Genomic DNA, 56780 nt, shown 5'->3' with positions numbered 1-56780 from the left:
CTGACCCTGAGGATAGCATTGGGGAGGAAGTGCTGTAGCCGTCTGGCTAATTGCCTTTCACCCGAATCAGGATTTACATACGGGCAGTGCTGTCGCCCGTTCTCTGTTAGATCGCCGTGCCAGTGTGTAAACCACGGGCGTTCGGTGATGTATTCAGGATGGTATTGCGGCTTACTGCCGCAGAAGTGGCAGGTGTAGCTGTCGTAAGGGTGAAGCTGTCCAGTGGTTGCTCCCGTGAGACGCTTATTAGCGTCAAGCGCAATAAAACATTTGGCGTAAATCGTCATAGTATTGGTCCTGTGCCATGCGACACGCAGGCGTAAGCCGTCCCGAGGAGGGCAGCAGTGCGGGTCATACGACTGGTTGATTTAAATTAGGGGGAGATGTGATTGCGTTCGACAGGTTACTGACGGGACTGCGCTATGCGTTGCTGTAGCCAGGCTTCCACTTCGCTTTCAAGCCAGCGGGAGCTGCGACCCAGTTTGATTGGCTTCGGGAATAGACCATCTTTAATTAGCTTGTAAAACCATTTGTCCGTAAGCCCTGTAAGCTTCGTGATGAACCGCATATCCACCAACTGGTCATCAAGCAAAGAAATTTGTTCTGTCATGTTGCTGTCTTCCATTGTGGGATAATCCTGAGCTGGCGGTTGATTGCTCGTTACCACCAGCCCTTCCACATCAATGGATTGATACGTAAAAAAGTGCAGAACGCGAGTTACACCGTGCGAGGACGCCCCAGTCCGCTGGGTGGCGGTACCTCGCTGGCTCCGTAATGATAATGACCGTGCTTTTGCTCTTCTTTGGCAAGGTAGCTGATGATGTAGCGCAGGTTATCGATGGCTTCGGTATCATCATAGTTCACTGGCTTATCAATACTGACTTCATAAGTGGGTTTGTATTCGCAGCGGTTGTAATAGCCTTCTCGTTGCGTTACTTCCCGCCATATTGTTCCGACTCTCTCAGCTATTGGGTAGGTAGCCTGGTTAAGGTGCCTGTCGAGATAGAACACGATATGAGCATGGCAGCCGTGGCCTACAGAGCTCTCCAGTACCCAGAAATATCCTGACAGATTTGTGTGCTGCAGGGTGCGTTCAACCAGCATGCGCACCTCTCGCTCGGTTTCATTCCATGAATGACGTTTATAGCGCTCTGTACCTTTCTGATAGAACAGGTCGAGTCTGAGTGCCTGTATTCGGGAGTATCGGTTCAGTAGCTGATTCAGGTGGTCATTGATCAGAGACAGTAGAAACCAGTTCATCGTGTATCTGGAATTAAAAGGGTAAGGAGTGTGCATTGATTTATCCTTTGTCAGGTGGAGTACAAAGGATTGGGATGAGATGTAATTTTTAAGAGAAGCGGGGATACAGCAGATACAGGGAGCTGTGTATCCGGGGCAATACAGGCAGGGTTGCTTGTTGGGGGAAGGAGCTGTGAACAGGGCGGTATAGAAACAGGGAGTGCCCCTTAATTATACTAAAAACCCAAATATTCATATCAGCTGTTTGAGGATTCTAATGAGGTGAACAGAGGAGATTCGTAGAGTAAAAACTACAGGAATAATGCAGTAAAACGTCAAAGTAATATCACAATAAAATCAGTAGGATATCAGTAGTAAATCAGTTATTCCTCAGCCTGTGACCCGTCTCTCTCCACATAAAAGATGCTCATGCTAATCTGTGTTCAGGAGCCAGAATTAGAGGGAAGAGACGATGTTGCATTACGATATGATCCGCTACGAGATAATGTATCTAAAAATGCTTGGTGCGCTTTCCAACACTGATTACTCCTTACAGTGGAGTACTTATGATTCGCCGGATCAGTTTCGACGTTTAATCTCTGAGATCCTTGAACGGCATTTCTTGGGCGATCAGGACAGGATCAAAGTTGGCCGGAAAACTCTTAAAGAATGGGCTGAGTTGCTACTGATTGATAAAGATTATTTTGATTGTTTCAAAGGTACACCAAGAGCATTGTGGTTTGCTCACCATTATATTTTTGAATACCCAGTATTATCTGCAGGGCTGACGCTTGGTGGGTTGGGGAATGACCTCGGTTGTTCAGGAAGATTTAATTCTCTTTTAATGGATAATAATATCTTCACAAATCTTGATTTCCCTAATTTGAATATCGACCTGGACGATATCGATTGGGACCTGATAACCAATCCAAAGGCCACAGCCTCGAAAAAACCGAAACGTGTTTTCTCACGATTTTATCTGAACGCGGGAGCAAGTACCGATCTGTACAACCCCACCCCGGTAACTGAGCGTGAACTCATCAATGGTGTGATGAGATACATTGATGAAGCTCCATGCTCACTTGGAGATAAGATCTCTTATTTCAAAAAACTGCACGAGCGCTGGCTTGAGCAATATGATTTTTTTCTGACAGATTTTGACTGGATGTCACGTCATGATGAAATTCAGTTAGTCTATCTCTGGGACTATCTCAAAGGAAAAGAACGAATAGCGGGCTATCTTCGCCCTTATAATACGTCCATGCGTTATGACATGATTATTGCGGCTATGGATGTGTGGAACGTCCAACCTGAAGAGAAGCTGGAGTTTATTGAGAAGATGAAACATGCCTGGCAAGCATCAAAATCTTATCGGCGATCTGCTAAATAGCGTTGTGATCTCAGTGGTTTCTTCGTCTGATTTCTCATTGTAGTGATGAATCTGAGTCGACCCTTTGAGTCGATCTAGGGTCCTCTCACTATCTCCTCCTTGTCCCGTTAAGTACAGAGCACATAGTCGAGGTATGAAAATTAGAACGTTTACTTCTGGCTCGAAGCGTGCAAGCTAGCTGATCTGAAGGTCCGCTCTGAGCGAACAGCGGACATTAATAACCTAAGAGTCATAGAGTTCTTGAAACTTATCCCTCCGGGTATGAAAGCTGGCGTGATACTTAAATAGGCAGAATAATTTATCTGCAAAACTCAGAAAACATCTGTTTATGAATAGGAAAAAGGAGAGCAACAACCCTCCTTTTATTTTTTAACTTCACTATAATTTAAATACCAGTCCCTTAGGCGCATCGTATAACGTAGATATTTTTACTTCAGCTTTAAAACCTTTTTCCTTAATTGCCAATAAGTATGCTTGCCTTAAATTTTTCTCCATTCTTGGATCAAAGAGAATCGAATCTAACAGTTCGCCTGGATTAATTGTAAATTGGAAAATATCACTATTAACTGCATTGTCATCACCAGAATAAATTAAACGAACTTCGTTTTCGTGTTCAAATTCCACACGTTTATATAAAAGTGATTCAGCAATACCTGAACCATCAGTATCTAATAAATTAACTGACATGAGCTTTTCTAGAAGATTGATTTCTGGAAGATAAGAAACCTTGCCTATAAAACACTTTAAATTATGGTGCGTTGGTTCTGCTGTTTGAAGTGCAGTTAATAATTTCCTTGGTGTGGTTGAAACTCTTACACCATCTTTATCATGGGAATATATCCGCCACATTGCATCAGTTTCACTATGAAATGTCCAGCATTGACCATAAACAGAATCTTTTGCGGAGAATGTGCCTGTTTCCCCATCAGAAGTTTCGATTGTACTATTTAATAAGGCATTCTCGAATGGATCATCCCACTTTATTGGTCTTACTAAAGTTAATTTTTTTTCTTCAAGCAATTGAAGAAAACGATGTATTGGCATAATTCTATAAATAGGTTCATCCAACAATTCATCTGTTAAATTGATATGATTGTTATAGCTCATTGAAATTGACCTTTAGTTCTGTTGGTTAGTATGTTATACAATTAAAAATACAGAGAGAATCTTTTAGAAAAAAACTTAAGGACGTATTCCCACTAATGCAATTGAACTGAGTTTCATAACTGCTTAATGTCTGGAGGCCAGATTAATCACTAAACTCAATAATAAATATAACATTATGCAATGTTTGTTGTTTTCTTTATTTTAATATCTTCATAAGAAAGTTCGATTCCCAATTCTTTGAAAACACCATTAATAATATCATTGTCGTTTTCACTGGTGTTTAAATTCACATCATTTATAATATTTCGCATTGTGTTAAGCATGCAAGAACCAGTGTGTAAGTAACGTTTGTAGTCATCAATCAATTCATCAATCGCAGTGTTTTCAATATTAATTACTTTAATGCTCTTGATGTAATCATTGATTGCTTCAATTTGGACAAAGAAAGATTTAATTGAATTTCTTTGTTTTTCATTAAACTCTCCAAATGAAAACTCCATAGCTTGACCAATGAAGTAGATCTGTGTGCACCTCGGAGCGTATCTACGTATATCACCTTGCTCTGGGTTGCCGATTTTCATTTTTTTTGCATCTTTCAATGCCTTACCCATTTTTTTTAGGTTTTTTTTCAATATTTTTATTTCATCTTCAATTTCTAAACTGAAGTTATTCTTTACCCTTTTCGCTTTCCTTTTGTCTTTAAGATACTCTACTAAAGGCACAGCAAAAATACCTAACGCAAATGTAATCAATGGTATGATATTTTTCAACGAATCAGAAGTGACTGCCATTTCTTAAGTTTCATCCCAAACAATGTTGCTCTCACAGGCCTGTATGTTACACCCTTTCAAACGCTATGTCCGCTCTTGGCACAAAGCGAACATTCCTTGACGTCCTGTCAGGGAAACCCACCTGGACGTTCAGGTGATTCTGTCGATTATAGTCATAAAATAGCCGCCCCGGAGGGACGGCTATAAACTCGCCAGTAAACAAGCTGATTTTACCGCTTACGCGGTTCTGTCGTTGCGGTGTTCGCTGACCCACTGCGCCTTTACAGTTTATCGCTTATGAATCCATGAGCCTTAAATGTCCTGACAAAATCCTCATAGCGCGCAATCATCACCCCCGATGTTTCACGCACATTTTGCTGATGAAAGCGGAAGTTTGCCTCCGATTCAACACTCTTACTCTTCCAGTCATGGGGAAGGCTTAGCATCACTGGCTTTCTGTTCGGGTAATCAACACTCATAAACGGTAGCGTACTATCTACATATGCGGTCATAGCGTCCAAAAAAGCGTCTTTCGCACCATTCACTTCAGTATTGAATAACCGATACTTTTCACCGCTAAATTTTTCAGCTTTTTCAATGTTTAAGCAAACATCTTGCCGTATACCGCTCAGGTAGCTCTGCTCAACCCATTGAGTAGTATCCTCATAAGGCAGCAATTCAAGGATCTGGTCGATGATCTTCAGATCATGTTCATCTTGCTTTTTTTTTACAGGGTCCTCAGCAGATTCATTGGATGTGTGGTAAACGTTGGTGGTCTGATTAATATCCCGCCCGGCCTGGTTCACATCACCCTCGGTTTTCTTTGCCTTCTGTTTAATGTTGTTTTGCTGTCTGATTCTATATGTAACACCGCCCCCAATACCAAACAGTGCCAGTACGCCGACTAATAAGCTAAGATAAGTAGCTGCGTCTGCACCAAAATGTGCATTAAGCCATTCAGTCATTTGAACTATGTCCTTACAGTGTGAGTAAGGATTATAATAACAGAGCTAACTTGTGCAGAAACGAAAAAAGGCAGGGGAGGTAACCCCCCTGCCTTTAATCAAGTTCCTCCATCCCTTACGGGCGTCCGGTCAGTTGCTTTATGGCAACCAGACCAGCTAGCATTATCTGCATCACCAGTAAGACTGTTGTTAGCGTTATCACTTCGACGTCTCCTCTTCCAGGAGAGCGCCACACGTAGTAAGTGCTTTTGGTTCTACCCGCCCCCCTCACTCCGCATACCATTAGTTAGCAGGTACAAGCAGTACTCTTTTGTGTGGTAAGCAAACAGGACAGCACTGGACTGACGCCTTGAGCTTTAATATTTCCTTCCGATCCATACAACTAGGTCTGTTAAAAGCCCCTAGGACGAACTCTACAGAGATGGCTATGGTGCAGGTTTCGGCTATAGGGCTCTTTGATGTAATCGAGGGTCATAACGTTGGCAATGTCTGCTCCTGGCACGAAGCGGATCTCGTTTAGTCCTGGGCTACACAAGGTCCTTTGTGTATTAATCTAAAATTCAAAATAATTTCAGATAGATATTATCTCTGTGAATCCCCGCTTTCCTGACTGGAACTCGGGGTTTTTTATTTTTCACGCTGAGACTACTGTATGAATAAACCTGACGGCCTTCAGGCCCTTGAACAACCGCTCGCGTCGCTTCCGCACACGCTTCGCCAGCTTATTCTTGAACGTATCCAGAACCTGACCCATTACGAGCCGGTAATTGGCATCATGGGCAAAAGTGGTACAGGTAAATCCTCTCTTTGCAACGAACTTTTCCGGGGTGAGGTGTCCCCGGTGAGTGATGTGAACGCCTGTACTCGCGACGTACTGCGCTTCCGGTTGCGCAGCGGTCTTCACAGTCTGGTGATTGTCGATTTACCGGGGGTTGGTGAAAACGGGCGGCGGGATCAAGAATACCGTGCCCTGTACCGTCGAATCCTGCCGGAACTGGATCTGGTGTTGTGGGTCATTAAGGCCGATGATCGGGCACTAACCGTGGACGAGCAGTCCTGGCACGGTGTGATGCAACCTTACAGGCAAAAGGTACTGTTTGTGATTAACCAGGCCGACAAAATCGAACCCTGTCATGAATGGGATACCCTCACCAGCAAACCTTCAACACACCAACAGGGAAATCTTAAAGCGAAGCAGGCTGCGATTATGGCGATGTTTAAACCGCATCATCCGGTCTGTGCGGTGTCCGCCAGCACTGGATGGGGCATTGAGGATATGGTGGCAACCATGATGCGCTGTCTGCCTGACCGCGCCACCAGTCCGGTGGTGACACAACTGCACGGGAGACTCTGCACAGAGCCGGTAAAGTCGCAGGCCCGTGACAGTTTCGGTGACGCTGTGGGTTGTGTTTTCGATACGGCTGAGTCATCGTCATTCCTGCCTGCGCCACTGAAAACGGTGATTCGAACCGTGCGGGAAGCCGTGGTAACCGTTGCCCGTGCCGTCTGGGACTGGATTTTCTTATGACAAACCGCTTATGGCGGACACTCCCTGTCCTTGCTGCGCTCAATTAATGAGCAACTAACCCATCGATTAGGCGCAAAGCCGCATCATGGCTGAAATCCACATACTGAAAAAATACGCCTTCCCATGTCCATACCCTGTCCGGCCCCTTCGTTACACTAATCACTTAATTTTCAGCCTGTTAACAGGATGGAGAAAATCTAATGTCCCAGACTGAGCGTCGCCATGAGCGGCTGGCGGTTCGGCTGTCCCTCATTATCAGTCGCCTTGTTGCTGGCGAAACACTGGATATGGGCCTTCTTGCAGCAGAGTTTGGTGTATCGATCCGCACCCTCCGCCGGGATTTTCGTGAGCGACTGATGTACCTGGATCTGGAATATCGCGACGGCACCTGTCGTCTGCTCTCTGGTAGCCATCAACGCGAACTGGCTGTACTGACTTTTGCTCGTCAGTCAGGCGTGGAGGCCCTGTTTCCTGACATGGATAACCACATGGTCAGTTCCCTGTTAAGTGGACCCGGTGAGTCTCCTTGTCTCATATGGGCAGAGTCAGAGTCATTGTCGCCACCCAGGCCAGGCATATTTACACGCCTTGTAAGGGCCATATCAGAGCGTCGTCGCGTGACGCTGCTGGCTGAAGGTTGTCGTTGCTCAAGGCTTGCACCATACCGCCTCGTACTCTGCGGCGGGCACTGGTATCTGACTGGAGAGCACCATCATCGAGTGGCGGTGTTTCCGCTGAATGATATCCATGCAGTTACCTTGCACCCGGAACTGTTCGTGCCCAACCTTCAGATTCGCAACGTTCTCACCGAACCGGAATTCCTCAGAGCTCTTCCCCATTTTCACGTTTTTCACTCACTGCTCGCCAGAACCGGCGACGGTCTTTTACCTCATAAGGAATCATGATGAAGAAAATACTGACTACAACGGCGCTGGCCGTCAGTCTCTGCGCAGGCGCTACCTTTCCGGCGTCTGCTGAAACTGTCGTGGGTACCGTCAAATTCTGGCAGTACATGCAGGCGGATGGCTGGAAATCAGCAGATGGCATGGACAACGACGCGCTGAACAATACGCTCTATCAGGCCAGTGTGATTGGCAATTATCCCTGGACCAGGCAATTCCTGCTGCGTCAGCGTGGTGGCGGTGTATATTTTCTCGCCGATAAGAAAACGCATACCGTGCGCAAGCTGAATCTGAAACCTGCCAGCGGTTATTACTCCGATCTGACCTCGGTCTATCAGAGTGAAGACCAGGGGAAAGGGTGTTACTTCACTATCATCGACACCCAGTATCAGCTGGGGCTGGCTGATGTACCTCACAGCAACCAGGTGCTTGCCGCATTCCCGGAAAACTGTGTCAACAAACAGCAGCAAGCTGCCCTGGCGGCGAAGCGTTCTGCCTCAGAGCAGAAACTGCAGCAGTGGGTAGCTCAACAGAGTCTGGCAGAGTTGTGCCGGAGCACCGGCAATTGCTGAAGCCAAGGAACGGACGATTAATAAGGAATCTGCACCATGAAGAAATTGTATAGACCTGTTCTCACTGTTTTGATGGTTATCGGTGCCATGGGGGTTTCTGGCTGCGACCGCAAGGAAGATGCGGGTGTGAAAACGATAGCAAGTTTTAAGGACCTGACTCCGCCACCGTTCAGCAAGGTTGTCTCGCATAAATCCGATATTGCCCAGGAATGGGTAAAGAAGGATGCTTTCGGCACACCGCAATATACGGTGATGAAAACCAACCAGTCGCCGGAAGGCTGTGAGTCAGGCAATTATTACTACATTGCGGATATGCAGCAGAAAACGGTGCAGCCTCTGATTGCTGCCCTGTGTCTTGCGGACAATATCACCCTGAGCTTCCGGATTGAAACCGACAGCTACACGGGTGAAAAATCGGTGGTGTATTCGCACGATGGCAAGGAAATGGGGAAACTCTATCTGCCGGAGAATCAGGAGAAAAATCCATGAAGAAGCTGAAAGGCGTTATTTCAGTTTTCGCTCTGAGCCTTTGTTTGCTTTCACCGGCTCAGGCCGAAGAACAGCGTTACATCAGCATCCGCAACACAGACATGGTCTGGGTGCCGGGCAATGTCTGTGTGTGGCAGTTTCGCCTGGACAACGGCGGCAGTGGTGAGGGGTTTGGGCCTCTGACGCTCTCCCTACGTCTGAAAGACAAAGGGGGAAACACGCTGGTTAAGGGGAATATGGCGGTGGCTGCATTTGGTGAGAGCGATGCGACTCGCTCTCAGGAAGCCTCGCTGGAGAACGAATGCGTGGAAAACGTCAGCTCTGTCGAAATCATGAAGGCAACGGAAGAGCGTAATGGTTACCAGATTGACCTGCCACTGTCTGTTTTCGACCCGCAGTATTACCAACCGCTGCAAGTCACGGTTGTCGGAGGTAAGGCGTCTTAGCCAATTCTTTACCCGTTTGATTCAGCCCCTGTCGCTTATGCCACAGGGGCTTTTTGTTTTAAGGAGCCTGTATGCCTGAACTCACTGAACTACCAGAGGGACCGTTTTCGCGCCAGCAGGCAGAGGCGGTTGCGGCTCAATATTCCAACATTGCTATAGAGGACGACCAGGGTACGCATTTCCGTCTGGTTATCCGTCATGAGCGTTGCATGGTTTGGCGAGCCTGGAACTTTGAGCCGGATGCCGGTTACTGGCTGAACCGGTATATCACTCGTTATGGCATCCGCAAATTTCCTGCATAACCACCACCAGCACATCACCGATACAAACAAAGTCAGGGCACACCTCTTTCGGGAAGTGTGGCCTTTTGTCTTTTTACCCACTGCATAAGGAGTTACCCATGCGATTAGCCAGCCGCTTTGGCCGTATAAACCAGATACGACGTGACCGGCCTCTAACCTACGAAGAGCTGATGAGTCATGTCCCCAGCGTGTTCGGGAGTGACAAACATGAATCTCGTTCAGACAGGTACACCTACATCCCGACCATCACCATCCTCGAAAGCCTGCAGAGTGAAGGCTTTGAGCCGTTCTTTGCCTGCCAGACAAAAGTTCGCGACCAGAGCAGGCGGGAGCACACCAAGCACATGCTTCGACTGCGTCGCGACGGGCAACTGACCGGGCATCAGGTGCCGGAAATCATTCTACTTAACAGCCATGACGGCTCATCAAGCAACCAGATGCTGCCGGGGCTGTTTCGTGGCGTCTGTACCAACGGCCTGGTCTGCGGCCAGTCATTCGGAGAAGTGCGGGTACCGCATAAAGGTAATGTCGCCGAGAAGGTGATTGAAGGGGCTTACGAAGTGCTCGGTGTCTTTGACCGAGTGGATGAGAAACGCGATGCAATGCAGTCACTGGCGTTGCCAGCACCAGCCCGTCACGCACTGGCGAATGCCGCGCTGAAATATCGCTTTGGCGAAGACCACCAGCCGGTCACGGTATCGCAGCTGCTGACTCCGCGTCGTCGGGAGGACTACGGCGATGACCTGTGGACTGTCTACCAGCGCGTGCAGGAGAACCTGATGAAAGGAGGTCTGTCAGGGCGAACCGCACAGGGGAAAAGCAGCCGCACCCGTGCCGTTACCGGCATTGACGGCGATGTGAAGCTCAATCGCGCCCTGTGGGTTATGGCAGAAAACATGCTCGAATTTTTCGGGCGTTAAACAACAGTTCCGGTATAAGGAGATAGTTTAATGAATACAAAAAATCATCAGTTCGAGGAGCATACCGTAATTACTGCCTCAGCGGTCCCTGACGAGTTACGCATTGGCTTCTGGCCACAGCACTTTGGCACCATCCCGCAATGGATAACGCTTGAGCCCCAAATCTTTGTCTGGATGGATCGGCTGTGTTCCGATTACCAAGGTGGTATCTGGCGCTTTTCGACACTCAGCAACCGCGGCGCTTTTATGGCTCCCGAGTCAGATCACGATGAGAAGTGGACATTGTTCAACAGCATGAACGGCAATGGCGCAGAGCTTACCAGTGAAGCTGCAGGGATGGTCGCCTGTCTGATGACTTACAATCACCACGCCTGTCGCACCGAGTGTGACGCGATGACTGAGCACTATTATCGCTTACGCGACTACGTGCTGAACCATCCAGAGTGCAGCGCCATTATGCATCTCATCGACTGAGGGATACCGAACATGAATACCGCATTATCCCCGCTGTCATCTCAGCCTGAACTCTTTCCACTGGCGGTTATGACCCAGCATGGTTGTTTGCTCCCCGCGACCTCCGGATTAACCCCCTATGCCCAACGCACCATTCGCCGGGCTATCAATCTGCTGGATAAATATCTGCGCCACCCCGGTATATCCTTTACCTCCAGTACTGCTGCCCGTGACTGGCTTCGGTTACATCTGGCAGGACAAGAACGGGAAGTGTTTATGGTGCTCTATCTCGATAACCAGCATCGTTTACTGGAGAGTGAAACGCTATTTGCCGGTTCGATTAACCATGTGCAAGTCCATCCCCGTGAGGTAGTGAAATCAGCGCTTCGCTTCAATGCTGCAGCTGTCGTACTGGCGCATAACCATCCATCCGGTGACCCGGAGCCCAGCCAATGCGACCGCAACATTACGGGCAGGCTTAAAGAAGCGCTGGCACTGGTTGATGTGAACACGCTCGATCATCTGGTCATCGGTTCAGAGGGCATTGTGTCGTTCGCAGAGCGAGGCTGGATATGAAAATCATCAGCAAACGCCAGGCAATGACCCTGTACCGGCAACATCCTGGATCCCGACTGTTTCGCTTCAGTACGGGCAAATATAAATGGTCAGGTAGTATCTGCCATTATGCTGGCCGCGAGGTGGAGGACATACGCGGCGTTCTGGCCGTGTTTGCTGAACGTTGTCAGGACCGCAATGGCCCCTATGTCATTCTTCGAAGCGTTACTCTCAATTAATCCTTCACTTTAATCAGGAATAATAATGAACAATCACTCAGAATCCGGTGCCATACTTGAGAATTCCCCCTGCCAGCAGTGGGGGCTAAAGAGTACGATCACACCCTGTTTTGGAGCTCGGCTGGTGCAAGAAGGCGACCGCCTGCATTTTCTCGCTGACCGCGCCGGGTTTAACGGTGCTTTCAGTGACGAGCATGCGTTGCGCCTCGACCAGGCCTTTCCGTTAATACTCAAGCAGCTGGAGCTGATGCTCACCAGCGGAGAGCTCAACCCTAGGCACCCGCACAGCGTCACGCTTTACCACAACGGACTCACCTGCGAAGCCGACACACTCGGCTCCTGTGGCTATGTCTTCATTGCTATCTATCCTGAGCATACTGAGCCGCAGTAACTCACCGCTTATCCCCTTAACTTCATAGAGTAAACCTCATGCAAACCATATCATCACACCCGACACGGGCGGCTCAGCCCTGCCTGTCACCCGTTGAAATCTGGCAGTTGCTGCTGACTCATCTGTTATCGCAGCACTATGGCCTGACGCTGAATGACACACCGTTCAGTGATGAAGCCACCATCCAGGAACATATTGATGCAGGAATATCGCTTAGCGATGCGGTAAACTTTCTTGTCGAAAAATATGAACTGGTAAGAATTGACTGCGATGGTTGCTCTGTCATGGAGAAGTCACCGTTTATCACCAGTATCGATATTCTACGTGCCCGGAAAGCCTCCGGTCTGATGAAACGCAACAGTCACAAAACTGTTACCAGGGTAACGGCAGGTCAACATCAGGAGCTATAAGCTATGGGCAGTCAATTAATGTTGATATCGACAACATTGATACAATGCTGTCCAATGTAGGGAAAGCTAACAGTAACCAGATGATGAGGAGTTCGCGAAGGCTAAAGCCAGCTTCTCATCTTTATCTGTATCATTTACTCATAGGGGGATTTTGTTCAGTTGGCTTTGCCCTGATTCGAGTCCCGAATCCAATGAATTAATGTGTTGGTATCTGCGTTGGTACACATAAAATTAGTTTGTTTTTATTGGTTTTAATTCAAGGAGTTAATTTTAATGTGCGAGTCCGGCCTTCGCCCCATAATCCTCAAAAACCATACTCCTATGCCGCTCCAGATACTCCAGCGATTTCTCCGGATACGGACTTATCCTCCCCGGCAAATTAAGCGCCTTATACGTTTCATAATCCAGCCGATTGCTGACAATAACATCATCCTGGTTGACAAAAGAGCCCCCATCAAACAACACATCAATATGCGCAGCCAACATGATCCCATCAAACGGATCCTGTCTCTCCGTAGATGTCGCCACAGCCAGTCCACGTTTTAATATGTCTTGCGTGCAGTGAAGGTTGAAATGCGAAGTGAGTGACCGAAGAAGCGGGGTAGAGATTCAGGCACCCTGAACGGAACTGGCCTTGGCCCCAGGAGGGCATTAATCAGCCGTTGACGTGTTGTGGCTTCCTGAGAGGCATCTTTTTCTTAAAGCGCGAGATCGCGCTGAATAATCGTAAATTTGCTGGAAGATTCAGGCATTTTATTCGCGCTAAATCCAGCTCTATCATTAACACCTGTTGATGCTTCGCAGGAATAAATGTGCGGGCGACACCAGAGGCCAGCGTATCGAAAAAAGAGGATATTATTTCAGAAATGCGTAGCTGGGGTTATCGAACCCATCAGAAACCTCAAACGCTTTAAGCTTTGACTTTTTCGGTTCACGGGAACCCTGTGAAGAGTACCGCTTTGCATTCCTGAGCATCTAAAAAACTATCGTGACGCAAACGCCAGAAAGGCATATCGATGGCATAGCCGATACGTTTCGGCTCAGAGCGCTTCAACAGTCCTCGAAGGTTCGGCTTCACCTCACTGGCATAATCAAATCAGCAACCATGCCCTTTTTGTTCTGTGAGAGGGCATAAAGCAGCAGCGGTTTGTTTAACGTGATGTCATCGCCATATTTGGCAGTTTCGATTGTCAGAAATTTGCGGATGAAGAACTGGGCTTCAGGCATTACTTACAATGATGCGCGTAAACCAGGCACGATCAAGAGCATGTATCCGCATATCCGTTATGTTGTTTAGCGTTGTGTAACTTTGAAACTCATATTTTAAGCATTCAGGTTCTTTATCTGAATATTTTTCTTATCCACCGTAATCTCTTCACTCAATTTTAGCTCCGAAAACGCACGGTTCAGGCTGGATATCGAGACACCCAGTAGTGTTGCCATCTCTTTAAATGTTATCGGTAGCGATATATGATTGGCTGAAAAACCATACCACGCGTAACGCTGCGAAATTAACTTCAGATATTCTCTCACCTTCGTTTGAGCATCCTGACTGACTAAAACGGAAATCATTTTCTGCTGTTCAGCAATCTCGAAGGAAAGCATTTCGGTCACATAGTTGATGAAATTTTCGGTTATCTGGCTGAGATCATAAAGTCGATTACATTCTAGCAGACAAAGTTGGATATCGGTTGCTGCAACAGCGTGATAGTGATAAGCAGGCGTATACAAATCTTCAGTACCAATCACCTGGCCCGGTGTTTTGACATTCACTATGTTTCCGTGAGGATCGTAGATTTTTACTGTACCAGCTCGTAACGCCATCAAGTGCGTCATGGTGTCTCCGCAACGGTAAAGATACTCACCTTTTTTTAACTCTTTTTTTCTTTGCAGGCTTTGGGTAAATAAAGCTACACAATTATCAAAGAGATAATCCTTGCACATCTTCCCAAAACAACATTTTTCGCATGTGACACATTGAGATGTACTGGCCATTTTATAACGTCCTTACTCCAACTTTTATTTTTTTTTGCAGGTGATTCGTTTAAAGATTGAGAAGGCAAGTATATCGCAAAGTCCTAAATGATTTTTCCTAAAAGCGCATGATTACTTGCACAAACATCAGACGTAAATAACTGCTCGTGGTACTGTCGTAATTTGTAACATTTCAAGTTATAGAAGATGCATGTTGCTATTTGGTTAATGTAATTTTTCTAGCATGTATAATTTTGACTTCAAAATTCATACTAAAATGGATGGGATAATGTCATATGAAGTGATTATCATTAAAAACACCTTAATAATTCAAAGAAGTCACTTCGGCTAAAAATGCTTTTTGTAGTGTTATATTCTTTGTTTTTCATAAAAAACAAAATATAAATCTATAATGTCGTGAATAAAAGGAGTTTTTTATAAGCATAATATTTTAAATTCTTTTAATTTTTTCTTAAATTTTTCTGTGTTCACATAATGCCTATCCACTCCGAGTGATTAAGCAATCATCCGTACGTTGGAAAAACGGTAATTGCATCTGATAAGGCACGTGTAGGGATGTGCTGTATTAGGTGAATCTCAAACAAATGAATGGCAGGAATAAGTATGTTCAAGAAAAGTCTGGTGGCAGCCTCTATTATGGTTTTATCCGGTAGCGTATTTGCTGCAACTGATGAAGGTGTTGCAGGTGGTACTATTACTTTTAACGGTACCGTTACTGATACGACATGTAACGTCACTACCAATAATGGTTCTGACTTTACCGTAAACCTTGCTCCGATTACTACTACCGATCTGGGTACTGCTGTAGGTGTTGTAACTGCGGGTGCTAAAGAATTCACGATGGCGGTTTCTGGTTGTACGGGTTATGCAGCTGACACGGATACTTTGAAAGTTAGTTTCACCAGCAGCAATGTTTCTGATGATGAAAAATATCTGACCAACTATAGCGGTACTGCTGAAGGCGTGGGTATTGCATTAACAAAAGATGGTTCTACTCAGGTTAATTTTAACGAGGCACTGGATACCGGCTTAACCGCGGCGGATGTTTCCGGTAGCACCAGCACTTCTGATATCACTTATTACGCTAACTACTATAACTACGGCGGCGCTACAACCTCTACGGGTAGTGTTGTGACTGCTGCAACTTATACCTTTAGTTACGAGTAAGAAATAGCAACCGGGGCTGTTGCAGCCCCGTTTTTTTTGCAAGAAAGGCATCATGAAAAAGTTAATGTTTTTATTATCCGCACTGGCTGTGTCCTTTGCGGGTAATGCAAGCGTCGTTATTAATGCGACGCGCGTGATTTATCCGGCACAATCGAAATATGTCAATGTGCAGCTTGTTAACCGCAGTAAAACTACGCATCTGGTTCAGTCGTGGATCGATACCGGAAACCCGTCGGCGGCGCCAGAAACGATTAAAACGCCTTTTAGCCTGACACCACCGGTAGTCAAAATGGCGGCGAATGAGGGGCAAGCCCTGAAGCTTTCGGTTATCAATAGCAGCGCGCTGCCAAACGATAAAGAGAGCGTGTACTGGCTCAATGTTCTGGATGTTCCACCGGTGCCGGAAGGCGCGAAAGAGGGTGAGAACTATCTGCAGGTAGCATTACGCAGTCGCATCAAATTGCTGTATCGCCCAGAGGGATTATCTGAACCGGGTAACGATACGCTGAAAAAAGTCAGCGTGAGCCAACAATCCGGCAGTACCTGCCTGAAAAATGATTCACCTTACTACATTACGATTACGGAAATAATTAACTGGCACGGTGGCGATCTTAAGAAAAAGACTACTGAGAAGAATTTGCTAAGCAATGCGGCCTTTATTGCACCTTTCAGTTGCACCCAGGTTGCCGGCAATATTAAGCCCGCGGGAAGCTACCGCGCGGCATGGATTGATGATTACGGTTCAAAGCGTTATGTCGTGATGAATTGAACCCTTTACCAGATTTCCTGGGTCATAGAGCATGAAATGTAAAAAAATTCTCCGTCGAGGATTATTAGTTAATTCCATATGGGCAGCACTGTACGTAGGCTGCACTTTTGCTGAAGATTTTAACAATAGTTTATTGGTCGGTAATTCAGCAAATATGGACTGGAACAATAAAGCTGTTATTATGACACCAGGAGAATATGATTTTGATGTCTATATCAATGATGACTGGAAAGGGAAGTTTGCATTTCTTGTCGAAAATGACAACGAAGGTACGCTGAAGATCAAAACTTCTGATGCACGAATGTTAGATATCCGTGATCTAGCGTCGGTTTTGACAAGTGAACAGGGTACGTACATCAATGTAGATAAATTACTGCACGGCGGATCTCATTCACTCAAGCCGGGTGAAATGCGCGTTAATCTTGAAGTGCCGCAGGCCTATGTGACGCGCACCGAAAGAAACTGGGTATCACCGGAAAAATGGGATACCGGCATCAATGGTGTTTATACCAATTACAACCTGAGTTATTACAATTTCCGCGGTAAAACGACGGGTTACACCGATTCGGATAACGTCTATTTGTCGCTGAATAGTGGGCTGAATCTTTTGGGCTGGCATTTTATTGATAACTCCAGTTACAGTCGCTCAAGTTCGGGAGAAGCAGGTAAATGGCGTAATTCAACGCGCTATATTGAGCGACCTTTTGCCGCTATTAGCGCTATTGTGCGATTTGGCGATGCCTATACGTCTTCAGAATATTTTGACAGCGTTCGTTTTCGCGGTCTGACAGTAAATAAAAGCCAACAGATGTTGCCGGATAGTCAACGTGTATATATGCCGGTTGTGACAGGTGTCGCCAGCAGTTCTGCTGTGGTCCGCGTGCTACAGGACGGAAACGTCATCTATCAGATTGCCGTGCCACCCGGCCCATTTGCTATTCGCGATCTAATGCCTACCGGTTCACGTAATGAACTGCATGTGGAGGTGAAAAATAGCGGTGGTCAGGTTGAAACGTTTATTGTGCCATTTTCATCAATGCCTGGCATGTTGCGCCCTGGCACCAGCGACTATCGTTTTAGTATGGGTGAAGTGAACATGCGCGATTCGAATGATAATTCGAAATTTGTGCAATATAGCTATACCTATGGGGTGAACAATTATACGTCTGTTTTCGCAGGCTTAACGCTCAATAATGATTATAAATCGTGGTTAGCGGGGAGTACGGTTTCACTACCTTATGTTGGATCATTCTCAGGAACAATGGAGCAAGCACGCTACCAACTGCCCGGTATGGATAACCAGAGTGGGGAGAAATACTCCGTTTCCTGGAGTAAGTACTTTGAGACCCGGACTAACGTTACGCTAGCCTCATATTATTATCGTACCCAGGACTACGCTTCTTTTAGTGACTACATCGCGACAAAGGAAAATCTTGACCAATATGGCTACACCAGTACCACGCGTAACAGTAAACAGGCTTTTAGCGCCTCGGTCTCTCAAACGTTGCCGGGTGATTTTGGCAAGTTAACACTTACTGGTTACTGGCGTGATTACTGGAACAACCAGCGCAGCAACCGTCAGTACAACCTGACGTACAGCAATAACTATAAAGACATTACTTATAGCCTCTCCTTACGCCGAACGGAGTACACCCAGAGCTATTACGATACAGATTACGATGGCGATGAAGTAAGTCATCTGAGAAAGAACAAAAGCGCAGACGAGAGCATTTATTTCTCGCTGACCGTACCAATGAGTATCTTCGATACGCGCACAACAATTTCTTCGCGTACGACTGTTGAGAAAGGAAAATATGCTTCGTCTGACATCAGCCTGAGTGGTGAAATGAAAGATGTAAGCTATAGCATGGTGTTAACCAACGACAACGATGCCAGATCTCGTTCAGCGGATATCTATGCTTCCTGGGATAATAGTTACAGTAGTCTGAGTGCTGGTATGACCGAGGCGACGGACTACCGTCAACTTAGCCTGGGGGCTAGCGGTAATATTCTAGTGTGGCCATCAGGGATTCTTGCATCGGGTACCACGGGGCGTAACTTCGTTATTATCGATGCCCCGGGGCTCAGCAATGCGGTGGTCAACGGGAATACGGCAGTCAGAACCAATGCAAAAGGACAGGCATTATCAACCAGTGCGGTGGCATATCGTCAAAATCACTATCGTCTGGATCCCGATGGCACGCAGGATAGTAGTGTAGACTTATTAGGCAATATCGAATATATAGCGCCTTACGAGGGCAGTATTACGTATCTGAAGTATAAAACAGATACGCGTAAAACCTTTACCCTTAATATTATGCGACCGGGAAATGAAGCATTACCTTTTGGTGCAGCAGTGACGGATCAGGGCGGTAATTTGCTGGGATATGTTTCACAAGGCAGTCAGGTGTATCTGAAGGCGGATACATTGCCAGAAATACTGAAAGTGAATATTAGTAGTAAAAAGCATAAACAGTTCTGCACGGTGGAAGCTCCGTCGGAGACGCGCGTTAATCCGTGTCGATAATCACCATCGCGTGATATTGTTAAGCAATGAGTTAAGTTAGCAGAATTATGTCACAGAGATACTTTATTGATTCAGATAATGCCTTTCTTTCGCTGGCTATTCAGAGCATCCTTGATGAACTGGAGCCTGAAAGTGTGGCTGGGCAGAAACACGGAGAGCAGATATTAGTGCTCTCAGAGAAAAAACGCATTCAGGATATCCTCGCAGGCAGGGAACGCCGTCTTGAGGATTATGAATTAATTATTTGCTCTGAACCTTATTATTCACTTTGTAGACAGTATTTTGGGAAAGTGACTAAGAAAATAATAAGTTTAGATAACGGTATTCAGTCGCTAAAAAACGCTATCCTTGATTATTATAAAGATCGTGAACAAACATTGTCTTTATATGATATGAGTCACTTGCTGACATTAACACAAGATGAGCGTAGGACGATTGCTGATTATATCTCGCAACATGACTATCGGCAAATGGCAAGAAATCACGTCAGTGATGTGAAAACAATTTCGCGTTATAAGCGGGCTGCAATGTCAAAGTTGGGCTATCGTAGTAATATGGAGTTGTGGTTAGCCTTAAACTTTTTGTTCTATCTGGAGGTTATAACTCTTATTAATACGGAAAGGAAGGACGGGAATTGTCATTGCCTTATCATCGCCAGATACAAAACAAGGCCTGTTGCTTTTAATACTACTTTTTAATAGAACTGTTTAATGAAAACTTCTGTACAAGATTGTTTGAATCTTATCAATGTGGTTATCGAGCCGCTTTTTAGCGATCTGGCTTTACATTTACGTCAGAGTTCATTCATTGCATTTTATATTGCACGTAACCTGAAGCTATCTGAGAATCAGGTAAAGGATGTTTTTATTTCAGCAAGTATGCACGACCTTGGTCTTTTACTGAAGAATACACATCAAGATCGCTTAATTGCTGCTGATGTTCTTGATGGCCATTATCTTAATGGATTAGAAGTACAGCAAGAAATTGCGATGTTGAATCGTATCAGTAATACCCTATACGTTCAAAAAAATGATTGCACACTTGTCAGTGATATCGTTTATTTTTCTGATATCTTTGAGCTCTATCTTCGAGACCAGGATAAAGACTATATTTCCTATTCAGAGATGTTGGTTGATGATTTTTTTGCAGTGCATTCAGAATTCCGCCAGGAAATTGTGGATGCGATGAAACGTCTCGCCCAGGATGATGTTTTCTGGCTGCGGCTTGAATCAAGTAATATGCATAAGGTTTTACAGCGGATCAGTCCTTTGCGAGACTCTTATGTTACGCTGGAAGATCTTAAAGATATCTGTTTGATTCTGGCGCGTATTGTGGATATTCACAGTAGTTTTACCGTGACGCATAGCACCAGCGTCAGTCGTGTTGCAGAAAAAATTGCCGGTCTGATGTCTTTCTCGGAAGAGCAGCAACAAAAGATTGGCATAGCCGGCTATTTGCATGATATTGGCAAGGTTTATATTCCTTCTGAAGTGCTGAATAAAGAAGGACAACTGACGCGTAAAGAGCGCGGATTGATGAAAAAACACAGTTATAAAACGCTGGAAATGTTAAGTCATATCAAATCGTTGGGAGAGATTACTCCGTGGGCGGCAAATCATCATGAAAGGCTGGATGGTTCAGGATATCCGTTCGGGATTCATGGCGATGAGTTGGATGCCGAGTCGCGTATAATCGCGGTGGCGGATGTGTTTACTGCCTTAACGGAAGATCGCCCGTACCGTAAAGGAATGTCGTTGACGCAAGCGATGGATATTCTAGAGGTGGAGGCAGAACAGCTAAAACTGGACAAGTTGATTGTAAATATTGTCAAGCGTAACATTGAAATTATTTTTGACTGTGTCGGGCAGATAAAACCTAAATGATTTACTATGTTATTTATGACAATTTTATTTATTTACGTGCGTAATTTGACACTATGAAATATCGTATCGCTGAAAAAATCATATTTGATACCGAATCTGAATGGATTGTGTGCAGAGACGGCGATACCGTGCTGATAGAGAAAAAACTTACCAAAACCGCTGCTCAGATCCTTTCTATCTTGCTGGCCAATCATGGCGAGCTGGTCGAGCGAGATTATCTCTTAAGTGAGGTATGGGAGACGCGGGGTCATCATGGTTCTAACTCATCACTTAATCAGTACATCAGTATTTTAAGAAAGGCATTATTTGAGCTCGGTGTACCTAAAGAGTGCATCGTCTCTGAACCTAAAAAAGGGTTTATATTCTCCAGGGCCGTTACTGTTGGTGAGGTTTTTTCACAAGAACAAAATGTATGTGATGTCGAGGGGCAAAGTGAAATATTGCCTCCTTCGCTGATTCCAGACTCAATAGAAGGCGTATTATCATCGAGAAATAAGTTGCGATATTACCGCTGCAATATGATAAATATTGTACTATGGATGTTGCTAATTATCACTGTAATAGCATGTTTATTTGAATTCCATAAATTATTGGCTGAGAAACGAATGCCTGAATCAGTACAGTTATTTTCAATAAATAAATGCAGGGTCTACTCAGATAGTGGAAAATATATATCCTATCAACCCGTGATGAAAAAGATAATTTACGATATTCATTCAGATATTGATAAACAATGCGCGTCAGACAATATAATTATATTTGTTAAAGTTCAGCCAAGTATTTTCTTTGGACATGCGGGGCGAGTGTTCGTCGCGCTGTGCGCAGGGAGAGCGGACGGCGATGAGTTAACATATTGTGAAAATAACTACCGATATAATTATTATCAACGGCAGGAGTGATAATGACTATGCGCTTGATATCCATTCTATTGCTGGCAATAAGTATAGTTGTGTTAGCTGTTTTAATGGTAATGCGTTTGCCCGGCTCGGACTATTTTAGTGCAACTTGTCGGGCTTTTATGGATTATCACGGTGTTGCTGGTAATGATGGGTTTAACTTTAAGGGAGATATCTCTTTTTTCTTTAATGATAATAAAACAGGGAGGTACTATATATCGGGGAGTATGAATGATAATGATGGCGAGTATTCCATCTCTCGTCTTGTTACTTTTAAATATCAATACAAAGGAGGCGAAGAGTATATCTTTTCACCTGTCTCAGTTGAGAAATCTGTCCATGATGATATTTCTGATAAAATCTATGACAGATTAAAGAGAATGTTGCCGCTAACGCAAAATGTCTCAATTAATATGAGTAGAAATGAAAACTATCTCTTGTTTAGTAATGCGGTGAGCCCGCTTTTTATCTGTGTAAGCCTGTAGGTATCTAAAGTCTACGGGTATTTTTAATATTATGAGGATAAGTTAATAACACTTATAGTTTTATTATGCTTAAACATTTTTTGCGTTTTACGGCAGTATTCTTCTTCGTGAGTCTGCTTAGCTCCCAGCTTGCATCAGCATCCTGCGGTATCCTTTTAGGGAGTGTTAAACACTCTGATAAGTCGATAAATCTTTCCACGGCCTTTACTGCCTCGACTGTCTATACCGTGAGTTACACCACTAGTTGGTCAGGTTCAATAACCTGTACACTTGGGCTTGGTCTTGATTCTGTCTACTTTTTTTCTGCTTTTGGCAGTAAACCTGTTTATTTAAACTATACGAGTGTTGATGGTACGGAGGATTATTGGATTAAAGTTACGGATGAAATAACCGGGACGACCAAAACTACCGTAAGTGGTATTGCCGGAATACACAGCCTGAGCAGTTATCAAACGCAATATACGTTAACTTTTGAATATTTGAGTGAGAAACCGGCCGGTGTTACTGATTATACGAAAACCAGTACTTCTGGTTCAATTAATATTTTTCCGGCTATTGTCAGCGACAGCGCAGCAAGTACTACTTATTGCACCAGTGTCCTGTGGTGTCAAAGCCAAAGCTATGCGGATAATGTATGGGATTATATGATGAATGACACTACATCATGGTCTTCTTCTCGTTATCTGGGTTATGAAAAAATATCAATTAATTTTGAGCCCCAACAAACCACGTGTAACCTCACCCATGATTTGACCATTAAATTACCTCCAGCCACCCTGGATACGCTACAGAACAATGGCGAAGCGCCAGGAATCAATTTCCGTTTGCCTATTAGTTGTAAAGATGCGCTTGGCGATAACTTTTCAACTCGTGATATCAGTGGATGGTTATCCAGCTCCGATATCCTTAACGATGCGACGACAGGAACCGTGCTGGTTAATGAAGACTCCGAAGCTGGCGGTGTTGGGATTTCTGTACGCTCATCCTCTGCAGGCAGCGATATTATCTTTTCCAGTGATAGTTCGAAACAAAGTGCTAGCGAAATCTTCAGCGTAAAGAAAGACGACTCCGTTGAATCTGCTTTTAATGTCAGTTTGTATGCGTATTATAAAGTCTATGATTCTGCGCAACTTACAACAGGGCCCGTCGTGGCGACGGCCCAATTGATGTTAGGTTATGATTAATACTCTCTTCGCTATTCTCTGAAGTGAAAGGAGCATGTTATCTGTATGTTGAATTTAGTTTAATATACAGATAATAAAACCTTTACGGTTGCTATAAAAAAGCGCTTTTGGAAATTTTGCAAATATATTTTATATTTTGTCAATGATTTTATTGTTTTTCCTGCTGTAATAATTATGATGCTCTTCGGTCAACAAAGTCCAGGAGTATCACAATGATTAATAGAACACGACTGTTAAGTGCCATATTATTTTTTGTGAGTGCCATTTCTTCAGCGCATGAAATTAAATTTTCAGGTAGTGTAGTCGATAACTCCATTTCTGCACGTAATGTCTGTTTGCACTATGCGGTTCATCAGGGGGCAGAGCGAACCTGTCGTAGTGAGTCTGGCACTGAAATTATCAGTACAATTAAAAATACTCTGGTGCAATATAAAGGGAAGATTGCGTATGCCAGAATTGTGACGATAAATTATAAGTAATACTGCTTTTAATCATATCCAAACATAATCTGTGCTGTCGCAATAATATCACCTGCTGATAATGCGGCAGTATTGTACACTTTATAATAAGCATTCAGAGAAATATAGTTTACTTTTTCAATATCATCGCCCGCCTTTAGTTCCAGCAACGTGGTTGCATTATTTGCTGAAGACCCCGAACTGATGACAATATCTTGCCCGGTGGTTAGACTTTTTAATGATATGCCCACGCCGCCAGCTGTCGAATCATCGTTGATAAGAACGGTTCCGGATGTTGCATCATTCAGGAGATCATGGCTCGATAGCCAGGCACTGATATGACGTGTCGATGTGGTGCCTGCTAACGCATCGGAACACTCAATGGGTAAACGGAATGTTGTACCGGTATCTTCACCATTACGAGCCAAACGATCCAGCGATGCAGCAGGTAATTTAACGGTCATGTCATGGGTCAGATTGCAAGTTGTCTGGTTAGGTGCAAACTGTATGCTGAGCTTTTCATAGGCGATATAACGGCTGGTTGACCATGATTCCGTATCATTAATCATGTAATCCCAGACATTCTCACCATAAGTCGAGCACTTATTGCCCCATATATTGCAGTCGTATGTATTGCTGCCATCACCGTGACCACTCATGACTGCTGGAATCACCGAAAGAACGCCGCTGGTTGTACTTTTAGTCATATTGCTGACGCCAGAAGGCGCACTGGCTAGCAATTCAAAATTCAAAGTGTATTGCGTTTGATAGCTTGCGATAGAATGCTTTCCTGCAATACCGTTAACTTTTTGTTTTGTGTCACCAGTAATCGATGCGGTGGTTTTAATCCAGTACTCTTCCTGGCCATCACCGGATGTAAAATGCAGATATACCGGGCTGTTATTAAACCCCGTAAAAAAGAATACATTGTCGAGGCCAATTCCGTAGGTACACGACATTTTCCCAGACCAGTTGGTACTGTAGGTGATTGAGTATGTCGAAGATTGGGCAAAAACTTTTGATAAATTGAGAGATTTATCAGATTCTGCGACCCGTGTTTTGGAAAATAATCCACTAGATACATCACACGTATTACTTAACACTCCCCGGCTTTCTTTATCCGCAGAGGCATTGATGGGGCTACTGAAGAGAACAAACATAAAGGCCAAAAGACCCCGCATTATACTTCTGCGAATTACTTCCATAACAATAAGATGCCCTCAAAAAACGTCAGAGAAAATGATTAGCTATATAACTAGTTTAGTTGTGTAATTTATTTAATTCATGTTCTCATCTTTTTGCTACGTGGCAAAGTATAAAAATGAAGCGCTTATTTATTTTCGGATTTTACTAATTAAAGTTAGCTTTTATTTATATTTGTAAAAGAGAAGACGATGTGGAGTACCGCCTTCCCTGGCGCATTCAGTTCAGCAGCCCCAGCCCACGCTTCACCTCATCAAGCGTCGTCTGCGTCACCGCCCGCGCCCGCTCACTCCCTTCACGCAGTATCGCCATTAATGCGCCTTTATCCTGAATAAACGTGTTCCTCCGCTCGCGCATTGGCGCAATTAACTCCTGCAAACAGATTTCGAGTTCGTGCTTGCAAGCACGATCGCCCAGCCCGCCCTGTTGGTAGTGCGCTTTCATCGCCGTCACTTTCGCCGGGTCAGGATGAAACGCATCCAAATAAGTAAAGACCACATTCCCCTCCACACAGCCCGGATCGCTTACCCGGAGGTGGTTCGGGTCGGTGTACATTGCGCAAACGGCGCGGTGAATGTCTTCCTCGCTGGCTGAAAGCGTTAACGTATTCCCCAGCGACTTCGACATCTTGGCGTTACCGTCGATGCCCGGCAGGCGGCTGGTCTGGCTGAGCATCGCCTGGCAATGGCGCAGCACTGGTGTGCTCAGCAGGCTATTCATCTTGTGGACGATCTCATTGGTCTGCTCAATCATCGGGAGTTGATCATCGCCCACTGGCACCAGTCCGGCCTTAAAGGCGGTAATGTCCGCCGCCTGGCTGATGGGGTAGACCATAAATCCGACCGGCAACGACCGGCCGAATCCTTTCTGAGCAATCTCATTTTTGACCGTTGGATTGCGCTCAACGCGCGCGACGGTCACGATGTTCATATACAGCACGGTAAGTTCCGCCAGTGCGGGGAGGGCGGATTGCAGGCAAATTGTCGTGAGGTGGGGGTCGATACCTGCGGCCAGGTAGTCGGCCAGCACTTCCGGAATATTATCGTGGATTTTCTGCGGGTTACTGCCGTTATCCGTTAACCCCTGAAGGTCGGCAATCAACACAAATTGTTGATGGTCGTGCTGCAATGCAACGCGCTGGCGTAGCGAACCGACGTAATGACCTAAATGCAGCGGGCCGGTTGGGCGGTCGCCAGTAAGAATGGTGGATTGGTTCATGTGAAGCTCCTTTGGCTTAATTAGCCGAAAGGCGCCCCTGAAATGATATAGCCGCCTTTCGGCGGCTATAAAAATGGGATGAGAGGATCCGTGCCGCCTTTAGAAAGGCAGCCACCAACGGGTATGACGTGAGGTGGAGACGACGGTACGGTTCATGGCTTCATCCTGTCACTATCTATCAGGAAGGTCAATATATTGTACCTCTCCGATGCTGTTCGTAGCCGCTCCACCAACTTGCTGAGCGCTAATGGATAACCTTACTCAACAATACATAAGCGGCGACGAACTTGAGAAAAAGCGCCTTATCATAACCAGCATGATTGGATGGTTATTTCCCGCGTTTCAGGAACAAGCTGATGAGAAAAGCACTGCGTAATACTCTCCGGGTTCCGATTCTGCTGGCCCTCTCGGTGGGCGTTTTATTCCTCCTGCTTCCCATTCAGGAGAGCGAATCGGCGACGGAGTGCCGTCGTAGCCTGACCCGGCAGGCAAAAAATCTGGTGCAGGAGGATTACCTGAAGAGCCGTTTCCCTTACTGGCAGATTGAAAAGAAAATGCTGGGTACGCTGACGCCCAATTTAAGCTTTGGCAAAGTGACAATTGAAAATGACGCTTACCACGTGCCGTTTACCGCCGTGGGGCCAAATGCCACGCTTGCGCGTGTCGGGATTATCGACTGTGAACTCCAGGAGATTGATTACGCGTTCGCGTCCTGATCCATCGCCCGGTGTACGGCCTCTCCAAGCTGTTCCATCACCAGCCGATGCTTCTCGGTGGTGGGCAGGGCACAGTTGATGCGCAGGCAGTTGCGGTATTTTCCTGACGCGGAAAACAGCGAACCCGGCGCCACCTGAATCTTCAGGCGACACAACTGTTTGGCGACGCAGACCATATCCACCACTTCCGGTAGCTCGACCCACAGCATATAGCCGCCGAGCGGGCGGGTAACGCAAATCCCGCAGGGAAAATACTGGCGCAGCCAGCAGGTATAGGTTTCCATATTGTTCTGATAAATCTGCCGCATGCGCCGGACGTGGCGGTGATAGTGACCCTCGCGCACAAAGGTCGCCACCGCAAGCTGCGTGGCGGGTGGCGTGGTGCCACTCGATGCGTACTTCATATGCATCACGCGGTCACGATAGCGGCCCGGTACAATCCAGCCGACCCGCAGACCCGGCGCCACGGTTTTGGTAAACGAGCTGCACATCAGTACGCGGCCATCAATATCGAACGAATGGATAGTGCGCGGGCGCGGATACTCCATTGCCAGCTCGCCGTAGATATCATCCTCAAAAATCACAATATCGTGGCGCTGCGCCAGTGCCAGCACCGCGCGTTTACGTGCTTCCGGCATGATAAACCCGAGCGGGTTATTGCAGTTGGGTACCAGAATCACGCCTTTAATCGGCCACTGTTCCAGCGCCAGCTCCAGCGCTTCGATGCTGATACCGCTTTCGGGATCGGTCGGGATTTCAATCGCTTTAATGCCAAAGCCGCGTAGTAACTGCATGGTGCCGTAAAAGGTGGGGGATTCCACGGCGACGATATCGCCCGGTTTACATACCGCCAGCAGGGCAATCGACAGCCCGCTGTGACACCCGCTGGTAATAACGATATCGTCGGCGGTCACGGTTGACCCGCCATCCAGCATCAGGCGCGCCACCTGTTCGCGCAGCTCGCGTCGTCCGGCCAGCTCATCGTAGCTCAGAATTTCCGTGGGATGGTGCTGCACCACGCGGCTCATCTCGCGCCACAGCGGTTTCAGGCTGGGCTGGGTGACGTCCGGCGACCCGCCGCCAAAGAGAATAATGTCTTTATCGCGACGCGCCTCCAGCATCTCCAGCACCTGATCCCACTGGGTAACCTCCACCGGACGCTGCACCGGGCGGCTCATTGCCGGCACCGGCGGTTGCGCTTTCCGCGTCGCCACGAAATAGCCCGAGCGCGGCTGCGGCGTGATTAGCCGCAGCGTTTCCAGCGTCTGGTACGCCTGCTGAACGGTGCTGATGCTGACGCCGTGCTCCTGACTCAGCGTGCGCACCGAGGGAAGCTTTTCGCCCGCGCGATACAGCCCCTGCTCAATACGTTCCGCCAGAAGATTAGCCAGATGTTGATAACGCGTCATGCTGTATTCCTCAGTATCACCATACAGATCGCAAGACCAGTACAGATAGGGATGGAAATCGCCGTGCAGATCCCGTTTTAGACCATCTGTATGTTAAAGAAAAGTAATTTTTGAATCTGTATTGCGAGGGTATTTTTTGGCGAAGATAAAGCCTCTGGCAACGCGTGGAGGTGCGATATGGAATTTTACGAAAACCGTTCAAAAAGGCCGTTTATCGGGTTGGTATGGCTGTGGCAGGCGCTACGTAAATGGTACGACCGCGAGCGCACGCGCCGTGTGCTCGACAGGATGACCGATGCGCAGCTGAAGGATGTGGGGCTGAGCAGGGATGATTATCGGTGAGGGTATCACCCCCTCACCCCGGCCCTCTCCCGCAGGGAGAGGGAGAAAACCTGCTCAGTTCTGTAAGACACGCACAATCCATCCCCTCTCCCCAAGGGGAGAGGGTCAGGGTGAGGGGAAAGCCACCCGAACTCAACCACCGGCACAATCCATCCCCTCTCCCCAGGGGGAGAGGGTCAGGGTGAGGGGAAAGCCACCCGAACTTAGCCACTGGCACAATCCATCCCCTCTCCCTTGAGGGAGAGGGTCAGGGTGACGGGAAAGCCACCCGAACTCAACCACCGGCACAATCCATCCCCTCTCCCCAAGGGGAGAGGGTCAGGGTGAGGGGAAAGCCACCCGAACTTAACCACTGGCACAATCCATTCCCTCTCCCCAGGGGAGAGGGTCAGGGTGAGGGGGAAAACCCCGCACCATCCCGCCAACTATCCCCCACTGTTTTTCACATTCAATGCTATCGATTCCACTGTTTCTTGATACTTACCATGATAAGTATTATCTTCCTCAATGTAATCACTGAGGAGTTCGCCATGACTGAAGATGAATTGTTTGCCCGCAGGCCGATGGGGATGCGGATGGCGATGGTTGTTCGCCAGTGGCGGGGCATCATCGATCGGGCGATCACCGATACCGGGTTAACGCAATCAAGCTGGACGGTGCTGATGCAGCTTCAGCAACTGGGCGACAATGTGTCAGTCAGCGAACTGGCGGAAGTGCAGGGCATTGAGCTGCCACCGCTGATGCGCACACTGACGCTGCTGGAACAGCAAGGTTATCTGCTGCGCACGGTGTCGCCCTATGACAAGCGCATTCGTCTGCTGACGCTCACGCCGGAAGGTCGGGCGGTGCTGCAACGGCTGACGCGAGTGATTGAAGATCTCCAGACCCGCGTCTCCGAAAACATCCCGCCGGAACAGATCGCTCTGTTCAGCGAAACCCTGAATCACATTGCCTGCAATTTGCGGATGCTCCGCGAAGAAAATAATAAAACTGAATAACACCATGATGACGCCAGAACAGAAATTTGCCCGCTGGGTAAGGGTCAGTATTGCCTCTTTCCTGCTTATGTTTGTCTATTTTATCATCGCCGATATCTGGATCCCGCTCACCCCGGATTCCACGGTGATGCGTGTAGTGACGCCCGTTTCATCACGCGTTTCAGGCTATGTTGCAAAGGTCTATGTGCACAATAATAGCCAGGTGAAGAAGGGCGATCTGCTGTATGAACTCGACCCGACGCCGTTTATAAATAAGGTGGAAGCCGCGCAGATAGCACTGGAACAGGCGAAACTGAGCAACCAGCAGCTGGATGCGCAGATTGCCGCCGCGCAGGCGAATCTGAAAACCGCGCAGCTCACCGCCCGCAACGATCGCGTGACCTACGATCGTTATCAGCGTTTAAGCACGATGCAGAACGTTTCGCAGTCGGATCTCGATAAGGTGCGTACCACCTGGCAAACCAGCGAGCAGTCAGTGAGCGCACTTAACGCGTCTATTCATAACCTGCAAATTCAGCGCGGTGAGCGCGATAATCATCGCAACGTCACCATCCAGAAATACCAGAATGCGCTGGAAGAGGCGCAGCTTAATCTTGGCTGGACAAAAATCCGCGCCGAAGAGGATGGTACAGTCAGTAATCTGCAATTAAGTCCTGGCCTGTTTGCCAACGCCGGTACGGCGGTCATGGCGGTCGTGAACGATCATACGGACATCGTCGCCGATTTCCGCGAAAAAAGCCTGCGTCACACCAAAACCGGCACCGATGCGGCGGTCGTGTTTGATGCCTTGCCGGGTAAAGTGTTTAGCGCAAAAGTGACCAGCAGCGACGCCGGGATTTTAGCTGGCCAGGAAGCGGTAAACGGCCAGCTTTCCCAGCCCGATACCTCCACGCGTTGGGTGCGTGACGCCCAGCGTATGCGCATCCACGTGGCGCTCGACGAACCGCTTGAGCAAACATTGCCGACCGGGGCTCGCGCCACCGTTCAGCTCTATAACAGCGATGGACCGTTCGCCCGCTTTTTCTCCGGGGCGCAAATCCATCTTGTGAGCCTGTTGCACTATGTCTATTAAAACACTCGCTCAGGTCTTCACGCCGCACGGCAATATCGTTTACACGGCGAATGATTTTCGCCAGACGTTGCGCACCGTGTTCACCGGCATGACGGCGCTGAGTATCTCGACATTTTTCGATACGCAGTACGGGGTGTTTTTTGTCGTCTTCCCCATTCTGCTGGTATCGCTGGTACCGGTCTTTAACGGCCATATCGCCCGACAGTTTTTGCTTAGCGCAGTGCTGAACTGCATCGAAATGGTGATTATCGTCGGCTATTTAATTGAATGGCCGCTGATCATGACCATTGTCGTTTTCGGCATGTATGTGATGCGTTTCCGTTTCATGAGCAAGGGGCCGCTGTTCCTGTTCGGCTCGATGGGCGTGGTGTGCCAAAGCGTCATGCTCAATTTTATGAGCTACCCGACCACCAACTGGCATACGCTGCTGTTCTCCAATATGGAGGCCAGCGTGATGGCGGTGGCGCTGAGCGCCCTGTTCCACTATCTCATTCCCGATGTTGAACCGCGTAAGCCGCCGCCGCTGATTGAAAAAGACGCCGCGCGCGTGCGCCATGAATCGCTGCTCTCAGGCACTGTGGCAACGATGCTGTTTATCGTCTTTCAGATAAGCGATTTGCAGGATTCATTGTCGGCGCTGATGGCGGGGATCTTAATTCTCTTCCCGATGCACTATCGCGGCTCCGTGGTCAGTTCCCTGTGGCGCGTGGTCGGCGTGGTACTTTCGTGTCTGTACATTCTGGTGGTACAGCTGATTTTGTACGATCACAGCAGCCACATGATTCTGATGATGCCGCTGATCGGGCTGGGCCTGGCATTCAGTGCGCGAATGCACGTGATGGAAAAAGTGGGGGCTGGCGTCGGTTTTGCCAGCATCACCACCATCGGCATTATGTTCGGCCAGAACCTTCAGCCGGATCAGGATCTGGTCTTCAGTGATATGTACCGTGTGACGTCTGTAACCGTTTCGTTATTAGGGACGCTCACCATGGTATTTCTGGTGCACCGTATTTTGAACTGCTTCCAGGCAACGCGTTTTATTGTGAAGTAGCGCACTTCCTGTCTCAGACGTTGCCGCGCGTTTGTGCTTAGAATAGCTCCCCCCGTAATGGATGGAGAAGGACGATGTGGCAAACGCGCGCGCTGGAACTCAATAATCAGGAGTTCTGGAACTGGGATAAAGCCTGTGAATTAGTGAAGTGGGCCATCAATCACCACTTCAATACGGTGATTGTCGGCCAGGCTAATTTGTTCGATAAGCTGGTCTCGCCAAAAGGCTACACGCCGCATCAATACAACGATGGCCTTTCCAGCCATCAGCGCGCCCGCTGTGTTTACCTCAACCGCCTTGCCGGTTTCTGCCAGCAGCATGGCCTGAAATTTTATCTGCAGGCTAAAGAGCTTAGCTTCCCCGTTGACCTGTTGGCGGCGCACCCTGAACTGCTGAATAAAAAAGGTGGTGTGCATTTCGACGCGGAGTTCTGGTGTCGCTATCTGGCAGACAAAATGACGCTGCTGTGCCAGCGCATTCCGCACATCAGCGGCCTGCTGGTGGCGCTCTCTAACACCGATGGCTTGCTGCCAATTTCGCGCCCTAACTGGGAACTGACCGGGCACGACGATCCTTCCCCGCATATCGATCCGCGCAGTTTATCGCTTTATAGCCAGTGCTTCAGCGCAATGGCGCGGGCGGTGATGCGCGAAGATAAGCATCTGGTGCTGCGTGCGTTCCCGGCGGGCAACCACGATATCAGCAACGTTCTGGAAGCCATCAGCACGTTACCGGAAGCCGTTTCTGTCTCGATTAAAATCACCCCGGAACGTTTCTGGCCCAACTTTCCCAATAACCCGGCGCTGCAATCGGTACAAAACCGCGACGTGTGGGTCGATCTCGATCTGGTCGGTGAAGAAGTGGGTTGGGGGATTTTCCCGTTTCCGCGCATCGACGAGTTGCAGGGGCGTTTGTTGTGGTGTCGGGGGAATCCGGCGATTCGCGGCGCGGTGTGCAAAGCCAGCTGGGAAGGCGTGGATAACCACTGGATTATGGGCACGTTGAGTGAGTGCAACCTCGTCGCCTGTAGTCAGTTGCTGGCGCACCCGGAAAAGGCCGTGACCCGCACCTCGCTGATGATGCATTGGCTGGATGAATCTTACGGTTGGCGTCCAGATGACGAGACGTTCACTGAATTTCAAACGCTGTTAGAGCAAGCCGGGCAGGTTCTCTATCACGCCATTTATGTACGCGACCACGTTTTCCATCGCCACAGCCAGGTGCCGGAAAGCTACGGTCAGGGCGTCTGGAGCCTTTACGGCCAGCTCAACCGCAACCACTGGCTGCCGGGCTCTGAGCGGGATATTGCCTTCACCCCCCATGATGTCGCGACCGCCGGGCGTAATTTGTCGTTGATTGCCAAAGAAAAAGATGAAGCCTGGCAGGAGGCGCAAACGCTGCAAACCGAGGCGATTGCGTTTGCGCAGCGCGCGGCGTTCCCACACGCACTGGCTCGCCGCTGGCAGGAGGAGTGGCAGGGTTTTGCCCTCTATTGCCAGCTGTTTATGCATGCGCAAAAGGCCTTTTTCACCCTGCATTACGCCACGGTGGTGGAGAATAACTGGAGCATGCGCGAGATTTGCCAGGTGAATATTCAGGAGCTTTACCGCTGCGCCGTTGAAATGGACACCTTTTGCGCGAAGCATCCCGACGCATCGCCAGGCATGCACGTTATCTTTGACGCATCTCGCGTGCGGGCACTGGCAGACAGCCTGCATCATCAGCTGACTCAGCTAAAAGCGTGATTTAAATCACATCGAAAAGCGACGGATCGCGGAATAAATGCGATCCACGCCGTTTTCGCCCCCTACGGCAAACAGCAAAATGTGATGAAAGTCTCATTGCTTTCCCTGCTCATCGCGGGATTGTGAATCTCCGGGCAGATCCATAAAACCTCGCGTTCACTCACATAGCTCCAACGGCCCTGAATCCTGATGATACGGCGCTAACACAAGCGTAGTGAGTGAGGAGAGAACATGAGGCTGGCAGCGGGTGACGCAGTCATGCGTTTTGCAGTTTCAGCGCCGCTTAATGAGCGATTTGCTGAATTTTACACGGGGGAAACCCTTGATGCGTCAACAGGGTATGTGGTGATGGAGGATGCCGTGCCGGAACAGACCTCATTCTGCCGTCGCGTATTTTGCGAGACCACCGCCCAGCGCGCCGTGCCGCTTACCCGCGCGTTGCCTGCCAGCTATACCGTACAGGCGGACGAAAGCGGAACGGTTCACTTCTCGCTGTTTAAACCGGTCGCCACACACAGCCAGCGCTGGCTGTACGTCAACCTTCATGCCGATCAATCAGGTGAGTACGCATTTCAACTGGCGACGTGCGGCGGTGTGCGTATTTGGGTTAACGGCGCAGAATCCGCCCGCTTTACGCCTTTTACCCGCAACAGGCTGCAAATTTGCCAGGTTAACTTGCCACTCAAGCAAGGCGAGAACTCGCTGCTTATTCATCTTGAAGAACTTTGCGAGCGTGAAACGCAGTTTGTGCTGCGCATGATTTATCAGGGCAAGAAGCCGATCGACGCGCGCCTTGATGAACAGGATGACGCGCTCCCGTTGTACCAACGCGCTACCGCCGAACCGACCGAAGACGAAGGCGACGCATTGCTGGCAATGCTCAGGCAGGGGAACGCAGGCGAGCAGGCGCAAGCGCTGCTGGTACACCTGTTACAGCGGGTCAGCGCCAGGGAAGAGGGCTCAAGTTCCGCGCTTATTTCGCTGTTGTGGGTCTGGCATGACTATCACGGTGACATTTTTGCGCCGGTGCTGTGGCGTCGTGTGCGCTCAGCGATATTAGGTTATCGCTACTGGTTTGACGAACTGGGTAACGACGTCATGTGGTTTACCAGTGCAAACAACGCCTTAAGCTTTCACACCGCGCAGTATCTCGCCGGGCAGATGTTCCGCGATGAACGCTTCACCGCTTCTGGCCGACTCGGGCGCGAACAGCAGGCGATCGCCGCGCAGCGCCTGGCGTACTGGTCGGTAAACGTCGCCCCGCAGGATGGCGCTTATCCCAGCCTGCGCGCACTGTCGCAACTGGCGGACGACGCCGGGCTTCGCGCTCGCGCGCAGCGTCTGCTCACCAGCGATCTTTCTCTAACGTCCTCACACGCAGGAGCTGCATGATGCGCCACGCTGAATTACATCAAATTCTGGAACAGGTCGTGCAGGGCTTCTGTCGCCTGAAAAATATTGGCGAAGTGAGCAGTGGCGACGGGTTTGCCATCCACTTTGAAGAGTGGGAATGGGAGGTGGGCGTTGGCCTTTACGGCTTCTGGCAGTATGCGTTATCGCAGAAGGATGCCGGGTTGCAGCAGTCGATTCTCGCCTGGTATGAAGGACAACTGGCGAAAGGGCTGCCCACGGTACAAATCAACACTACCGCGCCGATGATTGCGCTCTCGCTGGTGGCTGGGCACACGCGCCGCGAGGAGCTGTTGAAGGTCGTCAACGACTGGGCAGATTCGCTGCTGCAAACGCTGCCAAAAACGGAAGAGGGCGGTTTTCAGCACGTCGTCAAAGAGCAGCCAAACACCGGGCATCTGTGGGATGACACCCTGTTTATGACCTGCCTGTTCCTCGGCTCGGCGGGTGTGGTTCTTAAACGAAAAGACTTGATCGACGAAGCGTCGTATCAGTTTCTGCTGCATACCCGCTATCTCAGCGAACCGGCCAGCGGACTGTGGTATCACGGCTGGACGTTCGTCGGTCAGCATCACTTCTCGGGCGCGTTCTGGGCGCGGGGGAATGCGTGGATCACCGTGGCGATCCCGGAATTTATCGCTCTGCTCGGCGACAGCCTGGACGCCAGCGTGAAGCGTTATCTTTCGCAGGTCGTGGCGCGGCAGGTGAAAACCCTGTGCCAGATGCAGGCTGAAAACGGCATGTGGCACACGCTGGTGGACGATCCGCTCTCGCCGCAAGAATCGTCCGCCACAGCGGGGATCGCCTACGGCATGTTACGCGGCGTGCGGATGGGGATTCTGGACGCTGACGTTGCCGATTCGGCGCTGCGGGCATGGGACGCGTTGCGCGATCGCATTGATGAACGCGGGATTGTGCTGGAAGCCTCGAAAGGAACGATGGTGGGGCCGGATCTGCAATATTACTGTGATATTGCAATGGCCCCGGTGCCGTACGCGCAGGCGCTGATGATGCTGCTGTTGCTGGAGTTACAGCAGGGGGAGTGGCTGGCCTAATTGTGCCTGATTTTGCCGGATGCGACTGCGCCTTATCCGGCCTACACGGAGGCAATCTGTAGGTCGGATTAGGCGCTAGCCGCATCCGACATCGCCGCCTAAATAAGCGCAGGTATCTGCGACAACAGCCACAATACCAGCCCGATCGTCCCACCGACCAGCGTCCCGTTGATACGAATAAATTGCAGATCTTTCCCGATGTTGAGCTCGATCTGCCGTGACATATCGCGCGCATCCCAGCTCTTTACCGTGTCGCTAATATGGCGGGTGAGGAACGCGGAGAACTCCGGTGCCACGCGCATCGCCGCCTGTTCCAGATGGTTGTTGAGCGACTCGCGAAGTGCGGCGTCGTGAATTAACGTCTCGCCAAACCATTGCCCCGCTTCGGCGATCCGCGTTTTCACCCGTGAATCGTCAGAGGTCATATCGTCCTTAATCCACTGACGATAATCGGCCCAAATCTGCCCCAGATAGCGGTTAAACGCCTCATCGTTTTTCAGATAGCTTTTAATGTTCTCCGCTTTGGCTTCCATTTCCGGTGACGTTTTCAGGTTCTCAATAAAGCGGAAAATCACCCGATCAAACGCCTGGCGGATCTGATGATGGCGATTCTCGGTAATATCGTCGAGCACCGAGTCCACCGCATCGGCAACCAGATCTGCCCCCTGATCGCCCAGCCACTCTGTTGGCAGGATCCGCGCTTTGATCGGATGCTCCTGCTCCATCCAGTGTACGATTATCTGTGCTATCACATCGCGCGTGCTCTCCTTACGCAGCAGCGCAATCAACTGCGCCACCAGAGAATCAAGCAGCTTCTGATGGCGATTATCTTTGGTCATGCTCTCAAGGATCACCGCGCTGGTTTGGGTAAGATCGACCTTATCAATCGCCTTATGCACCGCGCGTTTCAGCAGCCCCTGTACCCGTGAATCATCGGTGAGCTCGATAAAACCGCTCATCACCTTCACCAGGTTTTGCCCCACCCGCGCGGCGTTCTCCGGTTGGCTGAACCAGTTGCCGATGAGCAATGCCGGTTCATGACGGCGGATAAGGGCCACCAGCGATGGCGTGTCGAGGAATTTTTCCTGCACGAACTGCCCGAGGTTGTCGCCGATTCTGTCCTTATTACGCGGGATAATCGCCGTATGCTGCGAAATAAACGGCAGCGGCACGCGACGAAACAGCGCCACCACCGCAAACCAGTCTGCCAGCGCGCCGACCATCGCCGCTTCGGAGATAGCCTTTAACGCGCTGACCCACGGCGAAGGCGGCAGCATCAGCGTTGTGATAAAAATGGCTGCGGCAATCAGCAGCAGCGACAGCGCCAGCAGCTTGGCGCGTTTGAGTTCAGTCTGTTTTTCCATAGAGGTAAGCATATAGCCTGACGGCAAGAACGTCATGTTAGCGGCTGAAGTGGCTTGTGAATTTACGAGACGCCTTCCGGGTAAATGTCCTCGTTGCAGGCGATGAAAAACTTTTTGCGAGGTGTTACGTAGAGACTGACATTGCCAGGTGAAGCCGCTTCAGACCTGCGTTAGAGTCCCGACACTTTCACAACAGGCAAGGGACAGCCATGGCAAAAAATAGCAGTACGACGCCGCATGATGCGGTGTTCAAACAGTTTCTTCATCAGCCTGATACAGCGCGGGACTTCCTCGACATTCATCTGCCCGCGCCGTTGCGCAATCTGTGCGACCTGAATACGCTCAAACTGGAATCCGAAAGCTTCATCGAAGAGGATTTACATAAGTGCTACTCCGATGTGCTGTGGTCAGTACAAACCCAGGATGGGCAGGGATACATTTATGTCGTCATCGAACATCAAAGTTCCCCTGATGAATTGATGGCATTTCGCTTATTGCGTTACACGGTTTCCGCGATACAGCGGCACCTTGAAGCGGGGCATAAAACGCTACCGCTGGTAGTGCCGATGCTCTTTTATCATGGCGAAAAAAGTCCGTATCCGTACCCCATGTGCTGGCTCGATCTCTTCCCCCATCCCGATGTGGCGAAAGCGCTCTATACCACTGATTTCCCGCTGGTTGATATCACCGTTACCGACGATGACAAGATTATGCAGCACCGCCGTATTGCGCTACTGGAGCTTATCCAGAAGCATATTCGCCAGCGGGATCTCACTGTGCTGGTGGAGCAACTGGTTGCACTTTTGGCATTGGGATACACTAGCGACACTCAGGTGAAAACGCTGTTTAACTATATTTTCCAGTACGGCGGAGCGGCTCGCGCCAGCGCGTTTTTTCGCGAAATGGCGGAACGCTCGCCAAAGCATAAGGAGGAGCTGATGACGCTTGCTGAGAAGTTACATGAAGAGGGAAAAGTTGAGGGTTTACAGATAGGCCGCCAGGAAGGTCGACAAGAGGGACGTCGCGATGAAGCGTTAAGAATTGCCCGGTCTATGCTGGCGAATGGGTTTGATCGCCACGCGGTGATGAAAATCACCGGCTTGTCAGCAGAAGATTTGCAGGCCGCCGCACACTAATTACGATTATGCCGAATGGGGGGAATCTCTGTTCGGCATCCTTCTTTTTTCTTAAAATCACGCCCTATTTCCTCAGAACACTCCGTTTCTCCTCCTGACCCAGATATCTCAACTACCCTTAATACTTTGAATGGCATTTTTGACTGCTTTCATCACTTAACCAGGAGCGAGATATGGCCTATCAGACAGTAAATCCTGCTAATAACCAACTGATTAAAGAGTACACCCCACACAGCGACAAGGATATTGAGGCCGCGCTGCAAAAAGCCGATGCGCTTTATCACTCTGAGTGGGCGAAGGGTGACATCAGTCAGCGTCTGCCCGTTTTGCATAAGCTGGCCGATCTTATCGACAGTCGCGTCGAGGAACTGGCCAAAATCGCCAGTCAGGAGATGGGCAAGCTTATCGAACAGAGCCGTGGCGAAGTAAAACTGTGCGCGCAGATCGCCCGCTATTATGCGGACAACGCGAAGCAGTTCCTTGCCCCCGTTCCGTATAAAACCGAGTTTGGCGACGCATGGGTCGAGCACCATCCGATTGGCGTGATCATGGCGGTTGAGCCGTGGAACTTCCCGTACTACCAGTTAATGCGCGTACTGGCTCCAAACCTGGCCGCCGGTAACCCGGTGCTGGCAAAACATGCGAGTATCGTGCCGCACTGTGCAGAGACCTTTGCGCATCTGGTGCGTGAAGCGGGCGCGCCGGACGGCGCATGGACCAATCTGTTTATTTCCTCCGATCAGGTGGCGAACATCATCGCCGATCCGCGCGTTCAGGGCGCGGCGCTCACCGGTTCTGAAAAAGCGGGTAGCGTGGTCGCCGCGCAGGCCGCGAAGCACATCAAAAAATCGACCCTCGAACTGGGCGGGAACGATGTGTTCGTGGTGCTGGACGACGCCGACCTCAACAAAGCGGTGAAAATTGGCGTACAGGCGCGGCTCAACAATGCCGGGCAGGTCTGCACCGCAGCAAAACGCTTTATTCTGCATGAGAAAATCGCCGACAAATTCCTTAGCGCATTCACCGACGCGTTCAGCAAAGTGAAGGTCGGCGATCAGATGGATGCCTCAACCCAGCTTGGCCCACTGTCGTCAAAAGACGCACTGGAGACGCTGACCAAACAGGTTGATAACGCGGTGAAAAACGGCGCGAAGCTGCACTTTGGCGGCAAGCCGCTGGAGAGCAAAGGCAACTTCTTCGAGCCGACGATTCTGACCCACATCACCCGCGACAACCCGGCCTATTTCGAAGAGTTCTTCGGTCCGGTGGCGCAGATTTATGTGGTGAAGGATGACGACGCGGCGGTGAAACTTGCCAATGACTCCCACTACGGCCTCGGCGGCGCGGTATTCACTCAGGATATTGAACGCGCCAAACGCATGGCCTCGCGGATTGAAACCGGGATGGTCTATATCAACTGGCTGACCGACACCGCCGCAGAACTGCCGTTTGGCGGCGTGAAGCGCTCCGGGTTCGGGCGCGAGCTGTCGGATCTGGGGATTAAAGAGTTTGTGAACCAGAAGCTGGTGGTGGTGAAGAAATAATTGATTGCTCCCTTCCCATTGGGAGGGGAGCTTGAGTATTACAACCTCGATTATCAAAATTTAATCTTATCTATCATGTTTTCGATATACTTTTCCGGTTTCATCTGGGTATTTGATTCTATCTCATGATATTTTTCTTTTTTTATTTTTAGACTAACAATTTCCTCGTCGTTGTTTATAAAAGGTGAAATGACGAAGGATATAAAAAATATCATAATCCACGGCTTGTGTTTAGGTCTTGCTTTGATAAAACTAGGGGTTTTAAGAAAAATAGTTGAAATGCTAATTAGTAGTAAAAATACTAAAGCAAGAAATGAAAAATTAATTGCATAAGTCTTATAGTATTCACCCCTTCCAAAATGAAAAAGCGTGCACCAAGTTACAAAGCAAAACAATGAGGTTCCAGTCATTACGAAAAAAGCTGGAGAGCATAGTTGTTCAATTTTTAAGTGTAAATCAGATAGTGCTTTATTTACAGGTTCATTAACTTTAGCCTGTTTAGAAAAAACCAAGGTTGTAACAAGTGCATATTCTATAAATAAAATAAAAGAAACTGGCTGGATTGATAAAAAACTTATTTCAGTAGAGTAAAATATATCTAGTTGTAAATAGTATGGGAGTGACTCGTTAATTTCCATTAATGCTGCGCAAAAAAAACCAATAGTAAGATAAAATATATAACTATCAAATTTTAGTGGAATGTATTCTTTTATTTGATTAAACATGCCTAAAATCCTTGTAGTGGTATTGAATGCTATAATGACAGGTTTGTACCTGCCATTATGTATGTTTCTTATTTTCTGACGCCCGCAATCACCCCAATAAATTCCTGCACCTGCTTTTGTTTTCGTGCCGACAGCTTGCACACCTTGCGCAGCGACTGCATCAGTTCGCTCTCTTCGGGGGCGGGCGATTGAGCGGTGAGGACGATGCAGCCATCCATCACTTTGACATCAACGGGCGTGCTGGTGGCAAAACCGGCGGCTTCCAGCCACTGACCTTTCAGAGTGAGCGCCGGAATATGTGTGTGATCCGGGTAGCGGCTCGCATAACCGACGGTGACATGACGGTTATTTGCCGGAGAGACTTCTGGTTCGAACGGTTGTGCAATAGAATGCGTGTCAATCATGGTTACTATTCTCCATAAATAGTGATTGTGATGAGCGATGCGGGTGTGTTGGCGCACACCCGCACCGCGCTAAATACCTGGATATATCATCAGTAAATATGGGGAAAGTCCAGCTAAAAATAGAATAAAATGGGCAGTTTCTGGAAGGATTTAAATATATTTGCGGGAGTTATGATTTGCGTGAAATAATAAAAGCGCACCGAAAAGGTGCGCCAGAAAATAATGTTCAGGATTTTTTACGTGAGGCTTTTTTACCCCCGCTGGCTGCGCGTTCAGCTTTGATTTTCTCCAGCAACGCGGCGGCGCTGTTTTCTCCGCTGATTAAATCCGGATTTTCGGCCCGCCATTGGGCGGTGAGTTCACCACGGAACGCTTTTGCCAGAATGGATTGCGTCAGGTTGTTGACGCGGGCTAAGGCGTTGTTGACCTGCTTTTCTATGGCGTCGGCGTAGGCGAAGAGCTGCTCGACGCGGCGAACGATTTCGTGTTGTTCAGAGAGTGAGTATAAAGGTACCATTATTGATGAAATTTTAGAAATACTTAGTGTATAGAGTCCTGCTCCAGATGTGGCGCGATTAATAATTTCTGCCTTACCTTGCGCAGACATTAAATAGAAAAGAAGAAACCTTGGAGAAATTTTTTCTCTATTTGCCCTAACTTTTATTAAATGGTTTTGATGTACGCACTCTTTAATTTCATCACGCCATAGTGCGGCTCGACCAATTTGATCAAGACTACCATTGCCTTCAACTATTAATAAATCTTCATACTCTAATGATACACGATTCAGTTCTTTTTGTTGAACTCCAATTTCGGAAATATCTTCTAATCTCAATTCATTTTCATAGACATTTGCCACACGCAAATATGGGACTTTAAACTCAAAATTATTACGTTTCGAGTTTTTTGTAAGACCACCAATCACTTGGGCTATTTGACTAATATTGACATAATTAATTGGGGGAGTATTTGTAAATTTCCCACTTACAGCCGCAGCCAATACCGCCTGACGAAAACGTTTCAGGATTTGTGGGAGTTGCTCAAGACGTGCTTTGGTGCTGTCTACCTGCGCCAGCAGCGTATCGAGTTTTTCAACGATGACTTTTTGCTCGGCAATTGGCGCTAAACTAACAGGTAGTTTTCGCATATTCGCTTGTGTAAGTTTAAGCCTGGTCCCGCCGTTTACGTAATCATGATAATCGAATTGGTTAAGATAATGGCATAAATACTTGTTATGGCTTAGTCCAGAGATAGCTCTTATTACATGAGCATGATTATTCACCCACGTTTTACCATATAGCATGTAAGCCTTATTTTTGTGCCCATCAAAAAAAGGAACACCATCTTCACCTAATGCAACAAGTTCTTCATCAAAAATATAATCATCAATTTTACCGACTTCACCGGTAGCGCCGAAATAGGGATAAAGTTCATTTTCTTTTTTTCCTTCAATGCGTGATTGTCTCTCTGAATTATTAACCGGGACACGCATTGAGTCTAAAATATCCACGATATTTTCTAATTGAGTTTTAACCCACCCCTCCGGCAATTTCTCCGCACTCATTCCTTCACCCCACCAAACGCTTCTTCCAGCAACTGACGCTGCGCATCCGCCTCATCGCTCGCTCCCAGTTCACGCATCAGTGCATCCAGTTCAGACAGCGCCTGTACCAGTTCGCCCATCGCTTCTGCCGCTAATACATCCGGCTCTGGCAGACTGTCGGCATCAATACTGTCTTTATCTTTCAGCCAGGAGATATCCAGAGAATCAGATTTCGCGGTGCGGATCCACTCGCGGCTGAACTTGCGCCAGCGGCTGGTGGCCAGATGCTGATCGGTGTTTTTGTTCTCTTCGCTGTCAGCAATTTCACTTTTTTCCGCGTCGAATTCCCAGTCACCTTCGCTACGCGGGCTTAAACCGTGCGGGTCTTCGCCATACACGCGCTCAAACGGCTGCAAATGCTCGTCGGTAAACGGCGTGCGTTTACCAAAGCTCGGCATATTGGTACGCAGGTCATACACCCACACGTCATCGGTGCAGTTCTTATCCTGATTCGGGTTCGCCACCGTCCCTTTGGTAAAGAACAGCACGTTGGTCTTCACGCCCTGAGCGTAAAAAATACCGGTCGGCAGACGCAGAATGGTGTGCAGATGACACTTATCCATCAGGTCACGACGAATGTCGGTGCCTTTGCCACCTTCAAACAGCACGTTATCCGGCACCACCACCGCCGCACGACCGCCGGGGTGCAGCGTTTCGATAATATGCTGCATAAAGCACAACTGTTTGTTGCTGGTCGGGTGGACAAAGGTGCGGGTAATGTTGGTGCCTGCGGCGCTGCCAAACGGCGGGTTAGTGGCGACAATATGCGCCTTTGGCAGGTTTTCACCGTCGCTACCCAGGGTGTTGCCCAGACGGATTGCGCCGCCGTGGTCGAGGTTGCCTTCAATATCGTGCAGCAGGCAGTTCATCAGCGCCAGACGACGGGTGCCGGGCACCAGTTCGAGGCCGATAAAGGCGCGGTGGATCTGGAAATCCTGCGTGTCGCCATCAAGGTCGTCCAGATCATTGGTCTGCGACTTAACGTAGCGGTCGGCTTCAATCAAAAAGCCCGCTGTACCTGCTGCCGGGTCCTGTACCACTTCACGCGGCTGCGGTTTCAGCAGATGAATAATGGTTTTAATCAGCGGACGCGGGGTGAAGTATTGGCCCGCGCCAGACTTGGTTTCGTTCGCGTTTTTCTGCAACAGCCCTTCGTACATATCGCCGAAGTCATCGCGCGACTTACCATGCGCACCGTTGTACCAGTCCAGCGAATCCATATTTGTGACCAGTTCGGTCAACTGTTTTGGCTGGGTAATGGTGGTGTTGACGTTCTGGAACACCGCCTGCACCAGCTTTTGATTGTCGGCGCCCAGATGTACCAGCAGGTTACGGTAGAACTGCAACTGCTCCTGGCCGATGCGGGATTTCAGGTCATCCCAGCGGTAGCCTTCCGGCAGGTAGTCCGCTTCCTGTCCGGTCTCTTTACACATTTTCAAAAACAGCAGCGAGGCGAGTTCATTGACGTAGTTTTGATAGGAAACGCCGCCATCGCGCAGGTTATCGCAGAGCTTCCACAGCTTCGCGACCAGATCGTTATTGTTCATTGGGAGTTCCGTAAATTAAGCAGCGGCCCAAATTTATCGGGCCGCAGAAGAAGAAATTGCCGGGAATGATACCGTGTCAGGCGAGCTCGTCCCAGATGTAATCGCTGAATTTGCCCAGCAGGGTATCGAGATTATCGTCAAAGGTTCTTTGCAGCATCGTCTTCCCGCCGCGACGGTGGAAGTTGCCGGTTTTGAAGACATCGTCGTCGAGCACCACTTTCTCTTTCAGCGCCTGCGCCAAACGATCGAGCCAGCTTAATTGCTCGCTGCTCCAGTCGTTTTCGCCCTTGATGCGTGTCAGCGCGTGATCGACACGTTCCTCAAACGGTTTCAGCGCATCGCCTACCGCAGCGCGGCGAATATGTCCAATCAGCCGGGCGGCGATATCTTCATTGCGCGTCTCTTTCCACGCTTTGCGCAGGGAAGATTCCTCAAAGTGCTGGCGGTCAAACCACTCCTGTAGCTCGACCAGCCCTTTACGGGTGAGATCGCGCGGGCGATTGATCACCGCCTGCAATGCCGGTTGTGAGTTCGGGGAACGTTGCACCAGCGAGTCAAAGGCTTCGAGGAAATCCTGCGGCGTGTCGTAATCACCGTACAGCGATTTTACGCTCACCACTTCATCGTCGATATCGAGGAAGATCGGCGCATCATTCAGGTTGTTGATGTCGGTTTTCAGCTTTTCCAGACGGGCAATAAAGCCAGGCAGTTTATTAAAGACTTCGGCGCTCCAGTGCGGCCCTTTTTCCCGTAGGCGCGAGGCGAAGCCGTTAAAGTTCACCCCCGCCGCGTCCTGGCATAGCTCATCCAGACGACGCACCTGTTTATCTATCGTTTCGCTGCGGTCACGGTTAAACGTGGCCAGGCCGATGATGCGCTGGAGCTTCGCCACCAGTTGTTCATGGCTGTGCTCGGCAAAACTGCGGCCATCCGCTTCGGTAATTTTATAGGTTTCTGAATCGGTAATTTCGTTGACCAGCGTTTGCAGTTCCACCTTCGGGCGCACCACCACCGGACGCATGGTGTCGACGCTCTCCAGCGTGCTGTAGATATCGACACAGTCGAAAATCTTAAAGCTGGTTTTATTCACGTCCGGGCACAAGCGCGTGGCGCGGCCTTTCATCTGCTCGTACAGAATACGGCTGCGTACTTTACGCAGGAACACGATATTACAGATCGACGGAATATCGACGCCGGTTGTCAGCAGGTCGACGGTTACCACGATATTGGGCAGCCGCTCTTTATTGAAACGGGTGATCATGGTCTGCACTTTGCGTGCGTCTTTATCGGCATCACCGGTGATCTTGATTATCGCGTCGTGCTCCAGTTGCGGATACTTTTTCTTGAACGCGGTACGCAACTCTTCCACCACCATATCGGCATGGGCATTGGTGACGCAGAAGACCAGCGTTTTTTGTGAACCGGTCGGGTCAAGGTAGTTGGTGAGTTCGTTACAGACGGCGCGGTTAAACGCCGGGATCACCAGGCCACGGTTAAAGTCGGCGACTTCAAAATCCTGATCGTCTTCCAGGGTGTCGTTGATCACTTCCCCCTGCGGGCTGATGCGCTCTACCTGCTCGCCTTTGGAGAGGTAAACCCCTTCTTGGGCGTTGCGGGTGGTGATCTGAATCGGCGGATCCTGGTCGATCAGAAAACCGTCGATAACCGCGGTCCGGTAGGTATAACGGTAAATCGGCTCGCCGAAAATCTGCACCGTATGCAGCGCCGGGGTGGCGGTGAGGGCGATTTTTACCGCATCGAAGTGATCGAGAATGCGACGGTAGGCAGAAACGTAATCCAGCTGGCTGCGGAACTGCAGTTCGCCTTCGGTCTGCTCTTTATCGAGAATATAGCCGCGATGTGCTTCATCGACGACGATACAGTCGTAACGGGCCACCGGCATCGGTTCATCTGATTGCAGGGTGCGTTTCACCAGCGACTGTACGGTGGCAACGTGAATTTTGGTGCTGTCTTCCGGGAATTTATCCGTCAGCCCTTTAATGTCGAAAATGCTGTTGAAGGTGTCGCCGTTAATACGCGTATCTTCAAACGCGCCCAGTGCCTGTTCGCCAAGAGAGCGGCGGTCGACAAGGAAGAGAATGCGTTTAAAACGCTGGGACTGGATCAGGCGGAACATCATGGCAATTGCGGTGCGGGTTTTACCGGTACCGGTTGCCATCGCCAGCAGGATCTCTTGTTGCCCCTTGACGATTGCCTTTTCAACCGCGCGGACGGCATCTTCCTGATAATAACGCAGGCCCAGCTCGCTCATGCCAGGGTTATCGGCAAACCATTGATTCTTTTTTTGCGGTTCACTGCCGAGCATTTCCAGCAGCTCTTCCGGGCGATGCCACTCGGGTAAGGCTTTCGACATATTGCGGGTATCACGCACGTCACGATACCAGATGCCGCTTTTGGTCTTCATCGCTGCGCGGTATTCGCGCCCGTTGGTCGAGTAGCAGAAGGGGATTTTAAACCGTTGTTTGCCGCTGGTGTCCTGCCAGCTGATTTCATACTCCGGCACCGCTTCATGCACTTGATCCGGTGAGTAGTGCTCAAGCAAGGTTTCCCGCAGGAAGCCATTATCGAAGCATTTACTGTAGCGATACGACTCATTGAGCTTGCCGGGAACGTCGATATTTTTACGTTTCGCTTCTACCACCGCGATGGGTTTGAGGCCGACAAACAACACATAATCCGCAAAGCCCTGATTACCCGTTTCATCTTTCCCGGTCGGCCATTCGGCAATGGCTTTATTGACGCCGGGTTCAGGGCGTGCGCCTTTGGAGAAGCGCAGGGTTTTGCTGTCGGCCTGCCAGCCCGCTTTACGCAGTTGGGCGTCGATCAGGAAGCGGCTCTCTTCTTCGCTAAGGTTAAGCGTGCGCTTAATGGCCTGATCGGTAATTTCTTTGTGGTAAGCCTTACGTTCCTGTTCGGTCTGTTTGGCCAGTTCCGCGTTCTTCTCGGCGAGCTGTGCTTCCAGCGCCGCAAGGCGGGCCTGGGTTTGCGCTTCGGTTTCCTGCTGTTTGCCTTCCAGAATGGCGATATAGCCGTTCAGAGCAACCAGCTTCTGCTGCTGTGTTTCGACTTCCGCCTGAGTCTGCGCTTTTTCTCGCGCCTGCTGTTCAAGCTGTTGTTTTAGCGTCAGCACTTCCTGGTGATAGAGGTTTTCACCACGTTCCGGCAACACAAACACCGGCACCGGGAAGTCATAATCTTTGGTGACCAGACGGTAGTACCAGACAGCCAGGCGGAAGCCTAGCCGCAGGCACATCTGGGCATCGTCGAGATCGTTATGATATTCGTGCACCGCCTGGTTACCAATGCGGCGTAATTTGTGGAATACAGAGAGGATGGAGTCATCAACGAAGGCGATTTTGCCGAGTTCGCGCAGGAGATCGCTTTGAGTCTCGCAGGGCGAGATGTCCAGCAACAGGCCGAGGTGCTTGGCTGTTGCTTCGCCAAACATACGCATTTTAATCAGCGTTGTGTTGGGATCATCCGGGTAGTTATTTTCCGCCGCACAGGCGATGGCATAAGTGAAGTCGTTGACGCCCTTCAGGAACTCAAAGTTAGAATTATTCATCAATATATTAATCCATCGCTGCGCGGGATTACCCTAAGAGGTTAAGGGATATAAAATACCCTCATCTTAGTCTTCTGCTTCCGCTCAGGCAATAACCTGATTTTGTATCAAATGGCTAATTTATAAGGTATTGCGCCTGTGCTGAATGCTGTAAAATTCCGCCAGCGATATTCTCCAGCCTACAAGGATGAGTAATGACTGTTCCAACATATGACAAGTTTATTGAACCGGTGATTCGTTACCTGGCGACAAAACCGGAAGGAGCTGCTGCCCGCGATGTACATGAAGCGGCTGCGGATGCTTTACAGCTTGATGATATCCAGCGAGCGAAAGTTATTGCCAGTGGGCAGCTTGTTTATAAAAACCGGGCAGGGTGGGCGCACGATCGTTTAAAACGCGCCGGGTTGTCTCAGAGTTTATCCCGCGGAAAGTGGTGTTTAACCCCTGCTGGTTTTAACTGGATAGCCTCTCATCCCCATAAGATGACGGAGCAGGAAGCTAATCATCTGGCCTTTGATTTCATGAATGTGAAATTGAAATCACAATCGGATGCGGTTGATTTGGATCCCCGACCTGAAGTTTTAAATCGTGAAGAGCTGGAGAAAAGTAGCCCTGATGATCGGCTGGATCAGGCGTTAAAAGAGCTCCGGGATGCCGTTGCTGAAGAGGTTTTGGAGAACTTATTGCAAGTTTCGCCTTCCCGTTTTGAAGTCATTGTCCTCGATGTATTACACCGTCTTGGCTACGGCGGACATCGTGACGATTTACAACGTGTCGGAGGCACGGGAGATGGCGGTATTGATGGCGTAATTTCTCTTGATAAACTGGGACTGGAGAAAGTTTATGTTCAGGCGAAACGTTGGCAGAACACCGTAGGCAGGCCAGAATTACAGGCGTTTTATGGTGCTCTTGCTGGACAAAAGGCAAAGCGTGGGGTGTTTATTACCACATCCGGATTTACCGCTCACGCCCGAGATTTTGCCCAGTCCGTCGAGGGAATGGTGCTGGTGGACGGGGAACGTCTGGTGCATCTGATGATTGAAAACGAAGTCGGTGTTTCGTCACGATTGTTGAAAGTGCCAAAACTGGACATGGATTATTTTGAGTAAAATGCAGGGCCGGATAACGTTTTGCTCTTTATCCGGCCCATACCTTACTTCCTCAACCCCGCAAACGCCGCCCGAATCTCTTCTTCCGGCAACTGAATCCCAATAAACACCAACTGACTGCGCGGCGTTTCATCGCCCCACGGCCTGTCCCAGTCGGCGCTGTAGAGGCGTTGTACGCCCTGGAACAGCAGGCGGTTCGGTTCGCCGTCGATCCACAGCATCCCTTTGTAGCGCAGCAGTTTATCGGCGAATTGCAACAGCAGGTTTTCCATCACGCGCGACACTTCGCTGATATCGACCGGGTAATCCAGTTCCACCACAATCGACGACACATCATTCTGCTTATCCGCCATAAAGTGGAAGCGCGGTTTGCTCGCCAGCACGTTCTCCTCCAGCATAAAGCCGCTGGTGTTGAAGAGTTGATCGAGATTGATATCACCGTGGACGACGGTGTAAATCGGCGCGCGGGCGTTGATGCGCGCCAGACGTTCGCGCAGCTTCTCGGTGTCGCCTGCGACGTCGGTTTTGGTCAGCAGGATGCGGTCGGCGTAGCCAATCTGTGACTGGGCGATAGTGAACTGGTTCATCTGCTCGTCGGCGTGAACCGCATCCACCAGCGCAATCACGCCGTCCAGCAGGTAGCGCTCGCACAGGACGTCATGAGAGAAAAAGGTCTGAATAATCGGGCCGGGGTCGGCCATGCCGGTGCACTCAATCACCAGGCGGTCGAATTCAATTTCACCGCGATCGCGGCTGTCGAGCAGGTCGAGCAGGGCGTCTTCCAGTTCATTAGCGCGGGAGCAGCAGATGCAGCCGTTGGTGAGGGTTTTGATTTGCGTGGCGCGGTCGCCTATTAGCTGGGTATCAACAGAAACTTCGCCGAACTCGTTTTCAATGACGGCGATTTTGAAGCCGTGCTGTTCGTTGAGGATATGACGCAGCAGGGTAGTTTTGCCCGCGCCAAGAAAACCGGTAAGTAGGGTAACTGCAATCGGGGTCATGTTCTCTCCTTCTAACAGCAGCGCATGCCGCCTTTTCCGTCTCCACCGTAGCGCGCCTGTTGCCGCTCGCGGAAGAACTCTTCGTAGGTCATGTACGGCTTGTCCGGATGCGTGGCTTTCATGTGTTCGACATAGTTGTCGTAGTCCGGGATGCCGATCAGCATCTTCGCCGCCTGACCGAGGTATTTTTTCGCCTGACCTAAGTTACCAAACATTGTGCTATCCAGATATACACGTCATCCTTCAAGCTGCCTCTGCGTTGGCTGCGCTCGTTCACCCCAGTCACGTACTTATGTACGCTCCTGGGGATTCACTCCCTTGCCGCGTGACTCGGCTTACAGCCTCGCCCCTTCGGGGCCAGCGCAAGCGCTGTTCAAAACGCTAACCGCGTTTTGTGATGCAACTTGAATGATTTGTGTGTATGAATAAAGCCCGGCGAGTCATCTCTGACGGGCCGGGGAGTGCGTTTTCCCTCACCCCGGCCCTCTCCCAAAGGGAGAGGGAGGGTTTGGCAAATTAATGGTGTGAAGAAGTCTTCACGCCGCCTTCCGGCACAGGAACATAAGGTGTTTCTTTGTCGGAGCGTTCTTCGTTATTACGCACCTGCATCCAGGTTTTGAAACCGTAGAAGATGATGCTGTACACCACCACCAGGAACAGAATACTCAGGCCTGCGTTGGTGTAGTTGTTGATAACGATGTGGTTCATGTTGGCGATTTGCTGCGCCGTTAGTTCACCACCTGCTGCAATTTTCGCTTTGTACTGGCTCGCCATGTAGAAGAAGCCTTCCATCTGCGGGTTGGTGCTGAACAGTTTCAGACCCAGCGCCCAGGTGGTGCAGACCAGCAGCCAGAATGCCGGGATGATGGTGACCCAGACATATTTGCTGCGTTTCATCTTCACGAGGATAACGGTGCCGAGAACCAGCGCCACAGCGGCCAGCATCTGGTTAGAGATACCAAACAGCGGCCACAGGCTCTTCACGCCGCCCAGCGGGTCGACAACGCCCTGATACAGCAGGTAGCCCCACAGGCCTACGCAACCTGCGGTCGCCACAACACCTGCTACCAGAGAATCGGTTTTCTTCAGGAACGGAATGAAGTTGCCCAGCAAGTCCTGCAGCATGAAGCGGCCCGCACGGGTACCGGCGTCCAGCGCGGTGAGGATGAACAGCGCTTCAAACAGAATACCGAAGTGGTACCAGAAGCCCATGTCCGCCCACGGCAGCACTTTGTGGAACACGTGTGCGATACCGACTGCCAGAGTTGGCGCGCCACCGGCACGGTTCAGAACAGACGGTTCACCGATGTCTTTCGCGGTTTGCAGGATCTCTTCCGGCGAAATCACGAAGCCCCAGGAACTGACCGTTGCCGCTGCGTGAATGGTCACTTCTTTCAGCTGCGCCGCAATCATGGCCGCGTTTTCACCGCCCATTTCGTGCAGGTTCGGCATGGTGATGCCAAGGCCCGCAGGCGGGGTGTTCATTGCAAAGTAGAGACCCGGTTCGATGATGGATGCTGCAACCAGCGCCATAATCGCCACGAAGGACTCCATCAGCATTGCGCCATAACCGATGAAACGCGCGTCGGTTTCACAGGCCAGCAGCTTCGGCGTGGTGCCGGAGGAGATCAGCGCATGGAAGCCAGACACCGCACCACAAGCGATGGTGATAAACAGGAACGGGAACAGCGCACCTTTCCACAGCGGGCCGGTACCGTCGATATACTGGGTCACGGCTGGCATTTTCAGATCCGGGTTGAGGATCACGATGCCGATTGCCAGGCCAACGATAACGCCGATTTTCAGGAAGGTGGCGAGGTAGTCGCGCGGTGCCAGAATCAACCAAACCGGCAGCAGAGCGGAGATAAAGGCATAACCGATCAGCGTGAAGGTGATGGTGGTGTCTTTAAAGGTCAGCGCCGGGCCCCAGTACGGGTCGTGGGCGATGACGCCACCGAACCAGATAGAGGCAACCAGTAACACAATACCGATAACGGAGACTTCTCCCACGCGGCCCGGGCGAATAAAGCGCATGTAGATACCCATAAACAGCGCAATCGGTACGGTCGAGCAAACGGTGAACACACCCCACGGGCTTTCGGCCAGGGCTTTCACCACGATCAGCGCCAGCACCGCCAGGATGATAATCATAATCAGGAAGCAGCCGAACAGGGCGATAGAGCCCGGCACGCGGCCCATCTCTTCTTTGACCATCTCACCCAGCGAAGAACCGTTACGGCGCGTGGAGATAAACAGCACCATAAAGTCCTGCACCGCACCGGCAAGCACCACGCCCGCCAGCAGCCACAGGGTACCTGGCAGGTAACCCATCTGGGCGGCCAGCACCGGCCCAACCAGCGGGCCCGCACCGGCGATCGCGGCGAAGTGGTGGCCGAACAGTACGTAGCGGTTGGTCGGCACGTAGTTCAGGCCATCGTTGTTAATGACCGCCGGCGTTGCACGCGTAGGGTCGAGTTTCATCACCTTCTGGGCGATGTAGAGGCTGTAGTAGCGATAGGCCACCAGATAAACAGAAACCGCCGCGACCACGATCCACAGGGCGCTAACGTGTTCCCCCCGACGTAATGCCACAACGGACAGGCAAAACGCGCCGATGATTCCAAGAATCACCCAGGGTATGTGCTTGAATAACTTTTTGGTATCCATAGTAAAACCTGGTTTTTTAAGATTAATAATGAGCCGAAGCTGTATGGGTTTTGTGTTTAATGAGTGAGGAGGTATGACTGCTATGCTGATGAGCATCTTGCCAGAGATTCACGCGCGTAAAGTTGGGTAAAGTCGTGAGTGGTTGTATGGGGCGTTAAGCGGTTGTGTGTGGAGGTGAGCGGTTGGGTAAGAAGTGAGCGGGTGGGGAATATGTGATTGAGATCACAGTGTAAATTTTACACCACCACCCTCACCCCGCCCTCTCCCTGAGGGAGAGGGAGAAAACAGCGCAGGACTCAAACCAGGGTGCGGTCGGTTCCCTCTCCCTCAGGGAGAGGGTTAGGGTGAGGGTGGTGGTTTTACACTGCCGCCTCTATCTCCATCATCACCGGATGAAAACGGCGCTTAAAGTAAATCAGCCCGTGTCCTTCCTCGCTGAGAATGATGTTCTTAATCTCGACCAGATACACCAGATGCGTACCGATGGTCTGCACCTGGCTTATCTCGCCCTCCAGGCTTGCCAGCGCACCTTTGAGCACCGGTTGCGCCAGCGGCCCTTTTTGCCAGCAGGAGAGGGTAAAGCGCTCTTCCATCGCCATCCCTGTCATCCCGGCGAAGTGGCGCGCCATCAGCTCCTGCTCGTGGTTAAGCACGTTAATACACAACTTACCATTGCTCTGAAATACCGGGTTCATGGCGCTGTTGGCGTTGATACACACCATCACCGATGGCGGCGTATCGGTTACCGAGCACACCGCGGTGGCGGTGATCCCGCAGCGGCCCGCCTCGCCTTCGGTGGTGACAATATTCACCGCCGCCGACAGGCTGGACATAGCATCGCGAAAGCGTAAACGTTGTTCATCTACTTGCATGGTGGTCTCCCGCTGCGTTACTTCAGCAGCTTGTCTAACATGTTGATATCAGCGTTGTTGTGCAGGTGCGGCACGGTCCAGCCGTGTTGGTCGTACTCGGAAAGGCAGCGATCAACCATCGCCATCATTTTGTCCATGTTGCCGGAGGTCTGCGCCTGACGCAGACATTGCAGGCGGATCTCATCCTGGCTGCCGGAATAGTTGATCTCATACAGCTCATGACGCCCGCCGAACTCGCTGCCGATCGCATCCCACATCAGTTTGAGGATCTTGATGCGCTGGACGTGATCCATACCATTTGAGCCGCGTACGTATTTCGCCAGATACTGGTCGATCTGCGGATTATTCAGATCGCGCGCGCTCGATGGCAGGTAGATCAGCCCGCTGGTGACGTTACGCTCGATGATGTTTTTGATCTTCGCGTAGGCCATCGGCGCCATAACGCGGTAGGTTTGCAGGGCCGCGTGATCCGGCAGATACGCGCCGTTGACCCACGGTGTTGCTTCCGAACACATCGAATCACTCAGCGCCCAGAAGGTGTTGCGCCAGGCCACCACTTCACCGAGATCCGCCTGCACGCCACGGAACTCCAGCGTGCCGGTACATTCGAGTGATTTTTTCAGCAGCGCGGTAATAAAGTCGAGCTTCACCGCCAGGCGCACACAGGCCTGCAACGGATACATACGGGCGAAGCCGCCTTCCATTGTCCAGCGACGGCAGCGATCGAAATCACGGTAGATCAGCACGTTCTCCCACGGGATCAGCACGTTATCCATCACCAGGATCGCATCGTTCTCATCGAAGCGGCTGGAGAGCGGGTAGTCGTACGGGGAGCCGGTTGCACCTGCGACCATTTCATAGGACGCGCGGGAGATAAGCTTCACACCATCGGCATCCATCGGCGCGACGAACATCAGCGCGAAGTCCGGGTTTTCGCCCATCACCTGTGCCGATCCGAAGCCGATCATGTTGTAGTGGGTCAGCGCGGAGTTGGTGGCAACCACTTTTGCGCCGCTGACCACGATCCCAGCATCGGTCTCTTTTTCCAGCTTGATGTAAACGTCTTTCACTTGATCGGTCGGTAAATGGCGATCGATCGGCGGGTTAACGATAGCGTGGTTGAAGTACAGGCCGGTTTCCTGAATGCGGGTGTACCAGTTGCGGGCGTTCTGCTCGAACTGGCCGTAGAAGCCCGGGTTGGCGCCCAGCGCGCAGCCGAAAGCGGCTTTGTAATCCGGCGTGCGGCCCATCCAACCGTAGCTCAGGCGTGACCACTCGGCGATGGCGTCGCGCTGCTGGCGCAGATCGTCCGGGCTTTTCGCCACGCGGAAGAATTTGTGGGTGTAGCCACCGCTGCCGGTGTCGGTGTTCCAGCACAGGGAATCCTGCATTTCCGGTTTGTGCAGCGCATCGTAGAGTTGCGCGACGGATGCCGCCGCGTTACGGAACGCAGGATGAGTGGTGACATCTTTCACACGCTCGCCGTAGATGTATATTTCACGGCCATCCTGCAAACTCTTCAGGTACTCTTCACCGGTAAACGGACGCTGGGTACTGGCGCGGAAATCTTCAGGTTTCATAGTCAGACTCTCTTTTTGTAATCGGATGGAAAGCCAACGCCAATGGGCGTAACTGGTCTTAATGTTAAATTTGTGTTTTGTTTTTGTTGTTTAATTGAAGCGGTTAGACCGGTATTCGTGAAGAGACTTTTGGGTCAATGACGGGTACTTTTCGGGGAGGTGAGGGTTTTGTGATCGGGCCCTCACCCTGGCCCTCTCCCGCAGGGAGAGGGGAGCGATTGTGCCCAATGTGAATGTGAGTGCGCTTTTCACCCTCTCCCTGCGGGAGAGGGTCGGGGTGAGGGGAAAACCCTTACGATACCGGCACTTTCCTTGCCCGGTAAACGCTTGGCGAGCACCCAACTAATCTGTTGAAAAACCGGGCAAAGTACGCCGGATCTTTAAACCCCAGTTGCCAGGCGATGTTATTCACTGCGCTGTCAGAGAACAGCAGTAATCGCTTCGCCTCACGCAGCTGCCTGTCGAAAATCAGCCGTTTCGGCGGGCGGTTGGCGAAACGGCGGCAGATATCGGTGAGCCGGGATTCGGTGATGTGCAGCTCGCTGGCGTAATCCGGCACCGTCCAGTGCTGGTGGAAGTGGCTGTCTATCATCAGGTTAAAGCGCTGGAACAGTTTTAGCTCGCCGCGCATACCGCTGGCGGCGTGGTCATCGAGCCTTGCGTTACGCAGCAGCAGGGTAAACACCGCCTGGGCAAGCAGCGTCAGCGTATGTTCCCGTCCCGGCAGTTGCTCAACTGACTCTCGCTCAATGAGCCGCCAGTAATGTTCCAGCGCCGCCAGTTCATCCGGTTTATCCGCCAGTGATAAGCAGATCCCCGGCAGACCGAAGGTTTCCCGCGTGCCGGGATAAAGCACCTCCAGCAGCGGCCAGATTAAATCCTCATGCACTGTTAACACATGCCCGTCAGCGTCCGATTCGGTGATAAACGCGTGCGGCACCGACGGTGGCGTCAGCACAAACAGCGGCGCTTCTACTGAGTAGCGATGATCGTCAAGCTGAAGTTCGATCTGCCCGGTCAGCAGGAAATGCATCTGGAAATAGTGTTCGTGGCGATGGGCCTGCATATCGCGGCCAAAAAAGGCCGCCATCCGTGCAAAGGACTGATAATGCACATCATCCGTACCCAGACTTTCATCGTATTCGGTGCTGATGTCGATGTTGTAAATCGGGTTCTCACACATGCCTGCTCCTTACGGCGTGGCGCGCGGGCGAGAGGATTTCATCGGAATCGCCCAGATGATGGCTGCCCCGATAACCAGCAACGTTGCCACAAACCACAGGCCGCTGTTAAAGCTGCCGGTCACATCTTTCAGCCAGCCGATCATAAACGGACTGAGCGCCGATCCAATATTGCCGGTGGCGTTGATCACCGCGATACC

General features: G+C 50.0%; 57 protein-coding genes (2 of these 57 only partly in view). 33 read left to right on the top strand and 24 right to left on the bottom strand.

Translation table 11 applies throughout. From position 1 onward, the window contains the following. From ACOXYR_RS18765 to ACOXYR_RS18755, 3 genes are all read right to left on the bottom strand, one after another. Positions 1 to 287, bottom strand: the 5' portion of a protein-coding gene (locus ACOXYR_RS18765; RefSeq protein WP_374693103.1) for a DUF7828 domain-containing protein. 40 nt of this gene lie to the left of the window's left edge; the window shows 287 of its 327 coding nt (coding positions 1–287); its start codon is at positions 285 to 287; the stop codon falls past the left edge of the window. Between the two features lie 116 nt (positions 288 to 403). Further along, positions 404 to 610, bottom strand: coding sequence for a helix-turn-helix transcriptional regulator (locus ACOXYR_RS18760; RefSeq protein WP_241515502.1), 207 nt, complete (start codon positions 608 to 610; stop codon positions 404 to 406). Between the two features lie 107 nt (positions 611 to 717). Further along, entirely contained in the window at positions 718 to 1296 is a 579-nt protein-coding gene (locus tag ACOXYR_RS18755; RefSeq protein ID WP_421355651.1) for a YagK/YfjJ domain-containing protein, read from the bottom strand. A 415-nt stretch (positions 1297 to 1711) separates the two neighbouring features. Here ACOXYR_RS18755 and ACOXYR_RS18750 point away from each other — a divergent pair, with 415 nt between their 5' ends. Then, on the top strand, positions 1712 to 2629 hold the full coding sequence (locus ACOXYR_RS18750; RefSeq protein WP_241515493.1) for a hypothetical protein: 918 nt from the start codon (positions 1712 to 1714) through the stop codon (positions 2627 to 2629). Positions 2630 to 3007: 378 nt separating this feature from the next. On the opposite strand, the gene ACOXYR_RS18745 is transcribed toward ACOXYR_RS18750, so the two are convergent. The 3 genes from ACOXYR_RS18745 to ACOXYR_RS18735 all read right to left on the bottom strand — a co-directional run bounded on the left by ACOXYR_RS18745 (position 3008) and on the right by ACOXYR_RS18735 (position 5471). Continuing rightward, positions 3008 to 3736, bottom strand: coding sequence for a DUF2971 domain-containing protein (locus ACOXYR_RS18745; RefSeq protein WP_049023534.1), 729 nt, complete (start codon positions 3734 to 3736; stop codon positions 3008 to 3010). Positions 3737 to 3909: 173 nt separating this feature from the next. Next, positions 3910 to 4527 (bottom strand): hypothetical protein, encoded by a 618-nt coding sequence (locus tag ACOXYR_RS18740; RefSeq protein ID WP_421355650.1) that lies wholly within the window; start codon positions 4525 to 4527, stop codon positions 3910 to 3912. A 260-nt stretch (positions 4528 to 4787) separates the two neighbouring features. Then, the gene (locus ACOXYR_RS18735; RefSeq protein WP_000141342.1) at positions 4788 to 5471 is read right to left on the bottom strand and encodes a hypothetical protein; all 684 of its coding nucleotides are present in this window, start codon (positions 5469 to 5471) and stop codon (positions 4788 to 4790) included. A 652-nt stretch (positions 5472 to 6123) separates the two neighbouring features. On the opposite strand from ACOXYR_RS18735, the gene ACOXYR_RS18730 reads away from it, so the two are divergent. The 12 genes from ACOXYR_RS18730 to ACOXYR_RS18675 all read left to right on the top strand — a co-directional run bounded on the left by ACOXYR_RS18730 (position 6124) and on the right by ACOXYR_RS18675 (position 12678). Then, positions 6124 to 6999, top strand: coding sequence for a GTPase family protein (locus ACOXYR_RS18730; RefSeq protein WP_421355649.1), 876 nt, complete (start codon positions 6124 to 6126; stop codon positions 6997 to 6999). A gap of 200 nt (positions 7000 to 7199) precedes the next feature. After that, positions 7200 to 7904 (top strand): helix-turn-helix transcriptional regulator, encoded by a 705-nt coding sequence (locus ACOXYR_RS18725; protein WP_000083853.1) that lies wholly within the window; start codon positions 7200 to 7202, stop codon positions 7902 to 7904. Continuing rightward, positions 7904 to 8473 carry a hypothetical protein gene (locus ACOXYR_RS18720; RefSeq protein ID WP_000722972.1) on the top strand — a complete coding sequence of 190 codons (570 nt, stop codon included), beginning with the start codon at positions 7904 to 7906 and terminating at the stop codon, positions 8471 to 8473. Before ACOXYR_RS18725 ends, ACOXYR_RS18720 begins: the two co-directional genes overlap by 1 nt. A gap of 36 nt (positions 8474 to 8509) precedes the next feature. Continuing rightward, on the top strand, positions 8510 to 8962 hold the full coding sequence (locus ACOXYR_RS18715; protein WP_000737933.1) for a YfjS/YafY family lipoprotein: 453 nt from the start codon (positions 8510 to 8512) through the stop codon (positions 8960 to 8962). Beyond that, positions 8959 to 9408, top strand: coding sequence for an IrmA family protein (locus tag ACOXYR_RS18710; protein ID WP_000734140.1), 450 nt, complete (start codon positions 8959 to 8961; stop codon positions 9406 to 9408). The genes ACOXYR_RS18715 and ACOXYR_RS18710 overlap by 4 nt, the downstream gene beginning before the upstream one ends. Before the next feature lie 71 nt (positions 9409 to 9479). Beyond that, positions 9480 to 9710, top strand: a complete 231-nt coding sequence (locus tag ACOXYR_RS18705) for a DUF905 domain-containing protein (RefSeq protein WP_063925496.1) — start codon at positions 9480 to 9482, stop codon at positions 9708 to 9710. Between the two features lie 98 nt (positions 9711 to 9808). Further along, entirely contained in the window at positions 9809 to 10630 is an 822-nt protein-coding gene (locus ACOXYR_RS18700; RefSeq protein ID WP_421355648.1) for a DUF932 domain-containing protein, read from the top strand. A gap of 30 nt (positions 10631 to 10660) precedes the next feature. Then, the gene (locus ACOXYR_RS18695; protein WP_421355647.1) at positions 10661 to 11104 is read left to right on the top strand and encodes an antirestriction protein; all 444 of its coding nucleotides are present in this window, start codon (positions 10661 to 10663) and stop codon (positions 11102 to 11104) included. Between the two features lie 12 nt (positions 11105 to 11116). Further along, positions 11117 to 11659: a RadC family protein gene (radC, locus tag ACOXYR_RS18690; protein WP_421355646.1), complete on the top strand. Its 543-nt coding sequence runs from the start codon at positions 11117 to 11119 to the stop codon at positions 11657 to 11659. After that, a complete protein-coding gene (locus ACOXYR_RS18685) occupies positions 11656 to 11877 on the top strand; it encodes a DUF987 family protein (RefSeq protein ID WP_063963757.1) in 222 nt (73 codons plus the stop codon). The genes radC and ACOXYR_RS18685 overlap by 4 nt, the downstream gene beginning before the upstream one ends. A 25-nt stretch (positions 11878 to 11902) precedes the next feature. Next, on the top strand, positions 11903 to 12268 hold the full coding sequence (locus ACOXYR_RS18680) for a type IV toxin-antitoxin system YeeU family antitoxin (RefSeq protein WP_169330389.1): 366 nt from the start codon (positions 11903 to 11905) through the stop codon (positions 12266 to 12268). 38 nt (positions 12269 to 12306) lie between these two features. Next, on the top strand, positions 12307 to 12678 hold the full coding sequence (locus tag ACOXYR_RS18675; RefSeq protein ID WP_064324662.1) for a TA system toxin CbtA family protein: 372 nt from the start codon (positions 12307 to 12309) through the stop codon (positions 12676 to 12678). Positions 12679 to 12948: 270 nt separating this feature from the next. On the opposite strand, the gene ACOXYR_RS18670 is transcribed toward ACOXYR_RS18675, so the two are convergent. Together ACOXYR_RS18670 and ACOXYR_RS18665 are read right to left on the bottom strand one after the other, a co-directional pair. Beyond that, complete coding sequence (locus tag ACOXYR_RS18670; protein WP_421355645.1) at positions 12949 to 13206, bottom strand: hypothetical protein; 258 nt, start codon at positions 13204 to 13206, stop codon at positions 12949 to 12951. A 795-nt stretch (positions 13207 to 14001) separates the two neighbouring features. After that, positions 14002 to 14673, bottom strand: a complete 672-nt coding sequence (locus ACOXYR_RS18665; RefSeq protein WP_421355644.1) for a Crp/Fnr family transcriptional regulator — start codon at positions 14671 to 14673, stop codon at positions 14002 to 14004. Between the two features lie 603 nt (positions 14674 to 15276). On the opposite strand from ACOXYR_RS18665, the gene ACOXYR_RS18660 reads away from it, so the two are divergent. The 9 genes from ACOXYR_RS18660 (at position 15277) to ACOXYR_RS18620 (ending at position 24063) form a co-directional block, all read left to right on the top strand. Then, entirely contained in the window at positions 15277 to 15840 is a 564-nt protein-coding gene (locus ACOXYR_RS18660; protein WP_407731998.1) for a fimbrial protein, read from the top strand. A gap of 52 nt (positions 15841 to 15892) precedes the next feature. Then, a complete protein-coding gene (locus ACOXYR_RS18655; protein WP_108475396.1) occupies positions 15893 to 16609 on the top strand; it encodes a fimbrial biogenesis chaperone in 717 nt (238 codons plus the stop codon). A 31-nt stretch (positions 16610 to 16640) separates the two neighbouring features. Then, positions 16641 to 19136 carry a fimbria/pilus outer membrane usher protein gene (locus ACOXYR_RS18650; protein ID WP_108475397.1) on the top strand — a complete coding sequence of 832 codons (2496 nt, stop codon included), beginning with the start codon at positions 16641 to 16643 and terminating at the stop codon, positions 19134 to 19136. Between the two features lie 47 nt (positions 19137 to 19183). After that, on the top strand, positions 19184 to 19834 hold the full coding sequence (locus ACOXYR_RS18645; RefSeq protein WP_421355643.1) for a hypothetical protein: 651 nt from the start codon (positions 19184 to 19186) through the stop codon (positions 19832 to 19834). Positions 19835 to 19846: 12 nt separating this feature from the next. After that, positions 19847 to 21019, top strand: a complete 1173-nt coding sequence (locus tag ACOXYR_RS18640) for an HD-GYP domain-containing protein (protein ID WP_421355642.1) — start codon at positions 19847 to 19849, stop codon at positions 21017 to 21019. A 53-nt stretch (positions 21020 to 21072) separates the two neighbouring features. Then, positions 21073 to 21918: a winged helix-turn-helix domain-containing protein gene (locus ACOXYR_RS18635; protein ID WP_421355641.1), complete on the top strand. Its 846-nt coding sequence runs from the start codon at positions 21073 to 21075 to the stop codon at positions 21916 to 21918. 2 nt (positions 21919 to 21920) lie between these two features. After that, complete coding sequence (locus tag ACOXYR_RS18630; RefSeq protein ID WP_108475401.1) at positions 21921 to 22400, top strand: FidL-like protein; 480 nt, start codon at positions 21921 to 21923, stop codon at positions 22398 to 22400. Positions 22401 to 22465: 65 nt separating this feature from the next. Continuing rightward, positions 22466 to 23584: a fimbrial protein gene (locus tag ACOXYR_RS18625; RefSeq protein WP_421355640.1), complete on the top strand. Its 1119-nt coding sequence runs from the start codon at positions 22466 to 22468 to the stop codon at positions 23582 to 23584. Between the two features lie 212 nt (positions 23585 to 23796). Beyond that, positions 23797 to 24063 carry a hypothetical protein gene (locus ACOXYR_RS18620; RefSeq protein WP_407732003.1) on the top strand — a complete coding sequence of 89 codons (267 nt, stop codon included), beginning with the start codon at positions 23797 to 23799 and terminating at the stop codon, positions 24061 to 24063. Between the two features lie 8 nt (positions 24064 to 24071). Here ACOXYR_RS18620 and ACOXYR_RS18615 read toward each other — a convergent pair whose 3' ends face one another. Beyond that, positions 24072 to 25247 (bottom strand): fimbrial protein, encoded by a 1176-nt coding sequence (locus ACOXYR_RS18615; RefSeq protein WP_421355639.1) that lies wholly within the window; start codon positions 25245 to 25247, stop codon positions 24072 to 24074. Between the two features lie 217 nt (positions 25248 to 25464). Next, on the bottom strand, positions 25465 to 26463 hold the full coding sequence (gene trpS / locus ACOXYR_RS18610) for a tryptophan--tRNA ligase (RefSeq protein ID WP_421355638.1): 999 nt from the start codon (positions 26461 to 26463) through the stop codon (positions 25465 to 25467). 356 nt (positions 26464 to 26819) lie between these two features. On the opposite strand from trpS, the gene ACOXYR_RS18605 reads away from it, so the two are divergent. Beyond that, the gene (locus tag ACOXYR_RS18605) at positions 26820 to 27179 is read left to right on the top strand and encodes a YebF family protein (RefSeq protein WP_189623736.1); all 360 of its coding nucleotides are present in this window, start codon (positions 26820 to 26822) and stop codon (positions 27177 to 27179) included. Here ACOXYR_RS18605 and ACOXYR_RS18600 read toward each other — a convergent pair. Beyond that, a complete protein-coding gene (locus ACOXYR_RS18600) occupies positions 27161 to 28588 on the bottom strand; it encodes an aminotransferase-like domain-containing protein (RefSeq protein ID WP_421355637.1) in 1428 nt (475 codons plus the stop codon). The genes ACOXYR_RS18605 and ACOXYR_RS18600 overlap by 19 nt on opposite strands. 177 nt (positions 28589 to 28765) lie before the next feature. On the opposite strand from ACOXYR_RS18600, the gene ACOXYR_RS18595 reads away from it, so the two are divergent. The 7 genes from ACOXYR_RS18595 (at position 28766) to bglB (ending at position 36261) form a co-directional block, all read left to right on the top strand. Continuing rightward, positions 28766 to 28930, top strand: a complete 165-nt coding sequence (locus tag ACOXYR_RS18595) for a DUF1127 domain-containing protein (RefSeq protein WP_113858164.1) — start codon at positions 28766 to 28768, stop codon at positions 28928 to 28930. Between the two features lie 530 nt (positions 28931 to 29460). Beyond that, entirely contained in the window at positions 29461 to 29928 is a 468-nt protein-coding gene (locus tag ACOXYR_RS18590; protein ID WP_108475408.1) for a MarR family winged helix-turn-helix transcriptional regulator, read from the top strand. Between the two features lie 4 nt (positions 29929 to 29932). Beyond that, positions 29933 to 31000, top strand: coding sequence for an HlyD family secretion protein (locus ACOXYR_RS18585; RefSeq protein ID WP_421355636.1), 1068 nt, complete (start codon positions 29933 to 29935; stop codon positions 30998 to 31000). Next, positions 30990 to 32051, top strand: a complete 1062-nt coding sequence (locus ACOXYR_RS18580) for a DUF2955 domain-containing protein (RefSeq protein ID WP_015966082.1) — start codon at positions 30990 to 30992, stop codon at positions 32049 to 32051. Before ACOXYR_RS18585 ends, ACOXYR_RS18580 begins: the two co-directional genes overlap by 11 nt. Positions 32052 to 32125: 74 nt before the next feature. After that, the gene (locus ACOXYR_RS18575; RefSeq protein ID WP_421355635.1) at positions 32126 to 33796 is read left to right on the top strand and encodes a hypothetical protein; all 1671 of its coding nucleotides are present in this window, start codon (positions 32126 to 32128) and stop codon (positions 33794 to 33796) included. 231 nt (positions 33797 to 34027) lie between these two features. Next, complete coding sequence (locus tag ACOXYR_RS18570) at positions 34028 to 35188, top strand: hypothetical protein (protein WP_421355634.1); 1161 nt, start codon at positions 34028 to 34030, stop codon at positions 35186 to 35188. Then, a complete protein-coding gene (bglB, locus tag ACOXYR_RS18565) occupies positions 35188 to 36261 on the top strand; it encodes a beta-galactosidase BglB (RefSeq protein ID WP_421355704.1) in 1074 nt (357 codons plus the stop codon). Before ACOXYR_RS18570 ends, bglB begins: the two co-directional genes overlap by 1 nt. Positions 36262 to 36359: 98 nt before the next feature. Here bglB and ACOXYR_RS18560 read toward each other — a convergent pair whose 3' ends face one another. Beyond that, positions 36360 to 37637, bottom strand: coding sequence for a DUF445 domain-containing protein (locus ACOXYR_RS18560; protein ID WP_421355703.1), 1278 nt, complete (start codon positions 37635 to 37637; stop codon positions 36360 to 36362). Positions 37638 to 37834: 197 nt separating this feature from the next. Here ACOXYR_RS18560 and ACOXYR_RS18555 point away from each other — a divergent pair, with 197 nt between their 5' ends. Both ACOXYR_RS18555 and ACOXYR_RS18550 read left to right on the top strand, forming a co-directional pair. Beyond that, positions 37835 to 38761, top strand: coding sequence for an Rpn family recombination-promoting nuclease/putative transposase (locus tag ACOXYR_RS18555; RefSeq protein WP_421355633.1), 927 nt, complete (start codon positions 37835 to 37837; stop codon positions 38759 to 38761). 173 nt (positions 38762 to 38934) lie between these two features. Next, a complete protein-coding gene (locus ACOXYR_RS18550; protein ID WP_421355632.1) occupies positions 38935 to 40305 on the top strand; it encodes an NAD-dependent succinate-semialdehyde dehydrogenase in 1371 nt (456 codons plus the stop codon). A 53-nt stretch (positions 40306 to 40358) separates the two neighbouring features. On the opposite strand, the gene ACOXYR_RS18545 is transcribed toward ACOXYR_RS18550, so the two are convergent. The 5 genes from ACOXYR_RS18545 to hsdR all read right to left on the bottom strand — a co-directional run bounded on the left by ACOXYR_RS18545 (position 40359) and on the right by hsdR (position 48170). Next, a complete protein-coding gene (locus ACOXYR_RS18545; RefSeq protein WP_421355631.1) occupies positions 40359 to 41030 on the bottom strand; it encodes a hypothetical protein in 672 nt (223 codons plus the stop codon). A gap of 68 nt (positions 41031 to 41098) precedes the next feature. Further along, complete coding sequence (gene symE, locus ACOXYR_RS18540; protein ID WP_421355630.1) at positions 41099 to 41434, bottom strand: endoribonuclease SymE; 336 nt, start codon at positions 41432 to 41434, stop codon at positions 41099 to 41101. 226 nt (positions 41435 to 41660) lie between these two features. Then, positions 41661 to 42998 (bottom strand): restriction endonuclease subunit S, encoded by a 1338-nt coding sequence (locus tag ACOXYR_RS18535; RefSeq protein ID WP_421355629.1) that lies wholly within the window; start codon positions 42996 to 42998, stop codon positions 41661 to 41663. Further along, positions 42995 to 44584: a type I restriction-modification system methyltransferase gene (hsdM, locus tag ACOXYR_RS18530; RefSeq protein WP_421355628.1), complete on the bottom strand. Its 1590-nt coding sequence runs from the start codon at positions 44582 to 44584 to the stop codon at positions 42995 to 42997. The genes ACOXYR_RS18535 and hsdM overlap by 4 nt, the downstream gene beginning before the upstream one ends. 76 nt (positions 44585 to 44660) lie before the next feature. Beyond that, a complete protein-coding gene (hsdR, locus tag ACOXYR_RS18525) occupies positions 44661 to 48170 on the bottom strand; it encodes a type I restriction-modification system endonuclease (protein WP_421355627.1) in 3510 nt (1169 codons plus the stop codon). 194 nt (positions 48171 to 48364) lie between these two features. Here hsdR and ACOXYR_RS18520 point away from each other — a divergent pair, with 194 nt between their 5' ends. Further along, positions 48365 to 49279, top strand: a complete 915-nt coding sequence (locus ACOXYR_RS18520; RefSeq protein ID WP_421355626.1) for a restriction endonuclease — start codon at positions 48365 to 48367, stop codon at positions 49277 to 49279. 44 nt (positions 49280 to 49323) lie between these two features. Here ACOXYR_RS18520 and yjiA read toward each other — a convergent pair whose 3' ends face one another. The 7 genes from yjiA to hpaX form a co-directional block, all read right to left on the bottom strand. Next, positions 49324 to 50280 (bottom strand): GTPase, encoded by a 957-nt coding sequence (gene yjiA / locus ACOXYR_RS18515; protein ID WP_421355625.1) that lies wholly within the window; start codon positions 50278 to 50280, stop codon positions 49324 to 49326. An 11-nt stretch (positions 50281 to 50291) separates the two neighbouring features. Then, on the bottom strand, positions 50292 to 50495 hold the full coding sequence (locus ACOXYR_RS18510; RefSeq protein WP_015966066.1) for a YbdD/YjiX family protein: 204 nt from the start codon (positions 50493 to 50495) through the stop codon (positions 50292 to 50294). Between the two features lie 301 nt (positions 50496 to 50796). Beyond that, a complete protein-coding gene (locus tag ACOXYR_RS18505) occupies positions 50797 to 52947 on the bottom strand; it encodes a carbon starvation CstA family protein (RefSeq protein ID WP_015966065.1) in 2151 nt (716 codons plus the stop codon). Between the two features lie 359 nt (positions 52948 to 53306). Beyond that, positions 53307 to 53819, bottom strand: coding sequence for a 4-hydroxyphenylacetate 3-monooxygenase reductase subunit (locus tag ACOXYR_RS18500; protein ID WP_421356729.1), 513 nt, complete (start codon positions 53817 to 53819; stop codon positions 53307 to 53309). Positions 53820 to 53836: 17 nt separating this feature from the next. Continuing rightward, positions 53837 to 55399 carry a 4-hydroxyphenylacetate 3-monooxygenase, oxygenase component gene (hpaB, locus tag ACOXYR_RS18495; RefSeq protein ID WP_108475420.1) on the bottom strand — a complete coding sequence of 521 codons (1563 nt, stop codon included), beginning with the start codon at positions 55397 to 55399 and terminating at the stop codon, positions 53837 to 53839. Positions 55400 to 55691: 292 nt separating this feature from the next. Beyond that, positions 55692 to 56582 (bottom strand): 4-hydroxyphenylacetate catabolism regulatory protein HpaA, encoded by an 891-nt coding sequence (hpaA, locus tag ACOXYR_RS18490; protein ID WP_108475421.1) that lies wholly within the window; start codon positions 56580 to 56582, stop codon positions 55692 to 55694. Positions 56583 to 56591: 9 nt separating this feature from the next. Continuing rightward, positions 56592 to 56780, bottom strand: the 3' end of a protein-coding gene (gene hpaX / locus ACOXYR_RS18485; RefSeq protein WP_415727660.1) for a 4-hydroxyphenylacetate permease. It continues 1179 nt past the right edge of the window; only the last 189 of its 1368 coding nucleotides appear in the window; its start codon lies beyond the right edge, outside the window; it ends in the stop codon at positions 56592 to 56594.

This window comes from Pseudocitrobacter faecalis, assembly GCF_965231525.1.
Classification (GTDB): Bacteria; Pseudomonadota; Gammaproteobacteria; order Enterobacterales; family Enterobacteriaceae; genus Pseudocitrobacter; species Pseudocitrobacter faecalis.
This window is presented reverse-complemented; position numbering and strand designations above follow the sequence as displayed.

Coding starts and splice junctions, on each gene's coding strand:
- ACOXYR_RS18760 (WP_241515502.1), bottom strand. CDS start 610: ATGACAGAACAAATTTCTTTGCTTGATGACCAGTTGGTGGATATGCGG.
- ACOXYR_RS18755 (WP_421355651.1), bottom strand. CDS start 1,296: ATGCACACTCCTTACCCTTTTAATTCCAGATACACGATGAACTGGTTT.
- ACOXYR_RS18750 (WP_241515493.1), top strand. CDS start 1,712: ATGTTGCATTACGATATGATCCGCTACGAGATAATGTATCTAAAAATG.
- ACOXYR_RS18745 (WP_049023534.1), bottom strand. CDS start 3,736: ATGAGCTATAACAATCATATCAATTTAACAGATGAATTGTTGGATGAA.
- ACOXYR_RS18740 (WP_421355650.1), bottom strand. CDS start 4,527: ATGGCAGTCACTTCTGATTCGTTGAAAAATATCATACCATTGATTACA.
- ACOXYR_RS18735 (WP_000141342.1), bottom strand. CDS start 5,471: ATGACTGAATGGCTTAATGCACATTTTGGTGCAGACGCAGCTACTTAT.
- ACOXYR_RS18730 (WP_421355649.1), top strand. CDS start 6,124: ATGAATAAACCTGACGGCCTTCAGGCCCTTGAACAACCGCTCGCGTCG.
- ACOXYR_RS18725 (WP_000083853.1), top strand. CDS start 7,200: ATGTCCCAGACTGAGCGTCGCCATGAGCGGCTGGCGGTTCGGCTGTCC.
- ACOXYR_RS18720 (WP_000722972.1), top strand. CDS start 7,904: ATGAAGAAAATACTGACTACAACGGCGCTGGCCGTCAGTCTCTGCGCA.
- ACOXYR_RS18715 (WP_000737933.1), top strand. CDS start 8,510: ATGAAGAAATTGTATAGACCTGTTCTCACTGTTTTGATGGTTATCGGT.
- ACOXYR_RS18710 (WP_000734140.1), top strand. CDS start 8,959: ATGAAGAAGCTGAAAGGCGTTATTTCAGTTTTCGCTCTGAGCCTTTGT.
- ACOXYR_RS18705 (WP_063925496.1), top strand. CDS start 9,480: ATGCCTGAACTCACTGAACTACCAGAGGGACCGTTTTCGCGCCAGCAG.
- ACOXYR_RS18700 (WP_421355648.1), top strand. CDS start 9,809: ATGCGATTAGCCAGCCGCTTTGGCCGTATAAACCAGATACGACGTGAC.
- ACOXYR_RS18695 (WP_421355647.1), top strand. CDS start 10,661: ATGAATACAAAAAATCATCAGTTCGAGGAGCATACCGTAATTACTGCC.
- radC (WP_421355646.1), top strand. CDS start 11,117: ATGAATACCGCATTATCCCCGCTGTCATCTCAGCCTGAACTCTTTCCA.
- ACOXYR_RS18685 (WP_063963757.1), top strand. CDS start 11,656: ATGAAAATCATCAGCAAACGCCAGGCAATGACCCTGTACCGGCAACAT.
- ACOXYR_RS18680 (WP_169330389.1), top strand. CDS start 11,903: ATGAACAATCACTCAGAATCCGGTGCCATACTTGAGAATTCCCCCTGC.
- ACOXYR_RS18675 (WP_064324662.1), top strand. CDS start 12,307: ATGCAAACCATATCATCACACCCGACACGGGCGGCTCAGCCCTGCCTG.
- ACOXYR_RS18665 (WP_421355644.1), bottom strand. CDS start 14,673: ATGGCCAGTACATCTCAATGTGTCACATGCGAAAAATGTTGTTTTGGG.
- ACOXYR_RS18660 (WP_407731998.1), top strand. CDS start 15,277: ATGTTCAAGAAAAGTCTGGTGGCAGCCTCTATTATGGTTTTATCCGGT.
- ACOXYR_RS18655 (WP_108475396.1), top strand. CDS start 15,893: ATGAAAAAGTTAATGTTTTTATTATCCGCACTGGCTGTGTCCTTTGCG.
- ACOXYR_RS18650 (WP_108475397.1), top strand. CDS start 16,641: ATGAAATGTAAAAAAATTCTCCGTCGAGGATTATTAGTTAATTCCATA.
- ACOXYR_RS18645 (WP_421355643.1), top strand. CDS start 19,184: ATGTCACAGAGATACTTTATTGATTCAGATAATGCCTTTCTTTCGCTG.
- ACOXYR_RS18640 (WP_421355642.1), top strand. CDS start 19,847: ATGAAAACTTCTGTACAAGATTGTTTGAATCTTATCAATGTGGTTATC.
- ACOXYR_RS18635 (WP_421355641.1), top strand. CDS start 21,073: ATGAAATATCGTATCGCTGAAAAAATCATATTTGATACCGAATCTGAA.
- ACOXYR_RS18630 (WP_108475401.1), top strand. CDS start 21,921: ATGACTATGCGCTTGATATCCATTCTATTGCTGGCAATAAGTATAGTT.
- ACOXYR_RS18625 (WP_421355640.1), top strand. CDS start 22,466: ATGCTTAAACATTTTTTGCGTTTTACGGCAGTATTCTTCTTCGTGAGT.
- ACOXYR_RS18620 (WP_407732003.1), top strand. CDS start 23,797: ATGATTAATAGAACACGACTGTTAAGTGCCATATTATTTTTTGTGAGT.
- ACOXYR_RS18615 (WP_421355639.1), bottom strand. CDS start 25,247: ATGGAAGTAATTCGCAGAAGTATAATGCGGGGTCTTTTGGCCTTTATG.
- trpS (WP_421355638.1), bottom strand. CDS start 26,463: ATGAACCAATCCACCATTCTTACTGGCGACCGCCCAACCGGCCCGCTG.
- ACOXYR_RS18605 (WP_189623736.1), top strand. CDS start 26,820: ATGAGAAAAGCACTGCGTAATACTCTCCGGGTTCCGATTCTGCTGGCC.
- ACOXYR_RS18600 (WP_421355637.1), bottom strand. CDS start 28,588: ATGACGCGTTATCAACATCTGGCTAATCTTCTGGCGGAACGTATTGAG.
- ACOXYR_RS18595 (WP_113858164.1), top strand. CDS start 28,766: ATGGAATTTTACGAAAACCGTTCAAAAAGGCCGTTTATCGGGTTGGTA.
- ACOXYR_RS18590 (WP_108475408.1), top strand. CDS start 29,461: ATGACTGAAGATGAATTGTTTGCCCGCAGGCCGATGGGGATGCGGATG.
- ACOXYR_RS18585 (WP_421355636.1), top strand. CDS start 29,933: ATGATGACGCCAGAACAGAAATTTGCCCGCTGGGTAAGGGTCAGTATT.
- ACOXYR_RS18580 (WP_015966082.1), top strand. CDS start 30,990: ATGTCTATTAAAACACTCGCTCAGGTCTTCACGCCGCACGGCAATATC.
- ACOXYR_RS18575 (WP_421355635.1), top strand. CDS start 32,126: ATGTGGCAAACGCGCGCGCTGGAACTCAATAATCAGGAGTTCTGGAAC.
- ACOXYR_RS18570 (WP_421355634.1), top strand. CDS start 34,028: ATGAGGCTGGCAGCGGGTGACGCAGTCATGCGTTTTGCAGTTTCAGCG.
- bglB (WP_421355704.1), top strand. CDS start 35,188: ATGCGCCACGCTGAATTACATCAAATTCTGGAACAGGTCGTGCAGGGC.
- ACOXYR_RS18560 (WP_421355703.1), bottom strand. CDS start 37,637: ATGCTTACCTCTATGGAAAAACAGACTGAACTCAAACGCGCCAAGCTG.
- ACOXYR_RS18555 (WP_421355633.1), top strand. CDS start 37,835: ATGGCAAAAAATAGCAGTACGACGCCGCATGATGCGGTGTTCAAACAG.
- ACOXYR_RS18550 (WP_421355632.1), top strand. CDS start 38,935: ATGGCCTATCAGACAGTAAATCCTGCTAATAACCAACTGATTAAAGAG.
- ACOXYR_RS18545 (WP_421355631.1), bottom strand. CDS start 41,030: ATGTTTAATCAAATAAAAGAATACATTCCACTAAAATTTGATAGTTAT.
- symE (WP_421355630.1), bottom strand. CDS start 41,434: ATGATTGACACGCATTCTATTGCACAACCGTTCGAACCAGAAGTCTCT.
- ACOXYR_RS18535 (WP_421355629.1), bottom strand. CDS start 42,998: ATGAGTGCGGAGAAATTGCCGGAGGGGTGGGTTAAAACTCAATTAGAA.
- hsdM (WP_421355628.1), bottom strand. CDS start 44,584: ATGAACAATAACGATCTGGTCGCGAAGCTGTGGAAGCTCTGCGATAAC.
- hsdR (WP_421355627.1), bottom strand. CDS start 48,170: ATGAATAATTCTAACTTTGAGTTCCTGAAGGGCGTCAACGACTTCACT.
- ACOXYR_RS18520 (WP_421355626.1), top strand. CDS start 48,365: ATGACTGTTCCAACATATGACAAGTTTATTGAACCGGTGATTCGTTAC.
- yjiA (WP_421355625.1), bottom strand. CDS start 50,280: ATGACCCCGATTGCAGTTACCCTACTTACCGGTTTTCTTGGCGCGGGC.
- ACOXYR_RS18510 (WP_015966066.1), bottom strand. CDS start 50,495: ATGTTTGGTAACTTAGGTCAGGCGAAAAAATACCTCGGTCAGGCGGCG.
- ACOXYR_RS18505 (WP_015966065.1), bottom strand. CDS start 52,947: ATGGATACCAAAAAGTTATTCAAGCACATACCCTGGGTGATTCTTGGA.
- ACOXYR_RS18500 (WP_421356729.1), bottom strand. CDS start 53,819: ATGCAAGTAGATGAACAACGTTTACGCTTTCGCGATGCTATGTCCAGC.
- hpaB (WP_108475420.1), bottom strand. CDS start 55,399: ATGAAACCTGAAGATTTCCGCGCCAGTACCCAGCGTCCGTTTACCGGT.
- hpaA (WP_108475421.1), bottom strand. CDS start 56,582: ATGTGTGAGAACCCGATTTACAACATCGACATCAGCACCGAATACGAT.